The sequence below is a fragment of the Psychrobacter fulvigenes genome (assembly GCF_904846155.1).
Lineage (GTDB): Bacteria > Pseudomonadota > Gammaproteobacteria > Pseudomonadales > Moraxellaceae > Psychrobacter > Psychrobacter fulvigenes.
In genome coordinates, this window is sequence record NZ_CAJGZP010000001.1 from 980,416 (window position 1) to 1,037,320 (window position 56,905).

A 56,905-nucleotide genomic window follows, 5' to 3' on the forward strand; every position below is an offset into this window, starting at 1 on the left:
GTGTGACAACACCGCTATTGGAATATTGGCATCTTGCGCACGTGTGATGGCATAAGCATCCTCACGATTACTAATGACGCCGACTATCTCAATCGGTAGCGAACCTGCTTGCATCGCATCTATCAGTACTTGTAGATTACTACCACTACCTGACACCAATACCGCAATGCGTAAAGGTTTATTGGCTTGGCGCATAGTATCATCTGATAGTGTTGATACGGACATTAACGGTACACCACAGCATCCGCCTGGTCATCAGTGCTGCGCTTGACCATCTCACCCAGTTGCCATGCTGTCTCGCCAGCATCGTTCAAAGTGTTGATGGCTGCTTCAGCTTTGTCTTTTGGCACAACGATGACAAAACCAACGCCACAGTTAAAGGTACGGTACATCTCGCTTTGGCTGATATTACCTTGGGTTTGTAGCCAAGTGAATAGCTCTGAGAACTGCCAGCTGTTGGTATCGATGCTAGCAGCTAGATTATCTGGTAATACACGTGGTAAGTTATCCGTTAAGCCACCACCAGTGATATGTGACATAGCATGCAGGGCGGAATTACCAAGGGTGTCTTGCAGGGCTTTGATAGCTTTTACATAGATACGAGTAGGCGCCATCAGCGCGTCTTGGATAGATTGCCCGTCTAGTTGCTCATCGCTATTAGTAACGTCAATACCGCTGACTTCGATGACTTTACGTACTAGTGAATAGCCGTTTGAATGTGCACCACTTGAAGCAAGCGCAATGAGCACATCACCTTCTGCGACATTTTCACCAGTGATAACTTCCGCTTCTTCGACCACGCCCACACAAAATCCAGCTAGATCATAATCATCGTCTTGATACATGCCTGGCATTTCAGCAGTTTCACCGCCGATAAGTGCACAATTGGCTTGTTTACAGCCTTCGCCAATACCAGTCACGACAGTCGCCGCCACATCAACATCAAGCTTGCCCGTTGCATAATAATCTAAAAAGAATAATGGCTCGGCACCGCAAACCAATAAATCGTTGACACACATGGCGACCAAATCAATACCGATAGTATCATGACGATTCAGCTGCAAGGCCAGTTTGAGCTTGGTGCCCACGCCGTCAGTGCCAGAGACAAGTAGAGGAGAGGTGTAACCTGTTGGAATGCGGCATAATGCGCCAAACCCACCAAGCCCACCCACAACTTCAGGACGAGTAGTGGCTTTTGCTACGGATTTTATCCGCTGAACCAGCGCGTCGCCTGCATCAATATCAACACCGGCATCTTTGTAGCTTAAAGAAGGCTTATCACTCATGGTTATCTCACAATTGGGGTTAAATAATTCGAACGAACAGTCGAAATCGATAAATAGAATCAGAGAAGTAAGGTTTGAAGACAGTGGGCGCATTATACCCAAAAATAGCCCTTACTCGCAAAGCAACTTGCCAATAATCAGTGAATATTAATCATAAGCGCCAAATAAAGAGCTAAGAAACAAAAAATGACGGATTTTTCATCTTACTCTGCGATAATAAAGAGCTTAAATCACAGCTTCTAAAGTTACAGTTATTTAAGCTATGGTCTATAGGCAGTTGTTATGTCATAGTTTACGATAAGGCTATCGTATAAATAGCTATGGTAAATTGCTTATTATATAAAAATAAAACCAATCATCATCTAAATCAGTTTACTAGTAGGAATCCACTTAATGATTAACCAACCGATAGATCCTTTTTTTCGGCGTTTGTTTTTCGTCACTGTTCTTATAGTGTCTCTAGTTTTGCTGCATTTGATGATGCCAGTTATCATTCCGTTTGTTATTGCTTTCGTATTGGCTTACCTGTTTAATCCATTGGTGAAGCGTTTATCAAAATATATCAAACGTTGGATGGCGATTATCGTTGTTTATGCAACGCTAACGCTCGGTATGGTATTGCTGCTATGGTGGTTGGTACCTACGTTGTGGCATCAGTTGCAAGCAGCTTGGGAATATCTACCGAAGATTTTGAACTGGTATAATCAGGTGGTACGTGAGTGGTTTGTAAACAATAGCCGTATTCGTTTGCCAGAATTGGAGGCTAAAGGGTTTTCAGAAACGCTGGTAGAATATATGCAGACGCATTACAAATTTGCTGATGCGAGCAGTCTAATGAGTCAAATACTTGCCTCAAGTATGAAGTTCATCAACAATGCGGGATTAATCGTGTTGGTACCGATTTTGACTTTTTATTTTTTATTCAACTGGGACAGTCGCTTGCAAACATGGGAGAAGGCACTTCCAGCTGCTTATTCTAAAAAAATTATACGCATTGCTAAAGACAGCGATCAAGCACTGATGGCCTTTATCAAAGGTCAATTATTGGTGATGGTGTTATTAGGAGCGATTTATGCAGTACAGCTGCAGCTCATCGGTCTCGAGCTTGGGCTTATCATTGGTATGGTGGCAGGGATTGCCAGCTTCGTGCCTTATCTGGGCTTTGGTATCGGCTTTGTCGCAGCGATTATTGCATGTCTCTTCCAGTTTGGTTTGAACTGGACATATTTATCATTAATCGTTGGGGCATTTTTGGTTGGACAAGCCGCAGAGGGTTATATCCTGCAGCCACTGTTATTAGGTGATAAGATTGGGTTGTCACCGCTGTGGGTAATCTTTGCAGTATTGGCAGGTGCCAGCTTATTAGGTTTCGTTGGCATGCTCATTGCGCTGCCTGTGGCTGCAGTACTGAATGTATTATTCCATCATTTGTATGACTACTATATTAGTACCGACTTTTATCAAGGCCGCAAACAGTTTGATTTATTTGAAAAAAAATAAATATTTAGTGAATAGTGCAGCGAGTAAAGGAAGAATACAGCAAGTAAAGATAAGCTAAATGGTGTCAATATTTGCCCTGTACGATAGTGAGCAGTCACTTATGATAAGATATTAACGGTAAAAGACTTGTCAGTCATTTTGCAAGTATGGTATATATAGGCGCAGTGTTTGTTATGCTAGCAACCATAGTTAAAGAAGTTTTAATTTACAGGATGCAAGCTTTAAGCGTACCAAAAAACAGTTTGGCTTTTTTATTTCATTGTATTACTTATCTATTGTATTACGCGAACCGAGTTGATGATTCATGGCAGAAGCGCAGCTAAGTCTCAATCTGGACATCAAGCATGATGCGAGTCTCAGTGACTTTTCTGGTCCAGGTTGGATGTCGATTATTGATGCAGTGCGGCAATTACATGTCGGCCTGATTCGTCAACTGTACCTATTTGGTAGCCCTGCTACTGGCAAATCTCACCTTTTATCTGCTATTTGCGAATCGTTTCTGGATATGGATAAGTCGGCGATTTGTCTGTCACTCAACGAGCTTATACATACTGATGTCAATGTATTGTCTTCTTTAGAGAACTTCGATGTCATTGCTATTGATGATATAGAAGTTCTCGAGCATAGTACCGAGTGGCAAGTAGCTTTGTTTCACCTGATTAATCGTAGCCGTGAAGGTCAGCGTCAATTGATATTTGCAGCCAATAAGCCTGCTGGTGAGCTGCCGTTTCAGCTAACAGATTTACTGAGCCGTTTGTCACAAGCACCTGCTTTTAAAGTGCCCAATGGTCATGATTTGGCTGACCGCCAAGCATTACTGCAGTCTATATTACGTCGGCGTGGTTGGCAGTTTGATGAACGTATTATCGATCATTTACTCAATGATGGTCCGCATCGTATAGGGGCAATGATGGAAGTGCTGAATTATATCCAGCCAATGTTTTCTAACCTTGGACGTAGTAATATATCTAAGGCTGTTATCAGTGATGCACTGCGTACTATCGATGAGCAGACACTTGTCGCTGAACTTGCTGATATCAATCAGGAAACACAAAATGATAATAAAATAGACAGTCAGGATAATCACACGATGTCGTTAGATTTTTAAGCGCTTTGTGCGTCAGCACAAAAGCTTTAGAGGCAGCATCTAAAATTTTTCTCGCCAAACTTTCTTAATATAGAGCCATCAATACAAAGACATAGACTCTTAACATATACATAGATAGGATATCTTATGAAAACATCTGCCTCTTTGCTCAAAAAGCTAACCATTAGTACGCTATTAATTGGCGCAAGCTCAGTATCCATGCTCTCTCATGCAGCAGTCACGCTGCTAGTGGATGACAATATTAAAGTGACCGCGATTAATGGTCAGGAGCTCAAGCAAAGCGTCTTTCAGCCATTGACCAAAGAGTTTACTTTGCAGCCAGGTAAGCATGTCATTACTGCTAAATACGACCGTCTATATAACTTGCGCCGTGATGAACATGATTATCTGCGCTCAGGAAATGTTAGTGTCGCGGCAGAAATGATGGACAATCAAACATATCGCTTAACGATGCCTAACCAACCAGAAGACTATGCGGCAGCGAAAGAGTATGCAGAAAAGCCAACTCTAGCTGTACAGCAAGGTAATACAGTTATTGCAAGCCAGCAAAGTGTCTCTAGCGGTGGCGGACTGTTTTCAGGATTAGGTAATGCGCTCGGCGGTGTGTTCAGTGGCGGCGGTGATGCTCAGCTCCAAAACCAACGTGCTATCGCTGCCTTAGATCAGCCATCTACCACCAATCAGACAGTGGTGACACAGACTTCTAGTACAGTAACTTCTGCGAGCACATTGGATCAGTTTATGCAGCTATGGCTCAAAGCGACTCCTACCGAACGCGAAAAAATTCGTCAGTGGATTCAACAGTAAGCGATAAAACGATTAAGCAATAAAAAAGCACCTTAAAGGTGCTTTTTTATTTGATAGAGATAAATTTGTTAGTCTAGAGACTATTAACCCAAAAAGGCATTGTACATCCAAACCAGCTTTTCTTGCTGCTGTACATAATCGTCAACTAGGTCAGCAGTACCTTGGTCTTCTGCTTTTTCTGCCAACGCTGACACTTCACGCTGCTCTTCAATCAGAGCTTGCAGGCCGCTAACCGCACCTTTCATACAAGCGTTGCCATCTTTGACATTTTTATCTTCTTTAATACTGGCATGTTGTGCAAAGTCACTGTAAGCATGTAAAGGAGTGCCACCTAACGTCAAGATACGCTCAGCGATTTCATCAATCTCTACTTGTAGATTGGTATATAGCTCTTCAAACTGTTGATGTAGTGAGAAGAAGTGCTCACCTTTTACGTTCCAGTGATAACCACGTACGTTGATATAGAATATGTGATAGCTTGATAATAGGCTATTCAATTTAGTGATTACTTCACCCATATCTGCTTTTTCTAGTCCGATTTGATTAGTAGCATTATCAGTATTACTCATAAAATTATCCTTATAGTTTGAGTGTTGTTATAAAGTATTAAATAATTGAGGCTAGAAGTGTAGCAAGTGAAAAACCTCATTGCTATGCTCGTTAATATATTGCAGCTTTTGAACATTATAAAGTAACAATGTAAATAAATAACAAGGTAGACAAGAGCTGGTTTCTGAGTTAACAAAAACAATTATTAAGTCGAGCTTTATTCGATCAGGATTTACTTACCTGAGTTGAATCTTCTTAAGCCTCTTTTCCAATACTTAGTAGTATAGTAAAGCACCATGTATAAGTTAATTTTGATAAATATAAGAGTATGATTTGTTTTTTTAACTAACACTCATCGGGCTACTTCTTTTGTGCTCACTGGACTATAAAAAGCACTCACCACGTTTTATGCAGGTGGCTGCAACTTCTCAGGGTTTAGACCTTTAACAGGAATGACTTCCAGTAAGTGCTGACGAACGGTATCAAGCGGAAATTTTTGTGCTTTTAAGCGCTTAGGTATGATCTGGCTGCCTTGTTGACCCTTCATTTCAAACATCATAAAGATATAATCGTCAGTTTCATCCCAGCTCTTGATGGCACTCCATGGAACGACCGCTTGTTGTGTCGAGCCTGCGCGCATCTGCATACCGCGCATTTGCGGGTTTTGCATAAGATCTGGTTGGTTGACGGGCATTGCCATGACCAAGCCGTGCTTTTGTACACCAAGTTTCATCTGACGCATCTCGTCTGGCATTTGTTGCTCAGCGACTTGCTTATCAAACTCTCTTTTGACATACCATTTAAAGCCAAGAGTACGAACTAAAAGGTAAATCACGACTGCTGCTAGCATCACCCAAAAAATAATTGTTGAGTAGCCTGAGACAAAGACCAGTCCTGCAATCGCGAGCGCCACGACTACAGCCATAATGATCCACTCTTTCATCTTGATGCCAGATAGACCAAAAGAGGGGCTAGCACTGGCAAATAGCTCATATTGTGCTTGGTGAAATTCGGCCTCGGTTAGATTTAAGGCAATCGGTTGTAAGGTATAAGGGTACAAGGCCATAAAGGTTTCTCAGATACTCAGTTAAAAAGCGCCAGACGTGATGAGTGATGTCACGTCTAACTAGAAGTGGATTAAAAGATATGCGCTTATCTTACCGAAAAGTGCTCCTAAATGAAACACATAACCATCGTTGTTGGTTTATTCGTTTTTTATTTGCAGCAGTCGCAAATATAATGAAACTAAAGCGTATCAGCACGCGACCAACTATGTGAGCAATAAGGTATTAAAAGCCAGAGTCTCAAAAACTGTGCCATCAACGCGTGAAAACCCATTCAAAACATGGTCAAAACGGCTGGGTCTTGGTATCATAGCAGCTAAAATATCCTTGTATGATCAGCCTAAAATCAAGACCCAGCTGTACAATTGAACTGTGCACGATTGTCTTGTTACATTGCTATTGTCTTTTTAACCTTCTTATTCACTTTCAGCCCTACAGGCCAATACTATGATCGATCCAAAACTATTACGTGGTGACTTAAGCGAATTACAGCAGCAATTGGCCACTCGTGGCTACGAGCTTGATATGAGTTTTTGGCAAACCATCGAAAATGAGCGTAAATCGTTACAAGTGAAAACGGAAGAGCTGCAAGCGCGTCGTAATGCTGGCGCAAAACAAGTGGGCGCGCTAAAAAAATCGGGCGAAGATGCAAGTGCGCTGCTCAGCGAGATGCAAAGCGTCAGCGGTGAGATAAAAGCGGCTGAAGACGAGCTGCGCACCTTACAAGAGCGGATTACCCAAGCCGCCTTACAAATTCCGAATTTACCAGCAGCAGGTACACCAGTCGGTAATTCTGAGGACGATAACTTAGAAGTACGCAAATGGGGCACATTGCGTGAGTTTGATTTTGAGATCAAAGACCATACTCATATTGGTGAGACTTTGGGTATGCTTGATTTTGAAGCAGCCGCGAAGATTACGGGTAGTCGTTTCAATGTTTTAAAAGGCCAGCTTGCGCAGCTGCATCGTGCATTGATTCAATTTATGCTAAATACTCATACCATCAAGTACGGTTATACCGAAACTTATGTGCCTTATATTGTTAATAGTGAAAGCCTAAAAGGCACCGGTCAGTTACCTAAGTTTGAAGATGATTTGTTTAAACTCACCAACCACACTCATAATGATGGCACCGACTTTTATTTGATTCCAACGGCGGAAGTGCCAATGACCAACTTGGTACGCGGCGAGCGTTTGGATATCAAAGAGCTGCCACTAAAGTTCACCGCGCATACGCCATGCTTCCGTAGTGAGGCAGGCTCGCACGGTCGTGATACTCGTGGTCTGATCCGTCAGCATCAATTCGAAAAAGTTGAGATGGTCAATATTGCCAGTGCTGAGCAATCAGATGAGCTGCTTGAGGCGATGACTGGACAAGCAGAAGACATCTTGCAGCAGCTAAATCTGCCGTACCGTGTGGTACAGCTCTGCACGGGTGATATGGGCTTTAGCGCGCAAAAAACCTATGACATCGAAGTTTGGTTACCGAGCCAAGATACCTATCGTGAAATCTCAAGCTGCTCTAACTGTGGCGACTTCCAAGCACGCCGTATGGGTACGCGAGTCAAAGACGGCAAGCAAACCAGTCTGGCACATACGTTAAATGGTTCAGGTCTAGCGGTAGGGCGTACCTTACTTGCGGTGATGGAAAACCATCAAAACGCTGATGGTAGTATCACCATTCCAGAAGTATTGCGTCCGTTTATGGGCGGTGTTAAAACTATTTTAGCTTAATATAGTCGATGCATTCTAAAAAGAACATAGCGCTACTGGGATGCTTTCTTTTAAAATACAGTTGCGCAGCCTCTGGGAACGCAGCACGCAAGTAAAATTTATACCAGTAGCGCGTTTAAATATATATAACAGTTTTATTGTCAATTGAATGATAAGCAAGCTGTTAATTTTGTCGCATTGCTTGGCACATAGTTTGTCGATGGGTTGTCGTTTGACAAAACCGATATGAGTCATTATTAAATGCAAACAGTCATTACAATGCATTTTTGGCTTGATTCATGGCAAATATGTTAATATTGCACTTTAATTTTATAGCCTATCCATTAAGAGTGTTTATCGCGCTTTTAATGGATTATCCTCTGAGTAAACTCTCCTCTTATCAGCCAAACCTCTCATTTGAATATTAGGACACTCTATGTCAGCTCCAATTAGTGAACGTAAATTAGCCAATGCCATCCGTGTACTGTCGTTTGATGCGGTACAAAAAGCCAACTCTGGACATCCAGGTGCGCCGATGGGAATGGCCGATATTGCCGAAGTTTTGTGGCGTAAGTTTTTGAAGCACAATCCAGCTGACCCTAACTGGCACAACCGTGACCGCTTTGTGTTATCGAACGGTCATGGCTCGATGCTTATCTATTCATTACTCCATTTATCTGGCTATGATGTCAGCATCGATGATTTAAAAGGCTTCCGTCAACTGCATTCAAAGACCCCAGGCCATCCAGAGCTTGGCTATACGCCAGGTGTTGAGACGACCACCGGGCCACTAGGTCAAGGTATCGCCAATGCGGTTGGTTTTGCTATCGCTGAGAAGACCTTAGCCGCACAGTTCAACCGTGACGGACATAACATCGTCGACCACCATACTTATGCGTTTTTGGGTGACGGTTGTCTGATGGAAGGTATCAGCCATGAAGTTTGCTCACTGGCTGGCACGCTAGAGCTTGGTAAATTAGTATTCTTCTATGATGATAACGGTATCTCCATCGATGGTGATGTCGAAGGTTGGTTCACTGATGACACTGGGGCACGCTTTGAAGCTTATGGCTGGCAAGTCATCAAAGTCGATGGCCATGACGCTGATGCTATCACGCAAGCCACTGAGCAAGCGCTCAAAGAGACCACTAAGCCAAGCTTAATCATCTGCAAAACTATCATCGGTGTCGGTAGCCCAAATAAGCAAGGCTTAGCGGCTAGCCATGGTGCCCCGTTAGGTGATGATGAAATCGCTCTGACTCGTGATGCCTTATCTTGGAAGCATGCACCGTTTGAATTAGATGATGAAATCTATGAAGCGTGGGATGCTAAAGCCAAAGGCGATGTACAACAAAAGAACTGGGATGCCGACTTTGAAGCTTATAAAAATGCCTATCCAGAATTGGCAAGTGAGCTACTACGCCGCTTAAATGGCGAATTGCCAGCGGATTTTGACAAGCAAGCAAAGGACTATATCCAACAAACTCAAGAGCAGGGTGGTGATGTTGCCAGCCGTAAAGCCAGTCAAAACGCGATTAACACGCTACAGCCATTATTGCCTGAATTATTGGGCGGTTCAGCAGATCTCGCTGGCTCCAACCTCACACTATTTAAAGATGCGAAAGGCATTGAGACTGATAGCGATGGCAACTATATCTATTACGGAGTGCGCGAGTTCGGCATGACGGCGATTGCCAATGGTATCGCGCTACATGGCGGCTTTATCCCTTACGTGGCGACGTTCCTGATGTTTATGGAATACGCGCGTAACGCCGTGCGTATGGGCGCCTTGATGAAGCAGCGCATCATCCACGTCTACACCCATGACTCTATCGGTCTGGGTGAAGATGGCCCAACGCATCAGCCAGTTGAGCAATTGACTAGCCTGCGTACCACGCCAAATCTACGTACATGGCGTCCTTGTGACGCGACCGAATCTGCTACTGCTTGGGTAGAAGCGATTAAGTCAGAAAATAATCCATCCGCGCTCATCTTTAGCCGTCAAAGCTTGCCACACCAGCAGCGTGACAGCGAGCAAGTCGCTAATATCACCAAAGGTGGTTATGTACTAGCCAATGAGCAAGGCGAGCTAAAAGCCATCATCATTGCGACCGGTTCAGAAGTTGGCTTAGCTATGGAAGCGTATGCAACGTTGAGCGAAAATGGCGTTGGCGTCCGTGTGGTATCTATGCCCTGTGCCGAGATTTTCATGGAGCAAGACGCCAGCTATCGTGAAACGGTATTGCCGGCCAATACCCGTGCTCGCGTCGCTGTCGAAGCCGCGCATGTGGACTACTGGTATAAGTTCGTTGGTCTCGATGGCAAAGTCATCGGCATGACCACTTATGGCGAGTCCGCGCCTGCAAGCGACTTGTATAAAGAGTTTGGTATTACTACTGAGGCTGTGGTTGATGCGGTAAATAGCTTGGTTTAAAAAGTGTTGTAGGCTGCGGCTTTAGCCCAGCGCTTAGCTATAATTTATAGTTGAGTTAATCATATTGTACTAAGAAGAGCTGCTGGAGTAATCTGGCAGCTCTTTTTTTGATCTGCAAAAGGACTAAACCAAGCAACCTGTAGATTGGCAAAGTAGTCTTATTGGTGCAATGGGCGCACCTTACAACTCTTTCATATTATGTACATATACGCCCAATTAGGTGTAATGGACAAAATTCATGCTGGTGTAGGGTCTAACGCTATATACTGTCTATATTTGCAAGGAATCAACGCTATGAATCAAAAAACTGCCCTTTTTGTAGTAATAAACACACTAAAAAGAATGGACGCAAACTAGGCAAACAACAGTACCAATGCCTATCTTGCAAACGGCAGTTTTTAGGGGGCACAAGACTCAATAACCAAATGCTTTGGACTGAATATACGCAAGGGAAACAGACGTATAAACAACTGGCTGACAAGTACCACTGTAGTCTTAAAACCATTCAAAGACGCTTAGACAAAGTGAGTATTGAGTACCAAATCAAACGACCTAAGCGTGCTAATATCATCATGGACACGACCTATTTTGGCCGTGGGTTTGGTCTCATGGTATTTATGGACAACGCCACTAGAATGGTTCTCCATTACGCTATAGTCAGTCATGAAACCAATAGTGCCTATAAGCAAGGGGTTGATTACTTAAAGGTGCTAGGCATTGATATACAAAGCATCACCTGTGATGCTAGACGAGGACTTAGAACGCTATTTACCAGTACTCCTTGTCAGATGTGCCAGTTTCATCAGATACAAATAGTGACTCGCTACCTGACTCGTCGCCCTAAGAATATCGCTAGCATTGAGCTTAGGCAGCTTACTTTGACCCTAACACAGCTTGATAAAGCCGCGTTCATAAAGTGCTTAGATCACTGGTACCTGACTTACGAAGCCTATCTCAACCCCAGTTCGGGATAAGCCACATTGTAACTCATTGATACTATTTACAATGTTGCTACCTGTCCCTGCTGAGGCATATTTTTGATGGTGGGTTTATAGGGAAACCAGCAATAAGCAATTAAACCTGACAGCAAGTTTGTGATAAACCCCGTGACACTACGATGGCGTGAGTGTTCGATTTGGCACAAGTTTTTAAGCTCTCCAAACACCGTTTCAACCAAAGAGCGATGATTGAGTAGTGCCTCATCCATAGGCTCAAGTAATTGGGGTTTCATATTACGCCGAAGTTTGGTTATCAACGTGGTATCACTGTGTTTTGTGAGCCACTCGTTTAGGGCTTTACTGATATAGCCTCTATCCCCAAACACCTTGCCAAACACAGGCGTTGCCATATCCTTAACAGGCACTCTGTCATCCGTATTACCCGCAGTGACTTTAACAGATACAAGCTCGCCCTTATGATTGATAATGGCGTGCAGCTTAAAGCCATAGAACCAGCCCATGCTGCTTTTGCCTCGGGTTGCAAGTCCCTTAAAGACTTTATGACGGTAGATACGCTTGTTATGACAAACTGCTATCTTGGTTGAATCAATATAGCTGATACCCGTACAGTCGCCCATCATGCTTTGCAAGTAGCTGCACAGTGGCATGATACTGCGCGGCACAAGCTCTATAAATCGCGAGTAGCTCGGCAGATTTGGAAACTCCCGTTTCATCATGCCAAGCATATGGTGGTAGTAAAACGCCTTAAACTGTCGATACCGCAGTTGATGAAACAGTACCAAGATGGTCATAATCTCTGCTACACTTATCTGGCATGCTCTTAACCTTTGGTGTCCCGTTGCGATTAAATGAGCGTCAAACTCAGGTTTGAATTGCTGATAAAAGTCGTCAATATGGCAGTATAGTTCGGTTAGGTTGTCCATGTAAGAAGTCCTTTTTGCTTAAGTGGTCTTGGTAAACTTACTTTAGCAACTTCGGACTTCTTTTTTTATCTTTTTTTTGAGCCCTTATCCCGAACTGGGGTTATCTCAGTGAACGTAGTACCAATGAGGATACGGGTAGAACTTGGTACACGCATAAGCGTCTTAGAAGTGCTTATCGTAGCCTGCGAACCAACAGTGATTGGTTGTTTACTTATCAAGAATATGAGCACTTAGATATACCAAATACAACCAATACGCTTGAAGGTTTATTTAGTAAGCTCAAGCGGCAATTACACAGTCATCATGGCTTAAATGAGCACCGTAAGTTACGGTTTATTAAAGACTTTTTACTCTCAAAGTCACGCAAATAGCATGAATTATGTCCATTAGCGACTACCTTCTACTTTTTAGCATGAATTTTGTCCATTACACCCCCAATTAGGTGTTTAAAGTATCAGTTAGCGTTGCATTTTGTGTACTAATCTAAAGAAAGCGTTCTTTGAGGTGTATATTTGTATTGACACATTGACTAAGTAAATTTGGATTGATATGTTATCTGTACAAGGATACTAATTTAGTATCACGACATTCCACACAATAATAGGATATAGGGTCATATAATATGTCAAATAAGCCTTTGAATAACGATGAGATAGATAACATTCCATTGAGCAAGAAGGAACAAAAAAAGCAAGACAAGATAGATGCTGAGCGTAAAAAAGAACAAGATAAGATAGAGAAAGAGCGTCAAAAAGAGCAAGATAAAATAGATAAGAAGATTCAGAAAGAGCAAGACAAGATAGATAAGAAGCATCAAAAAGAGCTAGACAAGGTAGAGAAAAAACGTCAGAAAGAGCTGGATAAAATAGACAAAAAGATGCAAAAAATGCTGGATCAGATAAATCAAAAAGCTCAGAACAAGCAAGATAAAATAGATACTATGGTTCAGAAAAGAAGATATAAGAAAAAAGGTAAGGTTGATAAACAACAAGATAAGAAATGGCAGTTCTAAAACCTCTAACAAATAACAAACTGTGAGCCAAAAAAGGAGCCCATCCCAGATTCTGTGTAACTGCCCTTTAGATTAAATGCTTACTAATACGGTCATCAAACATAATCATAAAGCGATTCAAAGCAGACGTCCAGTTACGGATTGGCATCGACCACTTTTTGGATGCCTGCTGAGTTGCTAAGTACACCACCTTGAATGCTGCCTGATCGGAGGGAAACACCTTACGCTTATTCATCGCTGTCCGAATTACGCTGTTTAGCGACTCTATCGCATTGGTGGTGTAAATGACTTTTCTGATGTCTTTAGGGTACTCAAAGAACGCCGTTAAGCCCTCCCAGTTATTGCGCCACGACTTAACTACGTGCGGGTACTGTGTACCCCAAGTCTCATCGAACCTCTCAAGGTTAGCTTGTGCAAGCTCTATAGTATTAGCATCGTAGATGGCTTTTAAATCAGCGGCTACCGCCCTTTTATCCGTCCACGGTACGAACTTCATTGAATAGCGCACCATATGCACGATACACAGCTGAACCTTGGCTTTGGGGTAAACGGTGTTGATGGCATCAGGAAAGCCCTTTAGACCGTCAACACAAGCGATTAAGATGTCTTGTACCCCACGGTTTTGTAGCTCAGTGAGAACGCCTAGCCAGAACTTAGCGCCTTCATTCTCTGAGAGCCACATGCCAAGCAGCTCTTTTTTACCATCAAGTCCCACACCCAGCGCCAAATAGATCGCCTTGTTGATGATCTGCTTGTCTTGACGTATCTTCACAACGATGCAGTCCAAATAGACGATAGGATAGACACTGCTCAGCGGACGGTTCTGCCAAGCGGTGATGTCCTCTAATATGTTGTCCGTGACTCTTGAAACCAAGCTGCTTGAAATGTCAACATCGTAGAGCTTTTTGATACTCTCTACAATCTCGGTGGTGGTTTGACCTTTGGCGTAAAGGAATATGATCTTGTCATCAAGGCCACTAATACGGGTTTGATGCTTACGCACTAAGGCAGGTTCAAAAGCGCCATCACGGTCTCTTGGGGTGGATATCTCAAGATCGCCTGTGTCACTGCGGACGGTCTTTTTAGTGTGCCCGTTGCGCTTATTAGGTTTATCCGCCTTCTCATGTTTGGGATAGCCAAGATGGTCTTCCATCTCGGCTTCAAGAGCGGTGTCGATAAACGACTGCATGAGCTGCTTCTGAAAGTCTTTGATGTCATCGAAGCTTTTCATGCTACCAGCCATTTGCTCGGCCAGTTTCTTGATATCAGATTGGGTAGTCATTGCTTATTCTCCTGTTAGTGGATTATAAGCAGTTACACAGTTTTTAGGAAACTCCCAAAAAAAGAGCTGCTAGATTATTCTAGCAGCTCTTTTTTATCGTTTAGATTTGAGGGTTATTAAGTCAATTCAACTCTATAACATCGATTAACCATTGTAGGTGTCAAATTTTTCATTCTCACCCACGATATCGATATAGCTTGCATTTAAATCAGACAGCTTGGCCGCACCCGCTAACAACATGGTTGATTTCAGATCATTACTCAAGTGCTCAATAACCGACTGCACGCCTTGTGCGCCACCCAAACCCAAACCATACATCATCGGACGACCGACTGCTACGGCATCTGCGCCCATGGCAATCGCACGCACGATATCAATACCTCGGCGAATACCACCATCTAAGATAATGGGCACGCGATTATTGACTACTTTGACGATAGGTGGCAGTGCAGTGATACTGGCAGGTACGCCATCGATTTGACGACCGCCGTGGTTAGAAACCTGTATGGCATCAGCACCTGCACGGATAAATCTGTCGGCATCGTCTGGGCGAAGGATGCCTTTGACGATAACAGGCAAGCCCGTGAAGCGTTTGATAAATTGAATGTTTTCAGGGGTCAAAGAAGTCTTTTGATCAAAAAAGTTACCAAAGCCCCCTTTCTTAGGATCATGATTGGCGAAGTTTGCATCTGGGCGGAATGGACTGCCCATCGCTTTAAAATCTTCAGGCATACCAGGTCCTAAAGCATCAGCGGTTAGGATAATCGCTGTATAGCCCGCTTCTTTTGCACGAGTCAGTAGTGAGCGTGTTACCGCATCATCATTATTCCAATACAACTGAAACCACTTCGGGCCGCTAGTCGCTTTGGCAATTTCCTCAAGCGTGGTGTTTGATGCGCCTGATGAGCAATATAAAGTCTTGGCAAGACCAGCACCACGTGCAGTGTCTTTTTCGCCTTGCTCGTGCACCATCATGTGTGCTCCCATTGGCGCAACCATGATAGGTGAGGGCATATCTAGGCCTAACAAGCGCGTTTTGATATCGATATCATCATTAGACAAACCAACTAAGCGTTTGGCTGCGATACGATAATCATTAAATGCACGACGGTTTTCGCGCAATGTCCACTCATCACCTGCACCGCCTGATACAAACTCATAGCCTGCTTTTGGAATAGCGCCGCGCGCTTCGACTTCTAAGCGCTCGAGACTGATAATGTTAATTTTCTTTTCTGCGGTACTGGCGAGGTAGGGCGTTGGTGGTCTGGTGGCGTCGTTTGCCGCTGCAAACACTTGCGTGCTCATCAAGGGTAATGCACTAAGACCGATGCCAGCTGCGCCTAGTAATACCAAACCCAACAATTAAAGTTGCGCCCAGGTACGAGTAGTTAAAGACCGAATCCTTTGTGGCTGTTTAAGTAGATTATTCCAAGCCAAGCATGCGGCATCGACAATAGCCTCATAACTGTCATAACAACGGTTAGATAGCTCATTTTGCTTAAGGTACTGCCATACTCTCTCAGAGGGATTGAGCTCAGGTGAATAAGGCGCTAGTTTAAGCATAGTGACATTAGCCTGATTCAAGCTTGGTGGATGCCATAATGCGCCATCCATCACCACCACCGCATGACGTCCTTTTGGAACGGCTTTACTAATCTCTTGCATATGCAATAACATGGTGTGTTTATTAACGAAAGGCAGTACTAAGCCGACAGCCTTCTTTGTCGCTGGACAAAAGGCACCAAACAGATAAGCGGAATGAAACTGTTGCTGCTTGATCAGTCGAGGTCGGCCACCGCGGTAATGCCAAACTCTGGTCAATGAGCCTTGTTGTCCTATTCGAGTTTCATCTTGAAACCAGATGTCCACTTGATCTAGGCTCACATCAGTAGGCAGTGACGCCTTAACCTGTGCTATAAAGTTTTTTTAAAAGCGTCTTGAGCTTGTGGGTCGGCTTTTGGATGCTGACTACGAGCACTTATCCAACTCATATCAATACGCTTGAGTAGCTCGTAGATACCGTTAACGGTGTAGTGAGCGTTGTAGTGTTCTTTAGCCAATTGCTGAATGTCTTTGCCGGTTAGACGACCGCCAGCGCGCTTTTCTTGTTCAGAGACTATCATGGCTTTAAAAGCGGCTGTGTCTGCTTCTGCCAATTTGCTGCGACGACCTCGACGATGACGATCGTAGAGACTCTCAAGTCCTCGTTCATAATATCGCTTCAATGTCCGTCTGGCAGTTTCAGGATGTATGCAGAGGTCTTTGGCAATATCGTTGGTGGCTTTGCCTATACTATATTGGTATAAGATGAGCAGGCGTAGTCGGGCTCTGGGATTGCGCTCAGTCTTTGAGTGTTTGCCAAAGTCATGGTCTTCTAGGTTATGTATTGGTATAGTCATAAGTGGATTATACTATATATTTTGGGTTTGGTATAACTTACGTCTTGAGATAGTTTTTTTGGTTAACGTATCAGATGATGTCATTTTAATTCCTTAAATAGTTAATAATTAACGATAAGATAAATTAATAAAATGATATAAGCTTAGCCATGCTAGCGATCACTTAGACCATCATTAGTGAATTATAATAAATAATAGACGTAAATTATATATAAAATTTAAACAATAATAACAAGTTTATATTAAAGCTATCTATTCGCCTATAATATATTGTGCCGCAATAGTAATTTTTACTTCTGTTTTTCTAATGTTACTGTTTGTGGTCTGTTGATTAATGACACTGCTTATAGGCAGATACCAGCTGTATGGCAATATTACATTTAGATCAGAAATAAAGAGAAGACAAGTTTTAGTATTATGAAAACCATTCATCATCCAGCAAATGAACGCGGTGGCTCGCATCACGGTTGGCTCAGGAGCAAGCACACCTTTAGCTTTGCCGACTACTACGATCGCGCGCGGGTAGGGTTTGGAGTCCTCAAGGTGATTAATGATGATCATATAGAGGGTGGTCAAGGCTTAAGCTCACACTCACACCGTAATATGGAGATTATCAGTATCCCATTGTCAGGTACGTTGTTGCACAAAGACGATATGGGCAATGAAAGTCTCATCACTAGCGGTGAGATTCAGATTATGTCCGCAGGCACAGGAATCGTGCATTCTGAGATGAATGCCAGTTTGGATACACCTGTTAAGTTTCTACAAATATGGATTGAGCCCAATAAAAAGAATGTCACACCGCGCTATCAGCAGGTCAGCATCATTGACTTGCTAAACCAAAATGCGTTTAATCAAGTGCTATCCCCAAATGCAGATGACGCTGGCATGTGGATTCATCAAAACGCGTGGTTTAGTGTCGGCGAATTTGATCAAGGTGCGACCCAAACTTATACGCTCAACGATACTGATAATGGCGTTTACGTATTTGTCATTTCAGGCAGTGTGGTCATTGATGGTAAAGTCTTACAGTCGCGCGATGGATTGGGTATTACCGAGACTGATAAGTTTACAATGGACGTGATTGCCAATGCGCAAGTATTGGTGATGGAAGTACCAGTTGGGTGATGGTTGTCAGCAATTTCCAAAGTGTCGCGGTGTGGTGAATATCAATCAAAAATAGAACCCAATAAAGCATTGTCCTAAGTAATCAATCACTACGTTTGGTGATTGATTACTTAGGACAATGCTTTTTTGAAATTCAAAAACAGTATATAATTATATATAATGTTATTTATCGAATTTAGGGGGCTAGCAACATCAGCCTATTTTTATAATATTATATTTGATCTATAGGAAAGTCATGAATTTTAAATTTAGAGTCGTTAACACCGCCATAATGTCTACATTATTATCATTTCTGATGACGATGTTTATTACATTTATCAATTTAGGGTCGTCAGAGGACTTTTTTATAAACTTTCTCAATGCATGGAAAGTTGCTTTGCCAACAGCATTCGTCGCTGTCTTAATCATCGGTCAACCCGTGCAAAAGTTAACCAAGCGCATTTTAGAGCCACAATAAAAGGCTATTATAATAAACGCACTTAATGAATAGTCCATAGCAGATCTGTCATCCCAACTATTATTTTTGTGCTAACTTTGACCATGCTCAGCTTTAATCCTGTCAGCCATTTTTTCAGCGATCATAATAGTAGGTGCATTGGTATTGCCGCTGATTAAGGTTGGCATGACTGAGGCATCGATGACACGCAGTCCGCTTACACCGCGCACTTTTAACTCCAGATCTACGACCGAGCGATCATCTGAGCCCATGCGGCAAGTACCAACAGGGTGATAGATGGTATCTGATCTATTACGAATATAACCAAGCATGCCGTCTTTTTCAATATACGGAGCAGGGTAGTCTTCGGTGATGTATTTTGCGATTGGGGCTTCTTGCATGATCGCTCGGGTACGCTCTGCACCAGCCACCATGTATTCTACGTCTTTAGGGTGAGATAGGTAGTTTGGGTCAATCAGCACTGCGTCAGAAGGGTCAGCGGAGTTGAGTCTGACAGTGCCGCGACTTTCGGGCGCAGATAGCAGCTGTGACAAGAGATGGCGTAGCCGCGTTTGAGCTCACGACCATGATTCACCACTCGTGAGATGACAAAGTGTAGTTGGGTATTTGGCCACTCTTTTGGGGCGTCACCAACGCTAAAGAACGCACCAGCTTCGGCGTAGTTGGTAGATAGTAGCCCTGTGCCATCTTTTCTCCATTGGCGAATGCTTTTAGACAAGGTTGAGAGCGTTGCCATACCAATACCGATCACATCGGTAGTATTGACCTCGTAATCAAATACCACGTCTAAATGGTCTTGTAGATTACCGCCAACCTCGGGCGCATCGACCAATACATCGATACCGTGCGCCTGCAAGTGCTCGGCAGGACCAATACCAGATAGCATCAAAACTTTCGGCGAACCAAAAGCGCCACCTGACAAAATAATTTCCTGACGTGCCATTACTGTATGCTCGACGCCGTCTTTTTCATAAGCGACGCCAACGGCTTGTTTGTCTTCAAAGATGACACGGTTGGCTTGGGCGTGGGTGATAACGGTTAAATTTGGCCGACTTTTTTGTACGGGGTGTAAATAGGCGGCGGCCGCAGAGCAGCGTTGACCTTGTTTTTCACCATAAAAATGGGTGACTTGATATAGTCCTGCGCCGTCTTGTTTTTTACCATTAAAGTCTTGATTGTGCTCCAAGCCATTAGCGACAGCCGCTTCTACAAATGCTTTTGAGATTTCACGCGGGCTTAATAAATTACTGACGTGCAAAGGGCCGCTATCGCCATGCAGTTCATCCGCGCCGTGGACATTGTTTTCTGACTTGATGAAGTAGGGCAGGACATCATCAAATCCCCAACCTTCGCAGCCTTGCTCAACCCAGCGCTGATAATCAAGCGCGCTGCCGCGAGTATAAATCATCGCATTAATGGCTGATGAGCCACCCAAACACTGCCCACGAGGTTGGAAGCCGCGCCGGTTATTCAGATGCGCTTGCGGGGTAGTATGAAAGCACCAATTGTTCAATTTTAGCGGCTTGCCTGGGACTAGGAGAATCAAACCTGCAGGGACACGAACCGCAAGGTCTTTGCCTTCACCGCCGTATTCTAATAGGCAGACACTGATATCTGGATTTTCTGTCAGCCGGCTAGCGAGCACACAACCTGCAGAACCGCCACCAACGATGACGTAATCAAATTTTGCGTCAAATTCCATTTTTATATTCCTTATAGCTTCCATGCCAATCAAACTGGAGAGCTAGCTTTCCAGTATATAGGTGATTGATTAGTATAGACCTAACAGAATACTGACGCTAGGCATTCATTCAATCTTCAATGGCGCATATTTCAGAGCGCACAATAAAGCGTTTGCCTTCAGGTATTTCCAGTGAAAAGCTCGCACCGCGACCATCGACTACATCGATAGTTAAGTCAGTATGTTGCCAGAGTTTATACTGAGCTTTACCCATATAAAATGGACAGCCAGCAAGTTCACCGACGAGTACGTCTTGACCGCCAACTTTGAACTCACCCAGCGGATAACACATCGGTGAGCTGCCATCGCAGCAGCCGCCAGATTGATGGAACATCAGATCACCGTGTTTGGACTTTAATAACTCAATTAACGCAACGCAGGCTTCTGTCGCTTCAAGTTTCATATCGTGCTCCTTGTTTTTAAACTTTTACCCAAACTAATTGGTAAAAAATATAAAAGGTCGTATCATCTTCACTCACATCATTCATAGCATGTGGCTGAAAACGATACGACCTAGCGTTAGTGATTAAGTGATGTTTTGTGACTAAACGTACCAATCACTAAGATGATTGCAATGTCTACATAGAGTAGTCAATCACGATACGTCCCTCAATCTTGCCATCACGCATACGATCAAGAATATCATTGATATTCTCAAGCGGCTCAGCGGCAACGGTCGCTTTTACTTTACCTTCCGCCGCCATATCTAGCGACTCTTGTAGGTCCAGGCGTGTACCAACGATTGAGCCACGAATGGTAATACCATTTAGTACCGTATCAAAGATAGAGACAGGGAAGTCGCCTGTTGGCAGACCATTACAGACTAAAGTACCACCGCGGCGTAGCATGGTTAGTGCTTGATCAAAGGCCTTAGAGGAGACGGCTGTCACTAGCACACCATGAGCACCGCCGATCTCTTCTTGCAGATACTCACCAGGATCGGTGTTTTTGGCATTGACGGTGACTTTTGCCCCCAGTTTTTTGGCAAAATCGAGCTTTTCATCGTCAATATCGACGGCAGCAACGTTCAGTCCCATGGCAATGGCGTACTGTACCGCCATGTGACCAAGTCCACCGATACCTGAAATGACGACCCAATCACCTGGTTTGGTGTCTGTCATTTTCAGACCTTTATATACCGTCACACCCGCACATAGAACTGGTGCAATCTCAACAGAGTCAACGCTCTCAGGAATAATGCCAACATAGTCAGCATCTGCCAATACGTATTCTGCAAAGCTACCATTCACTGAATAACCAGAGTTCTCTTGACTTAGGCACAGGGTTTCCCAGCCACCTAGACAGTGCGTACAGTGACCACAGGCAGAGTAGAGCCAAGGCACACCGACACGGTCGCCTTCTTTGACATGCTTAACACCTTCACCCACAGCAGTGATCAGGCCGACACCTTCATGACCAGGGATAAACGGGGGGCTTGGTTTGACTGGCCAATCGCCTTCGACAGCATGCAGGTCGGTATGACAGACACCTGATGCCTGCATTTTTACTACAATTTGACCAGGACCTGGGGTAGGGATATCAACTTCTTCAATCTGCAGAGGTTGGTTGAACTCGTGCAGAACCGCAGCTTTCATTTTATTACTCATGGTATAACTCCTTATTACTAGCAGTCACTAATGCTCGACTTAGTCTTTTAAACTGCCAATTATTTTACATGTAGATGCTTAGTAAGCATCGAGTTTGCACCTTACGCTTCCTTGTAAGGTGCTTTAGCAAATAGTGTTTAAAAGAACCCCATCGCTTTTGGACTATACGATAACAGCATGTTTTTGGTTTGCTGATAATGATCAAGCATCATTAGATGGTTTTCGCGGCCGATACCCGATTGCTTGTAGCCGCCAAGTGCGGAATGCGAAGGATAGATGTGGTAGCAGTTGGTCCACACGCGACCTGCTTGGATGCCACGTCCGAAGCGATAGGCTTTGTGTACACTGCGTGTCCAGACTCCAGCACCAAGACCATATAAGGTATCATTGGCAATGCTCATGGCCTCTTCGTCGTCTTTAAATTTCGTGACGGCAAGTACTGGTCCAAAGATTTCCTCTTGGAACACGCGCATGTCGTTAGTGCCTTCAAAGATAGTGGGCTGCACATAGTAGCCATCTGCAAGGTCGCCGTCATGCTTGGCTTGTTCTCCACCGACCAATACTTTGGCCCCTTCTTTTTTGCCAATATCCAGATAAGAGAGGATTTTTTCTAACTGGTCTGTGCTGGCTTGGGCGCCAATCATGGTATCAGTATCTAATGGGTTACCCATTTTGATGGCTTTGACGCGCTCGATACAGCGCTTCATAAACTCATCATAAATGCTCTCGTGTACTAATGCGCGCGACGGACAAGTACAGACTTCACCTTGGTTAAGCGCAAACATCACTAGACCTTCGACCGCTTTGTCCAAGAAATCATCGTCTTCGTCCATGACATCAGCAAAGAAGATATTTGGACTCTTACCACCCAGCTCTAGGGTCACTGGAATGATGTTTTCACTGGCGTACTGCATGATTAGGCGACCAGTAGTCGTCTCACCAGTAAAGGCAACTTTATTGATACGTGGATTGGAGGCAAGCGGCTTACCAGCTTCAACTCCGAAACCGTTGACCACGTTGAGGACACCTTTTGGTAAGATATCAGCAATCCCGATCGTCTCTAGCATAAATAGGATAGAGGCAGGCGTTTGCTCTGCAGGCTTGAGTACTATACAGTTACCAGCAGCAAGCGCAGGGGCTAGCTTCCATACTGCCATGAGGATCGGAAAGTTCCATGGGATAATTTGGCCGACGACACCAAGTGGCTCATGGAAGTGATAAGCAACCGTGTCATCATCAATTTGACTGATGCCGCCTTCTTGTGCACGAATGGCACTGGCAAAATAGCGAAAGTGATCGACAGCTAATGGAATGTCTGCTGCTAGGGTTTCACGTACAGGCTTGCCGTTTTCATACGTTTCGGCAATGGCGATGGCTTCTAAATTGGCTTCCATCTTATCTGCAATTTTGAGCAGTAGATTGGCACGTTCAGCGACACTGGTTTTGCCCCAAGCGTCTTTGGCAGCATGAGCAGCGTCTAAGGCTTTTTCAATATCGGCTTCTTTTGAACGGGCGACTTGGCAGATGACTTTACCGTCAATGGGGCTGGTGTTGTCAAAGTATTCTCCATCGGCTGGTGCGACCCACTCACCATTGATAAAGTTGTCATATTTTTCGCGGAATTGGACGGGGCTGTTTTCTGTATTGGGATAGGCGTGTAGCATTAACGACTCCTTGTTGTATTAATTTATAAAGCAAATAAACGTTCAAGCCTTTGATATATGATCTTTTGAGGTCATATCTATAAAGTCACTTGCACGGCTTTTCTGGATCCTCCTGATCAGGTTGTCAGTCTATCCTACTGAACTTTTATACATATAGATAGGTACTTTTAGTAAAGCAAATCAGGTTGTTTCATAAATTTAGGTTATGCATAAGTATCTGCTTAAATTGGTTCGAAAACTTGGTACAGCTGTTATAATTGCTACCATTATGATGCTACGACGGTAGTTTCCTTTTTCTTATGTTATTGGTTGGTTTGGATATATGCGTCAATCTTCTGCTCTTGATATCTTAAAAACAGGTCAAAATGTGTTTTTGACTGGCTCAGCAGGCTCAGGTAAAACTTATACTCTCAACCAGTACATCAATTACTTACGCGCGCGCCGTGTGCCAGTTGCTGTGACTGCTAGTACGGGTATCGCGGCGACACACATGAACGGCACGACTATCCATAGTTGGTCAGGTATAGGCATCAAAGACGAGTTGTCTGATCGTGATTTGACCAATTTATCGCGTAAGCAGTTTTTAGCAGACAGATTAAAAGACACGGCGGTATTGATCATCGATGAGATTTCCATGCTGCATGCCAAGCAGCTTAACCTAGTCAACCAAGTGCTCAAGCATGTGCGAAAAAACGATGCGGCATTTGGTGGTATACAAGTGGTGGTTGCAGGGGACTTTTTTCAGTTACCACCGATTGGAAGTAAGGGTGAGAGTAACCGAGAAAAGTTTGCTTTTATGTCTGAGGCCTGGCTCGATGCTAAGTTCCATATTTGTTATTTATCCGAGCAGCATCGGCAAGTCAGTGAGGCCGCTAATGGTGGTCTCGATTTGGATGATATTCTCAATCAGATTCGCAGACAAGAAGTCACTTTTGAGGCGATTGCGGCATTGGAAGCTACCTTTGATCAAAACGTCGATATCAATCGCACCCGTCTTTATACCCATAATCTCAACGTTAATAAAATCAATGATAAAGAGCTGGCCGCCTTAGATGGGGATATGATGCGTTTTGAGGCCACCTCGACTGGCGATAGTAAATTGGTTGAGACCCTCAAAAAAACGGTACGCACTCAAGATGAGCTGATTCTAAAAGTTGGTGCTAAGGTAATGTTTATCAAAAACAACACTGAGCTTGGTGTGTCCAACGGTACCATGGGTGAATTGATAGGCTTTGCTGCTGTCAAAGTTGATGACAGTCAGAATGATAGTAATGCCTTAATCGACAATGAGGATGGTGTCGATACAGACAACACTACCGACAGTGAGACAGATACTGCTAAGAGTGACAAAGACAACGCTAAAAAAGATCAAAAAAACCCAAAGAGTAAGAAAGCCGTCACACAAAAAATGCCAGTGGTCAGGCTCAATTCAGGCCGCGAGGTCATCGCTGAGCCTGAAGAGTGGATCATCGAAGATGAGACTGGAGATGTGCTAGCAAGTTACCTGCAAGTGCCGCTCTGTCTGGCATGGGCGATTACCATTCATAAATCGCAAGGCATGACGCTTGATGCGGCTGAGATTGATTTATCGCGTACTTTTGAGCTTGGGCAAGGCTACGTGGCACTATCACGGCTCAAATCGCTGGCAGGTTTGCAGCTGCTTGGTATGAATAAAATGAGCTTGCAACTTGATCCATTGGCGCGGGGCGCTGATAAGCGCTTTTTGGAGTTGTCGGAAGACGCTGATGCCAACTATGCGATGCTCGATGAAAAAAGCATGACGCAGGCTCATGATAAGTTTATTTTAAAATCAGGTGGCACGCTCAGTAAGTCAGTCATTGAGGCCTATGCCAGTCTACAGAAAAGACGCCATGAGCGCCTGCAAGCGCAGCAAGAAAAGAAGCAAAAGCGTGGTAATCAGGTTGCTGATAAATCTGAGAGTACATTGGTTGCGACGCGTTTACTATTAGAAGAGAGTCTGTCTATCGCTGATATTGCACAGACGCGTGAGCTTGCGCAGTCGACGATTATGCGCCATATTAGTGAGCTTAAACGCCAAGACCCAAGCCTTGCATGCGATCATCTGCGCCCTGAAGATGAGGTAATGACAGCTGTTGGTAATGCTTATGTGGCGATTAAAGTGGCCAATAACCCCAATGACTTCAATGATGATGGCAGCGTAAAAATTAAGCCTATTTACGAGAGTCTCAAACAAAGCGTTGATTATAATACTATTCGTTTGGCGCTGATCTTTATTACCCCTTAATGCTTTTTTATCAGTACTAATTATCAGTACTAACCTTCTATGTTCACTTACATCACTTCCTACCTTTATAGCGATACCTTGTCATGCCTGATTTTTCTAGCGCCACCTACCGACTTACGTCAGATCCTGCTGTAGCGGCGGCAGGGCTTCATGCAACCAGCGAGCACACGCAGCCGCTGAGAGTCGCCATTAATGGTTTCGGGCGTATAGGGCGAAATGTCCTGCGCGCGCTGCTAGAGCGTTTTGAGGTGTTAGGCCGCGCCATTCATGTAGTCGCCATCAATGACTTGGCACCAGCCGATATTTTATTGCATTTACTAAAGTTTGACAGTACTCATGGCCGATTGAGTCGTCTTGGCGTCAGTGCAGACATAGTAGACAGTATGGCTGATGAATATAGCCAAACCCAACTGTGCTTGACCAAAAATAACCACACCTACTGTATCCGTATGCTTTCAGAGCCAGATCCCAAGCAGTTGCCTTGGCAGACGCTAGGAATCGATGTGGTATTGGAGTGTACAGGATATTTTCGTTCTTACGACCAAGCGCATCAGCATATCGAAGCGGGTGCTCAGCAAGTTATCATTGGCGCCGCGCCTTTTGACGATGTAGACGCTTGCATTGTGATGGGCGTTAATACCGAGCTACTGACATGTGATCTACCGATAATTTCAAGCGTATCTTGTACTACGCAGGCATTGGTACCGCTGATAGATACGCTTGATAAGGCTTTCGGTGTGCAGTCGGCCATGATGACCGAAATTCATGCGGTGACCGCTGATCAAACGGTACTGGATCAGGCGCATCGTGATCCAAGAAGAGCGCGGGCGTCAGGGCATAATATCATTCCTACTACTTCTAGCAGTATTGCAGCGACAGAGCGTGTATTGCCAAGCATGGTAGGTAAGATTAACGGTCATTCTATTCGTGTGCCAACCATCAACGTCGCCGCTATTGATGTGACCTTTGTATTCAACGCGCCAGATGTCAGTGTCGATGCGATGCGAGAAGTGCTTATATCTGCGAGCCAAGCGCATTTGCTCGATATCATGACCTATACTGAGGAACCATTGGTCTCAAGTGATTTCATTCATCAGTCTGAGTCGCTTATCATCGATGGTCAGCAGCTTATGCAGGTGGGCAATCAATATAAGGTTTTTGCGTGGTATGATAATGAGTGGGGCTATGCCAATAGGCTGCTTGATATGTGTTTGCATCTGGCCTCTAGCAAGCAAGTATGACCCAAAAAACGCTTAGTGATAAAATAATTAAAGTTTTTTTAGATATGCGCTTGCATTCTTATTTCATATCGCTATAATGATGCACAAATGGAGACGTGGCAGAGCGGTTGAATGCACCGGTCTTGAAAACCGACAAGGGTTCATAGCCCTTCGAGAGTTCGAATCTCTCCGTCTCCGCCAAATTCAAAAAGCCCCAATCAGTCAATGATTGGGGCTTTTTTATGTCTTTAATAACTGTCCAAACCAACGCACATTAACTAAAAGTAAAAGGGATGATTGGCTGTAATTTGCGAATTTATTCTGCACTAATTTGAATCTCATTCTGCACTAGGTTTTTGTAACTCGTTCTGCACTAATGACCATCAAGCCGCAGTTGTTTAGACACTCATCATTACGCCGTGCGTTTCCAGCAATCTAACGTGGTCGACGGTTGCATATTATTATGCGATTTCGAACCTCCCGCTTCACCAGTGCTATGCGGACCTTGATTAACTCCTTTACCAGCTTCACCATAGTGCATTGTTGGACCTGTACGATCTCCATTGATATCTGGGGTGTCATAATCAGTCTTTGTATGTACGTGCTTAGGCATCTCATCAATAGTCAGTGTATGCTCACGTTCACCATATTCTTTACCGTGCGTGCGAAAGTCGATATGATCTTCTGGGTTATCAGAGAAACCAACCGCCACACGACCTTGTAGCGCGCGCTCCCACGTGCCGTAACCCTTGTAGGTCGTTACTGCTTCAGGTGTGAGGAAGTGCTCTGTCGTCCAGAACAACTCACCTATCTGTGTATCCTCGTAGGTTCGTAGTTCAAGCTCATCTATTCGTTGGCGCTCAGTCTTAATGAGGTCTTTATATTCCTTAATAGCATCCGTCAGCATTTTCTTTTCGCCAAACTGCTGTACTAGCGCCTTAAGTAACTGGCCGTTGTCAGATTTATCAAGCGTCAATCCCAAACCCTCAATGACGCCTGCCACCTCCTCTTGTAGCGCATTGGCCCAGTCAGGGGTGAAGTAAGTAGCGTCTTGATTCGGTAAGTCGCCATTGTCATGAAAGCCTGTCTTGCCTTCGCCATTGACGTTGGCACGTGCTGTGGCTGAGTCTATACGATGCATGGTGTGTCCTTATTTAATATCTAGTCTTAAAGAGGCGGGTAGGTAGTGGCGTGATAAGCACGCAAAGTCGGCAGTGATTGGCTTGGCTAACGTCAGTGTGACGCGGAAGCGCAAGCGGTCAGTATTGAGTGGGTCAACGCACGTGCCAAGGCACTGCATGGGCACGTAAGTTTGGATAGCTAGTACTGACTGGTTGTAGCGTGCAAATAGATTATTCAAACCGTCAAGGTTAAGCACGACATGGCCTTCACGCTTGACGCGCTCTATCTCTTGCTTACGTTCAGAGACACTGTCACCGACGCTGTTTTGACCGCAGAGCAGTGGTAAGCCATACTCACGCTCAAACTCATCTATCAGCTCATCAGGTATGCCATTTATAACGGCAAAAATCCGTGCAGCAGATGTTTTTACTAGATTTAGCGCCTTTGTATGTGCTATAATGTCCTTATATATAACTGTTTTATGGCTATGGTCATAAGCACCGTATGACAGATGATGCATGAGCACGTCTGCCATTTTGCTGTCTACTGCATCACTCATAGCGTCACCGTGATATTAGCAGGTCTTATCCAGCCGACTTGTTCCATGTTGACCGTGGGATTTAGGTTTTGGTTAGGCGTAAGTTGCACGTCGATCATGCCCGGTACCGCCATTATCAGGCTAGACAATACCGACTCTTTGTAGCTTTCCGCTGGTATTAATGCCGTCAGATAATCTTTAATAATGGCGCTGATCTCACCTGAGTTAATATTGATCCCCGTTACTTTTGCATCGACATTCAGCGCAACGACAGTCGGCTTAAAGGTACGCACGTCTTCCCAAAATGCCGCCGCATCTTTTAGCGCTTGTTCTGCTTGCGCGAGTAAGCTGTCACTGGGTAACGTTGCACCATTAGCGCCTTGTGCGGTAATAGCGACATCGACACTACCAGCGCCGCGGCGTATCGGATAAACATAAGCGTCAGCCACACCCGCCACGCCCAATACTGCTTGGCGCAAGTCATCGACGCGTGACAAGCTTTTCCCTAACTTCTTTTTATTCCACAAGCGTCCACGCCACCGCTCAAGGCTTTCGCCATCTGAGCCGCCACTAATCACATCCACTTGTGCGATACTCTGCATACCTGCTACTGGCGATACCCAGCGCAGTGTGCCAGTCGCATTAAACGCAGCGCCATCATCGCTTGCTTGTACAGGCACCAAAACCGCTTTTGTAGTAGATAAAGTTGCCGTGGATGTCGTCTGCCAGTAATGACCAAACCCATCGGTCAGCTTGCTACCAATCGGCAGTATGACGCCGTCAGTAGTACCGCTTGCCCATACTTGGCCTGTCGCTGTTGAGCCATCCAGACGAGGCAAACCCAGCTCCTCGCTATGTATATATAGGTATGGTTCGTCAGCTGTCTGTACAAATAACTGCTTGAGTATGTGCTCTTGATGGCTATACAAGCCCTCAGCCACAGCAGCGGTACCGCTTGCGCGCACTGACGCATCAGAATCACGCTTGGGCAGTATGCCTGTTTGATTGACATACTCTTGCATGATAATAGATTTGATATCACTATAACTGGGTGTCTGATACATTAGCCTGCTACCTGTACGTTAATAGATGTAGTGGTTTGACTGCCATCGGCTTGGGTTAGTACTGCCTGCATAGGTAAATATCCTGACTTAGACATAAGGCCGATATTTACGCTAATATCCGTTAGATAGTATGGTGCTCGTAATGGCTCTAACGCTTCACGCACCCACGCCAGTGCCTGACGGCGCATACGTGGCACATCTTTGCTACGCTTAAGCTTATATAGCTCACTACCCAGCTCGCTGTCTGCAAAGTAGGAGCCTTTTGGGGTCAGCAGTCGTAAGTAAGCCGCTTCAGCAAGGGCTTGACTGCCTGTATAAGGCGGGGTGTTAATACCCTCTAGCGTGTAGTCGTTAATCGTTTGATCAAAGCGCATTTTATACTCCCATCTTATTAGCAGGTGGCGCTGTACCTTCAGCGGCGTGTCCATGACCGTTATATGTTTGGCGCATTGCTTGCATCGTGCCAGTTTTGTCGGCTACATCACCAGTGGCTTTAATATCACCATCGACCTCTAAGCTTGTATTGATTTTGACCTTATCTTTTAAGAGTCGCAGCTCCACGCCATGTTGGTTATAGACCACGGTTTCACCCTCTGCCAGCTCAATCGCCACTGCATCACGACCAGCAACGATGACGAAGTTACGCGCCTTACCTGACATCGGTAGCATCACCACCTCAGCATCCTTGGGCAACCAACTGGCAAACCCTACTTGCTGATACAGTGGCACATCATCGACCAGCTCACCGCTGAGGCCCAGTACTTGCAAGGCTTTATTACCAGTACGCTTAATCGTACCGATAAGCGCCTGGCGCATCATAGGGGCTTTATTAAAAGGGTTCATTGCACACTCACTTTTTCATCATTTTTTTTATCAGGTCGGCATATTTGACAGGCTGCATCCAGTCTTCAAGACGCTTGAGTCTCAGCTCAGTAGTCTTGGCATTATTACGTGATAACAGAAGCGTACGGCCGTATATCACCCAGTCGCCAGACGCTCTAGGCATGACATTGCTGTCAAAGCTGACCTGCCACCCTGTACGCCACGGCTGACCGTTATGCGTCCAGCCTGATACTGGTAGCGTTAAGTCGCTGGCTGCAAGCCAAGCATCAGCCATTGCTTTGGCGGCAAACTTCTCCGCTTCCGCCTGAGTATCTGAGCGGCTATCACTGATTATCTTCTGCCGTTTAAGCGTCATGCGGTCGCTTTTGACAGTTGCCTTAAAGTTTTTGCCTTTATCATTTTGACCGACAATCTCCATGCTGCTAAAAGCGTTAGAGATGTCGTATTGATAGTCCGCATCTAACACATTGTTTTGCTCGTATCTATCATCGTTATACAGATAAAACTCAGGCTTAATAGCAGGCTGAGGCACATCAAACGGATTGCCAATCATCAGTGCACCGTCAGCCGATAGCCAGACATACTGCCCAGACGCTTGCGCTGCTGCGGTCAGCACATCCCAGATGGACTCGCCGATATCCACGCCTGTCTTGCCTTTGAGCCAGTCCTCTTGCACCTTACCAATAGTAATGGGCAAGTTTGCCAAGTCGCCACCAGTCACATAACGCTTAATCAGCTCGGACAAGCTTAGATTAGTCGCTGCATCGATCGGTGCTGAGCAGTCTATGAGTTGCCCAGCCAGATCACGGCCTGACAGATTGGTCATCAGTCCGCTACGACCCACCCGCTGGGTAATATTATCCAAAATACCCGTCAATACCGTCTCACCGTTACAGGTCACCTGACAAGTGGAGCCGCCACTGACATAGTCGGGCAGCACATCATGCTCAGCATCAAACCAGCTAAAGCTAAACGCATCGGCAGGCACACCGATATCACTATCGACACTCAGGTCATCCCACGTCGAGCACACCACGCCATCGATATGCAGCGCCATCTTGTCGTCAGTATCACCTTGCATAAGCGGCTACCTGCGTACCTGGCATGATGTTAGACGCATCGACCAGACCACGATTGAGACGAGCAAGCTCATCAGCACGGTCTTCATCACCATAGAGCAGGTGCGCCAATAGTCGCCAGGTGCAAGGCACGGTGACGCTATGAGTAATAAGGGGTGGACGGCTATTGATAGTCGCGTCAGTCAGCATTTGCAGCTGTGCAGCCGCTTGCTTTAGATCACGGATGATAGGCGTGACATCCGTATTGATAATAGGCAAGCTCTGATCTGTTTGTTCGGCCTGATCGCCGCGTACAGCATCGATGGCGTCCTGAATCTGTAGCCTAGCCTCATCATTAATGGCGATGAGATCATTAGGGGTTAAATTGGGGTTACGCTGCTCACCCTCTAATATGCTAATCACACCGCGGCTGATCATGGCAGCTGGCAGTACTTGCCCGACACGGCGTAGCGGGGTGATATCGCTGTCATTAAACACATCACCAATGGCCTTAATACGATTAAACAGCCTGCGCCAGTTGGACATAGGGTCATAATCTAGCGGTAACATCTTAACGATGCTATCTACATCGCCGACGATACTACCGAGCCAGATGGGCGGACTCAGTAGATTATCCATGCGCACTAGGTTGGTACCGAGGACGGTACGCACGGTGCGCAGCTTGCTACGTATGGTCTCAGGGATACTACGTGCTTGGGTAGCAGCGACTTCAGAACCGATCGCTATTAGCTGCTCTTGGTAGATGGTCAGCTCATCGCTTGGCGTTGACAATATAATACTGTCTGCCTGTGCCGCGCCTTCAGGCATAGGCTCTGGCGTGAAGTACTGGATATCACGTTTTGGGCTTTGAGTGACAAACTGCATCTCAACGGTACAGCCATCGACGATCTCGCTGTCATGTTTGACTCTATAGCTGGCACAGATGGCGTCTTGTTCGCCAAAGACGGGATGCACCAGTTCACCGACACCTTTGGCATCGAGTGCAGAGAGTAGCGACTCAAGCGCTTGCTCGTAGTCCACACCATCTACGATGGCGGTCATGCTTATGTTTTTGGGGTTGTTCCCCATGTCGTGAATCGTAGCATCATTGGCATACGGCGCTTGATGGGTCGCAAGCGCTTTGTCTTGGCTGTCATCGACGCCAAAGTACTCAAACTCGACGCCACGGAACGACGCATCATACAACGTATCTTGCCATGCCATAATTGACTCAAAGGTATATTGATAATGAGTGATTGTGGCATACTAAGGGCTTAATACACTGGGGATAAGGTTCCGAATTATGAGCAAAAGCTTTAAAATAACAATGACGTTAATAGCTTTAATCGTAGGCGTGTTTGCTATATTTGTGGCAAAGGCTGTGAATGATGCGCCGCCCAAACCAGACAGTATAGTAGTCGTAGAGCCTGTAGCGGAAGAGCCAGTTGTAGAGGAAACTGTAATACAACCCTACACTCAACCGCCAAAAACAAAAGAGATGGCGCATAAGTTTGCTAATAAGATATATGCAGAGATATATGAAAACGATATTTATATGTTTGATGCCTATAGTCATGGTGAAGTTGAGACCTTACAAAAACTAACGTACAACTTTAATAGAGTAGTTAGCTCATTTAAAAGTTATGGCGATGACCCTAATTGGACTCTAGCGCCTTACTACGATTGCGAAAGCGCACAGTTTGAACAGCGTAACTTATTATTTGCTCTAGAGCGCGACTTACGAGCAAATGATGCGGACAGCCGTAAGCAAATTCGTTATCGCCAAGGTCGGTTTGATAAAGCATTTGAAAAGTGTCAGTCAAGAGTAGAAATGACTCCTGAGCAAGCGCAAGAGTCATACGATATTGAACAATCTTAATTTCTATAAGGCCCATACTTCCCGCGCTTTGACTGCTTATCTATCTCGCTCATCATATTCATCGCCGTTGAGTGCCCACCAATAGTGATAGTAGGATTAAACGTCGGCACGGGTTTGGCTGCGATAGCAGACAGATGCGATATCATAATGCTTTGCTGTGACGCCATTTGTGACTGTATCTGCTTAGTCTGACTCTGCTCTCTGACCATCTCATCTTGTTTAGCTTTGGTCTGCTGTTGCTCGGCAATTAGCTGATCAGTTTTAGCGTTAGCATCGAGGGCGGCTTGTGCAGTGTCGTTACCAAACAGTGCAAGCGCTTGAGCGACTTTTTCACCGATACCATCACCAAGGGCGGTACCAGCGATGAGTTTGTCATTGATGACAGTACCAACTCCATAACCTGCTACACCCGCTGCACCTACCAATCCCGCTTTACCTGCAAACTTTGCAGCCCCCTTTGCTGCACCAGCTGCGCCGCCTGTGCCACCTAACAAACCACCAATTGCACCAGCTGCGCCAATAGCAGCAAGTGCTGTACCAGCAGCATAGGCCGCCGTTGCCAGCCCTTCATGCCTTTCCATAAAACCACCAAGCGACTGATTAAACCCACTCAGCTGCTCATTGACCTGTTTATATAATCCATAGTTGATATTGAGCTGCTCTTGCTGACGGCTCATTGCCGTTGCCCACTCATCACCCTTAAACACTTCATACAGATCATCAATCGTACCATCAGCTTTATCTAAGCCACTTTTAATACGCTCATTCTCAGCGCCATTGGTACTGATAGCCAATGCCGCCATAAGCGCCTGACGGTCAGCGATTACCTCACCAAGATTTGAGCCTTCGAGCATCTCACTCATCTGCTCGTAGAGTGCCTGCGCTTCTTTACCTTTGGCGCTACCAGCTTGTTGCTTCAGTGCTTGATACTGACTATCGCCTGAAAGTTGGCGCTCAAGCAAGCTAACAAACGCATCGACTTGATCGACGCCTTGCGCCTTTTGCTGACGTGCATATGCAGGCCAATCCAGACCGCCTCCTTGTGCCTTGGGTATTGTTGGATCCCCTGCTTGCGGTTCGATTTTTTTATTAATCGACATACGGAACTCACGCGAGTTCAGCTTTTGCAGTAGATTGACTACGTTGTTACCCGCTTCATCCTGATTACCTGCGGTGTTGATAGCGACTTGGTTCATGGCGACGATTTTTCTTAGGCCATCAAGCCCACCATAACCTGCACTTTTGGCAAGCGGTAGCTGACGACTCAGATACTGTGCCATCGTGTCGTATTCAAACCCACCCATCTGTCCACCAGCCACTGCAATATCTTGACCTCGGGCGATATCTTGGGGATTTAGCCCAAAGTTACGCAGTTGCAATGTTACCGCTGCCGCATCAGTCGATTGCGCATCCGTGACAAATGACGCGCGCTGTGTCGCGCCCAGCACCTCTTTAACTGATGACAGGTCGTACTGACCGCTGGCAATGAGCGTATCCGCCGCGGCGATAGCACCCTCACGAGTTCCGCCACCTGATCGCACCGCATCCATGACTGTTTTATCCAGCTCTACCTTAATCAGCTTACGCTCAGCGACACTCATGCCCTGACCATAAGTTGCAGTAGCAGCAGCACGTGCCACTTGTTCATCATAGGTTCGTGCAGGCTTAATCTGACTATTCACCACAGCAGCGCCAGCTACCACACCACCAACGACAGCGCCAGCCGTTTGCATCTTACCCATCAGACTGCCTGACGTGCGCAGCTCACCATTCAGCCGTCGCACCTCCTCCCGCATCGCCCGATGAGCGCGGCGGATATCATTGGCCGATGCCACACCCGAGTCACGCAGGCGGCGATACGAGCGCTGCTGATTGCGGATTTCCCGATCGATCTGCCGCTGAGTCCGCAGCCCTAGCCGATTCATATCATTAATAGATCGCGTGTCACGGATGTTTTGTTGCGCGATACGGCGCAGCTCAGGGCCAGCATTGCCAGTCAGTTGTAGGCGCAGACTAACGGTTTGAGTAGACATAGAGCCGCCTTATATTATGCAGTGGTTTTTGACTTACGCCGTGCAGCGACGAGCTTGCGCGGCGCATTGGCAGTAACAGAGGGGTTGGGTTTATTCGCAGTCGCTGCTGGAGTATCTTTTTTGTGTTTAGACTTAGCGTTATGTGGAGAGATACCCAGCATATCTAACGCCATATCGACGGGCATGTCCCATGCATCAGAGTAGGGCACACCCATCTTGACCAGTAGCCCGACTAAGCGGACTTGGTCGCCACATCGCGCTCTTTTTTTTCCAGCAGCATGCGGGCGATTTCTAGCTCACGGCCGTCTTGACGACTGGCAGTGTCTAGCTCATCATATGTCAAGCTACGACCAAGCGCGGGCACATGTGTCATGGCCGCCAGGTCCACCAGTACTTGCAAGTCGGTCTCACGGGCATTCATCGATGCCGCATAGCTTTGACCCACCGTGATAGGCGTCAGCTCGACGTCTTTATAGCGCGTGCCATCGACCACGATACCGACAGGCAGTGTGACAAACTCACACAGAGTCGCGGATTGCTTTTCTTTTGCTTTGGTCATGATTACCTCTACTCTTTACAATGGTTTATGATTTACGATCGACTACGCCTCAGGTTGGCCTTCCTCGATCTTATCGAGAGCAAACATCTCGATAGAGCGCACCGCCTCACCGTCGAGCTTGTAGCTCTCTGACACATCGGTGGCTTCACAGCCTGTATACGTTGTCCGATGGCCGCCATCGAGCGACTCAATAGTGACACGACCATCTTCGATTGCTCCCCAGTTGATATCACCTGTTTCTGGGATGATGACCTCGACCGACAGCGTGATAGAGCTTGTCGTCTTGGTCTTCTTCCGCGTGCGCCCTTGACGGTTCATCGTTGCCACAGGCTTTTTACCTGTCATAAACTTGGGGCTAGCGCTGGTACAGTCATACTCTACGCCATCCACCGTTAGCACGATAGTACCTACTACATCTGCATCACTCATGATTTTATCCTTTTGTTTTTAGTTTTGATTTGCCGTAGGCTGGGCTTTTAGCCCTGAGAGCCGTATAAAAATTGCATGTCAATTTTAGGCTCGCAAGGGAAATCCTTTAAATAGGATTTCTAATAGCTCTGCCCTAGTACACATCCAAAGTCGTATTAATCACATGCATACCACGTACCTGAGGAGCGTTTAAAAAAAGCACTGCTTTTTTAGCTCCGCAAGAGAAAATTCCTTAAAGGGAATTTTCTAATAGCTCTGCCCTAATACACATCCAGCGTCGTATTAATCACGTGCATACCACGCACCCAGTGTGAAGGAATACGCGCATCCACCGCTGTCTTATCAAGCTTGGACTGACTGACGGTCAGCTGCTCTTTGGTCGCTTGTACGTGCTCCAGTATCTCCGCATCGTCCATTTTGAGACAGCGATCGAGCATCAGACTACGCAGATCACGACGACTCGCAGCAGTATTCTTACGGCGCGGATTGGCACCGACGGCACTACGCAGGTCACGGCGCACATAGCGCAGTACCAGCGCCCCATTGATGTCGAGTAGTAGATCATCATCAGCGCCCGTTACCGCATTGGTACGGTACGTGCTGATAAGACGCACAATCTCAGGCTTGCTGTCATGACCGACAGTGACCATCGCCACGCCATCGTTGAGCGCTTGCTCGATGCGCGTCTTAGTCAAGCGCAGACTACCTTCGACGACTGGCAGCGCAGGCAGTTTGCAGCCGTTAAATGGCAGCGCGGGGTCGGCCTCAGATGCGATGGTCGCAGCGATAGACGCTGATAGCTCTGGCTCATAGCCGATAGCACCGTGATAGCAGACCGCCACGATGCGGTAGCACGACTTGACCGCAGGATAGGCCGCAAAGGCAGTGGCGGCGTCCACATCGTCAAACGGCACGATGAGGATCGCGTCATTTTGCTCGGTTTTGCTCGATACAAACTCTAAGTGCTCGACCCAGCTGTTTGCTGTGGCCTCGTCGGCGATAGGGGCGTCTAGGACGATGAGTGAGTGCCCGTGCGGGGCTAGGGTTTGGTTTGGCATTGGGGTTTCCTTGTGCTTAGTGGGCGCGTAGAGCGGCGATCACGGCGATGATTGGAGTTGATTGGGTCATTTTGGTTCCTTTTGTTGACTTATACAGATAATGCTTGCCACGCGGCGAATGCACATGAATACACTGTCTCGTCTTTACCAAACATCGCATAAACGAGGTCATTACTACTATTCTCAGTCACGACAAATTCAACTTTGGTGGGCTGATTACTTATAATTTTGTCAATATTTGGATGTTGGTCGACAGATGCGTTATTATCGATTAACGACCTAGAGACACCTCGTATGCTTGTATCTCCAAACCGTGCGTTAAAGGCAGTCACTGGATTATGAGCTATAGTATTAAACAAGCGAATACCCCCAAGTGCTCCTAGGTCTCCAAGATTATCGACATCCAGTAAGTCTGATTCCTGAATCCTAATTGATGATAAAAAATCCAGTATTTCGTCAGATAAAGGCGCGGGAGTGTGGATTAAATCATTAATATAATCGACCCACTCACCATTGTTAACGCGGTATCTGGCATGAACACTACTGCTATCAAGCTCTTCAGGCGTTTCTAATGTAGCGAGAGTCGTAGTCGGCGTACATTCTGGCAACACCACGATGCCGTCACCACCGCCCGAACCATCGGACGGCTCACCCTTTCCCACAGTATCAACGCGCACCCCCTGCGACACACTTAGCGCAGCCGCCATCATACGGCCAGCGTTAGAGTTAGCACCGCTAACAGTATCAGCCGTGGCCGTATCATAGATAGGTGTCGGGGTTGCAGGTGCTTGCGCGTCACTAGTAATCAGTACGATACTATGGCTTTGATTGGGCAGGCCTGTGCGCTGCGTCTGTGTATTGATTTCGGTATACATACCTGGCGTACGTTGCATGGTGTGTCCTTTTTAAAAATTAAGGTTTTAAATTGATTTGATCAGATACCAGCACACGCGGATCATCGACAGCGTTGCCGGCATCATCAAAATAGATATAATCCACCTCGACCGTCTCGATATACGGCACATCTGCATCACGGTCAGGGTCGGCTATGGTGGCGCTCGTATGGAAATCATACGCCAGTACCGAGACCACTTGATCACGGGTCTTGGAGTTGAACAGCATGGCAACCTCGCCATCTTCCAGCGGGGTGATTGCCAGTCCCATCCGATTACCTTGCAAGGCATTCTCGACCAGCTCAAGCAGCTGATAACTACCGATGTTAAGCATCGTACCATCCGCTTTAAATGCGCCTTGACGACTCGTTTCCTCACGGCGGCCAGAGTTTGCAGCCACCAGTACCGTAAACACATACGGCCGTTCCCTTTTTTTAGCGCCCACCTTTTTCGGCTTGGACGATGATTTAAACGTCACCCAGATAGCAGGGAATGACGCCACGACCTGCGCAAACTCGTCAGGAGACTCAGCATCAAAGTCGCCCGCGTAGCTTTTGATAGCGCGGACAAACCCGCCACCATGAGCTTGGTTATACGCGTGTAGCGTGTCCTTGATACCTTGTTCGATGGCTGCGAGCATGTTGTCACCTTTTACTTAATTCCGTAGCTATTCGTAGGCTGTGGCTTTAGCCCAGCACAAAGGCTAATACTGACTATTGCCAAACACACTAGGGCGACCATTAGTCATCTGCGCCAGATTGATACTGGGCTGCACATTGGTTTCAGCCGTACCTGCACCGATACCGATCTTACCTTCGTTGACCATCTTTAGATTTTTGACCGCCAACTCATAGCGCTTTTCATCACGCTCAGAGACCCGCGCATTGCCCAGCGCCACATGATAGCGAGCGACATCACAGGCCATCATCTGTACAAAGGGCGATGACAGCACAGTCGGCACGTGCAGCTGCTTAGACAGATACGCATCGACCTCAGCATTAGCAGAGCTAATAGCCGCTTGCAGCTTGCTGATATTAATCTCGCCCGTGTACGGCACTTCAGTATCGGTAATCTCTACCAAATCCTCATTGCCAAAGCGCGTAATCATCGCTTCTATCGTTGCATAACTGCCCATGTGTCACCTATGTTTAGAATTGTGCTGCTAAATTGATTATCTAACGCCAGCGTTTATGCATAGCGTTAGCGTGCTAGCTTATGCGTAGCCTTTTAGCATCAACTGCCAAAATCCATAACCTGCACCATAGCGAGCTTCCGCGCCAAACTTATAGGTCGCACGCATAAACACATCAGGCGCATTCAGGTCAGTTTGCGAGACAAACACAGGCTTTTTGCGCTCTTGCAAGATAAGCGCTTTGACGGGCATAGACGTATCTTGCAAGTACCAAGTACCCGCTGTTAGGTCATCAATGACCAATAACTCTGCGGTGTTCTTATAGATATTCTGATCGCCGTCTTCTAACTTATCAGCGGTCAATAGCGTACGTGCGGTATCTTCGAGGTCTGGGCCGACAATCAGCATATTAGGCTTAACTTTGAGGTTACGGCCCTCGTAGTCGGTCAATGCCCGCATTTTAGTACGACCGACACCATAGCTTGCTTTGGCATCGGCAAGCGTGGCAGCAGACAGCGCTTTGTTGTGTACGTTACTCATGGTTTTCTCTTCACCATTCACTGTGACAGGATGAGTACTTGAAAAAAACGGCTTGCCGTCATAGCACAGCTCGGTTTGACCGTTATTGATCAGCTCAGCGACTAGCTCATCAGGCAGCTGCTTAGCTGACCAGCCTGCTTGCTGACTCATGTTGTTGTACTGACCGATATTGTCATCTTCAATATCATTGCGCTTCACTTCGACAGTGACTTCAAAATCATCATTGACGATACTATAGCCTTGCTTAGAGAGCTTGTTGATGACTTTATCGCCGATCCACTTGCGCATTCGCGGCATGTTTTGTAGCCAGGCATACGTCTCTTGCGAGTTTGAGCTTGGCACCACCATAGCGACTTTGGTATAGAAACTTTCTGTTTTATCAAACGTATCGTTATAGACCTTTTTTAGACCAGCAGCGATAGCGTTAAGAGTTGCGGCAGTTACTTTCATGTTATGTCCTTGATTTTTAATTTAGAGTTAAGCCGTAGGCTGGGCTTTTAGTTTGTAGGGTGGGTTAGCGTAACCCGCCTTTTAGTTTTGTAGGCTTTTAGCCCAGCATGCCATGTGTTTACAGCTCATTACCCAGCATACCGAGTGGCGCACCGCCAACCTCAACCCAGACCTGACCGTTATAGTCGACACCCATCAGCACCCCGACACCCAGAGCAGCAGCATCACCAGTGGTAAACTTGCCGACCGTGTTTTGTGCTCTCAGCACCACAGGCGAGCCGATATCAGCGGCCGTCACTGGCGTACTGGCATCATTGGCGAGCAAAAACTGACGATTACGAGTGACTATCACAGCATTATTAGGCGCAGGCAGCTCAGGGCTGACGCTCAGCTCAGCACGTCCCATCAGATTTTTGGCGCCAGCATCGGTAGCAGGTACAGCATTGCCGTCAGCATCGACAGCGACCAGCTCGCCTTCAGCGATAGTGACGCCAGCAGCGATAGTTAAGGGGATGGCGATACCATCGCGGTAAGGAGTATTTATTAGCATGGGTTTATCCTTTTGTTTATAAGCAGTAAGTTATGACTGTAGGCTATGGCTTTAGTTGTCGTAGGCTGGGCATTTTGCCCAGCATTAATATAGGTAAACAGTTAAGCGTTAAGCTGTGCGATCATATCCGCCTCAGATAACCCCATTGCCGTCGCTACCTCTTGTTGCTCAGCGGATAGGGCAGTGATTTTGTCGCCAGCCACAGGGTCAGGCTTACCAGCGGTTTGCTTAGCGTTTAATGCCGCGATGACGGGTGCATTATCCAGATACGTCTTAAATCCAGCAGGATCTTGTTTAGCATAGGACTTTGCCCACGCTTCTTGTGCAGGCAACAGGCGACCGTCGGACAGGGCAGCGGTTAGCAGCTCAGCAGTAGGGTCGATTTGATTCCCTTGCAATGTGGTGATTTGTGCATTGAGCGCCGCGACCGTTTGCGTCATCGTCTCGACTGGCACGTACTTAGCAGGGTCAGGCGTAGCATTATTAGCATCAACAGTGGTAAAGACGCTAGACAATGCCGCTAGTGGCTTATCAGCATCAATAGGGGCATTGGCGTCAGTAGCTTTAGTCTTAAACTCATCAACTTGCGCTGTGAGTGCAACTAATGCCTCGTCTTCGGTGGTGGTCTCTTTAAGACCAAGTGCGGCGATGACATAAGCAAGTAAAGGCTTCATAGAGTTGTCCTGTGCGATTTGATTGGTTGTAGATTCGGTTGCATAACGAGCTGACAGTGCCGTCAGCTCATCGAGCGTCAATAGGGCGGGCTGATTAGTGATAGCGACATTCATCACATCTGTGACATTGCCATCCGTGTCATACGCGATGACAGGCGACTTATAGCGGTATTCACGCTCCGCGATAGACTTCGTGCCCTTGGGCGTCCAGCTTGGCGCTTTATTACAGAGACCCAAGCCAGCCACATACTCCCACTGACCAGCCGCCAGCCAACCAGCCGCAGGTGCTGGTTGACCGTTACGCTCTTTTGATAGAGTTTGGTGCTCATAGTCGATGACCATATCTAGCGGACGGGCGTTCAAACGACTAGCAAGCGAGTAGCCAGTACTGGCGTCCAGCTTCCAGCTATCACACTCCGTCGGACGCCCAGAGCCATCACCTGAGCGCGTTTCACCTTCAGGAAACACCAAAAAGTAGCCATCAGGCGTTTTGGGGTTACTGACAATCTCAAGCGACAGCGCCGCGATATGCGACTGCGCGGTAGCGACAGCACTTAATGCAGCGGTATAGATACGCGCGTCGCCTTTGTGTGGTTTGTTTTTGACTGTGCTCATAGCAACTCTTATCGGTTTTGATTTGTCTTAGATGACATCTGGGTTTATGATAGGGATTCACGTCATCATCAAAGCCTCATAATCGCAAATCTCGCAAGCCTGACGCACGGGACACAATTCCGAGTTACTCCCCTTAATTTCAGACAGGCACAAAAAACGCCCATTTAAGGGCGTTTAATAATTAAGTGGTGCAATGACCACGTTTTAAGATTTGCGTTCAATCTGGCTCACTCTAAATGGGGTCTAACGCTATGCAACAGGTATAGATGCAGTGCATTATCTAAAGCTACGCTGTAGATAAGTCATTGTTACCTGATGTAGTCCCTCTACTGCCTCATTTTGTAGATTGCCGTCTTTATCGATTGGTAAATAGGGACGCGCGGGTATTTTGACTTTACGGTTTTTACCTGCCATGCCGCCAAAGTGTTGTATCCTAGCGTACGCGCCAGACTGATTACCACCGCCTGCACTGATGGTGGCGCTATTCATATCACTAAAAGTCTGAATGCTGTCATATAGCGAGTTTGAGCGTCTGAGCAGCCCAGCCGTGCTGATACCAAGCCGCTCATAGCTTTTGATCGTAGACGCTGCTAGAGGCTTCCACTTAGGACGGCCTTGCGCACGGAAGTTCTGCTGGGTCTGACTGAGCATCTGCGCACGGATGAGTCGCATTAGCGGCGCGGTATTACTCGTTTGCCTTGCTGCTAGATTTAAGACACGCTGCAAGTCATCAGTGATTAAAATAGTAGACACGGTCATACAAGAGACTCACTTCTAATAAAAAAGGGAAATTGCAATATCAGCGCAGCGCTTGTACAATCGGATCAAGCATTGGTACTCATAATGGTACGAGGACGGTTGCATTGATGTCTATTAAGTACAAACATCAAGCCGTGTGTAGTGGGTTCGATTCCCACCCAATGCCCTATTTTTTGCTACTATTGACAGTAGCTATCCAAGTGTAATTACTGCCTTTCTCCAGATTACTAGCTGTATCTAGCGTTATCGTGCGTATCACATTACCGATATAATTTTGCTTAGCGTCAACCACGTCACGGCCTTTGATGCGCTCATTCAATTTTATGATGAGCTTGTAACTGATATCTGCTGTATCAAACACCAGCACAGGGGCGTGGGTTATATTATCCCAATACAAGTCATGCTTAGCCGTCAGGTTGCGCGCGATATTCTCCACCCACTCAGGGTCATGCCGCTTATGAGCACGATCAAGGTGCTGCAAGCTCACACGATCATGCAAGGTGACTACCGCGCTCTCAAGCTCAAGCCCCTTTTGCTCTGCCAGCGTTTGCACAAACTCAGGACGTATCGCACCCACATGACGAAACTCACCACGTGGGCGTGTTGGATCGACACTTGCGACCCACTTTTTAACATCCTCATTGAACCTACCCAGCACCGACTCCCGTGCCAGTACCGCTTGCATACTGTTAGCGCCCAGCATCGGCGGCACTTGCGCGGCTTTGTCTAGCATCGGCTGCATCGGCAGCGTATCGCCTGCATGTATCCAGCCAGGGTCGGTACGATAGACGGGCATATTAGGCAAGCGCATGACATTGACGGGTGCCGTATATGAGCCATTGCTGCCTTGGATAATCATCTGCTCAGTTGACACATACTCACTGATATCCTCATGTGTCGTATAGCCGTCCTGTGCGCCATACTCTCCCGCTTGCTCAGATGTCAGTAGTATCTCATCACAGCGGCAGCCCCATGACTTGCGAGGTTTTATCGACTGATAGTAAGGGTCAGAACGCTTAAAGATCTGACCATCTAGCGCTTGATGACTGGGTCGTACTCGATTGTCACCACGTGACATCCACATGGCATACGGGTAGATATCATAGTCACCATGATGCTCACGTGCCTTGTGATACGCTTGATTGACGTTAGTATCATAGATAGTCTTAAGCCTGTGGTCACTGCCCAGTTGTACCGACTTAACGCTACCATCAGGCATGATTTGCTCTTGACGTCCCCACCAGCCTTTTTCCTTCAGGTACGGCTCGATAGACGCTTGCCACTCCTCAAACGACAAGCTTTTATCCATCGCATCGATGAGCGACTGCTGTACCTTGGCATTCATATCCATATCCGTCATCTTAGCAATGACAAACGCATGATCATGTGCACGGCCTTGTACTTGTAAGTAATCGATTTGTGCAGTCGGCTTTTTGTCTTGCAGATACTTGATAGCCTCATCAGGACGACGACCAAACAACCCTTCTAGCGTGACAGCGTTAGACTTAGCCATTTAAACGTCTCCAGACTGATTATCTAACGTTTGGTCTAACGGTTGCGGCTCTGATTGACGGTGCAGTGCACCCCACAGCCCAGCGGCAGTGAGATACTGCTCAAGATTGGCGGCCAGCTCATCGACTGCCACATTAGGCTCAGCGCTCATGAGCAATCCTAGTGCCTCATCATAGCTACTAGCAGCAGTCAGCTTATCGACCAGCGCTTGCCCCAGCGTCGCGCTCATACCAGTGATATTTTGCGTGTAACCATCATTAGCAGTCGCCTCATCGATACCGCGCTCAGCAGCATGGATATTTGCCCGCTCAGTAGCCACAGGGCTATCCTTGGCAGCTAGGGCAGCTCTATGCGCGCTTAGAGCCGCTGTCAGCGCTGTGGGCATGATAGAGTTACGTGTGGTGACGATAGCCTCATCTTCACCTGCCATCGGGATGTTCAGCTTGCCGTGTAGCCAATCCGCGCCAATGCGCATGCCGTCCACAGCGGCCAGCTTCGGTATCGCCTCGCTAAAGGTGGTGATATCTTCAGGCTCAGACAAATCAAACACAAACTTCGGATAGCGCCTTGGATGCACGCTTGGATAGTTGATACGCATGAGCGATGCCACAAGGTCACGGCTAAAGCTGGACGCCAATTGTTTAGCATCGCTATTACGTATCTCAAGTCGCGCCACTTCGTGTATGGAGCCAAGCGCATTGGTACTACTCGCACCATCGGCTTGCGTCGTCAGCGTACCGCCTAGTATCGCTTTCGACTGCGTCAACTCACACCACTTGATCATCGACTCAAACGGATCACTATTGCCCTTGGCAGCTTCTTTAAAGTCAATCTGCATGCCTTGCGGTACGATGCCTGCCGCTCTATGCCCGATCTCCATTACCGCACGCAATAGTGTGTACTTCTCATCGTCTGTAGCGCCAGCAGGATAAGTACCAAGACGCATCGGCAAGCCGTAAATCTCTAGGAACTCTGCCAAATCACGCACTGAGTAGTTTTTAAACACGTACGGCCATGCCAATATACGATGCAGACCGCCGCGTACGAGGTAACCTGACTTTGCCTTGTGGGTATGCATCAGAAACATATGCTCCCACAGCGGCTCAGGCGCATCCATACCATTACCCAGCATCAGCGTCTTGTTATCTGATGCAATCACAAACTTTTGCGGTATCACAAAATCAAGCGACTCCGCGTACCAAGTAGCCCCATCACGTACCCAGTTGATTTCTTGGCCGCTAAATCCTTTGCCGATCGCGTCCAGCGCGTCCTTGATGACCATATCAAAGTCATTGATTGCACGCATCAGCTCACTGATCATAGCCGCTTGCTGCTTTTCAGCGGCACTCGCCCCTTCAGGTGGGGTGATATGCCAGTCAAGAGACAGCAGGCTACGTTTACGCTTATCCAGCTCTGCAAAGATATGGCCGTCACGCTCTTCCATGTCCTCAAACAGCGCCAGCATATCGTTGATATTGCCAGATTCCGCGCCAGTCAGCAGCTGATGCAGCTTGGCAGGCGTCAGCCCTACAGCTGGATGGGACAGCTCTGGACGCTCCCAGATATGCGCACGCTCATCGACTTCTCTGACTTGGGAGCCGAGCAGGCGCTTGAGTTGTTTTTGTGCGATTGGCGTACTCATCAGCGCACTTGGCATCTGTTTGAGCGCAGCATAAAATGACATCGTTAATCCTTATAAGTAATATTGTTCATCAAACCTACCAACCACCACCACCCAAAAACCCACCGAGCGCTGCCATTTTGTTAAACACATCACGCATACCGCGTGGCACCTCATTGCTGTCAATAGGCACAGGCGTCCACTCCAGCTCAGGCGTGGGGTATTTACTGGCATAGTCACAGAGCAGATGCGCGATACCACTGTCGCCATGGCGTTTGCTGCCTGACTTACTGGTGGTACGCTCCGCTGGTATCCTTGCCACGCCTTTGATTTTTTTAAACAATAAATGATCATCACGGATGTCACGATCAGCGGGCATATCCTCAATCGTGCCGTCCGTCAAGCACTTACCAAAATGCGGCGTATGCTCAGCGTACCAACCCTCAGACAGATTGACAGCATCGATACGATGCGCGCCAAACTTGATTTGCAGCTGCTCAGCCAAAAACCCACCGTTACCCGTCGCATCATTAGCACCTTTACTAAAGCGCGGTGTGCGCTCAATCACATAGATACAGATGCGTTTTTGCTGATTGTAGGGCGTCTTTTCCATCTCCAGCACATAGGGGCAGTAGCGCGTCGTATTTAGCTTCTCAGCCTGCCACCACATAGAGCTGGCATCACGCTTGCGCGCAAAATCCATACCGTAATAATGTGGATGGGTTTTATCCAGTGTCAGCAGCACAGGATCAACCGTCTCTTTTAGCCATAGATCGACATGCTCATTACGCGCGCTCTCAGTCCACAGCTCAAAGTCTTTAGGTGCAACAAAGCGTATAACAGGGCGCTCTTTGTTTTGCAGCTTTTCTAGCTGTCCCATTGTCAGCCAGCGCCCAGAGCCTTGCGCGGGTATTACATCTAACTCTTCTTCAGCATCGTCGCCGTAGAATTTATAGACCTCTTTGACCCATGCCACCTCTTCGGCAGCGTCATACTCACGACCCAATCGCAGACACACACGCTTATACAGTCCTTGCTCGACGGCCTCGCTAAACGTCGTCTTATGCACCGTGCCGCTACGCTTCAGCGCGCGCACTTCCTGAATAAGATCATTAAAGGCATTTTCATCGCCGTTATGCGTTGAGATAATACGTACTTTACCGCCCCAGATGAGCAGTGCCAACGCCGCCTTAATCAGTCCGGCAAGGTCTTCATGGAACGCTGCCTCATCGATGACGACGATACCCTGCTTACCACGCAAGTTAGAGGGGCGACTGGATAGGGCAGTAATGCGATGCTTAGAATGTGGAAAGCGAATAGTAAAAGTCTTGATATGCTTATCGTCTTCCTCCCACAGCCCTTCCTCAATCTCAGAGGCGGCATGGTCAAACGAGCGCGCCCACATCGCACACGCCTCAATAAACTCCAGCGTCATGTCTTGGTTATAGCCGACATAGTAGACGTTTTGACCGCCAGACTTTTTATCAGAGGCTGCAATCAGCACATCATCCGCAGCCTCTGCCCAAGTCAGGCCGATACGCCGTGACTTCTCCGCTATCTTGAGCTGACTGTCATCGTCTATCCACGCCGCTTGATACGGCAAAAACACCGCAGGGGCGTCAAGCTCAGTATTAGCATCAAGTAGCGGCGGCGCTTTTGGCTTTTTGATATCAGTCATCAGTCTGCAATCCCTAGTATCGCTTTACGTATCTCTTGTACCGTCTTACCAGTCAGACCGCCTTTATTAGCGAGCTGCTCGACCTTATCAGCGGCAGCAGTGGCTTTATCACGTACCTCTATCTGATGCTTTTTTTGATTGACTGCGGCTTTGGACAGCTCAGAGATACCCTTACCGATTTTGGACAGCGCTTGCATACGCTCCATGGGATCGACATCTTTACCATCATCGATGCTCTGTAGCTGTACCAAGGCGTTAAAAAACTCTGACTGCATCATCGTAATGACACTAGACGACAGCGCCCCTGCATCATCGGGATTGCGCTCCGCCATGTAGATAGCAGCCTGCGTACTTAGGCTCACCGCCTGCATCTTTTGCTCATGCTTTTTACCAAACCGATGCACGCTAGATTTGCTAATCTCATAGCCCAGATCCGTCAGCCAATCAGTCAGCTGTTGGTAGTCTTGAAATCCAGAGTCCTCAAGTCGCACTTTAAGCAGCTCAAGGTGCTCAGGACTGAGTTGATCTATTGCACTCATCCGCGCCATAACGACCTCCTAACCCCAATACTTAGCAGGGCGAGCAATACCAGCAGGGCAGTCCACGGTATACTCAACCATATCCACGCCATTGCTATTCAAACAACCATGCCAATGCCCATCAGGCCGCTTATCGAGCACCACCAATGCTTTGTTATCGAGATAATCTAGCTGACTGTGTAGCTCTTTTACCGTCGTATCAGGATAGATACAGCGCACCACGTCTAGCAGTAGCGTATCGATAGCGCCAAGCGGACGCGCCTTATCCATCGCATTGAGCAGATGCCAGCGCATACCCTCGCGGCGAGACTTGACCATATCAACAGGCATAGTTATTCCTTATTTTTTTGCTTAATAATTAAATTATAGACGGCATCTAACTTGCCCTCGACTACCGTAAACGAGCGGATAAAATCAGCCTTAGCGACATACTCACGCGGTAGCTCTGCTTTTAGCTCTAGCATCTCTCGGTCGAGCTTGCGGATGGCTTCGGATTCTGACGCCATCTGATTTGACAGCTTGCCCAGCTCATCTTTTAGACTATCATCACGCTCACGCAATGACGCATCAAACCGAGCAAACAGCGCCTTACCCGCACCGAATATCGACCCTGCCACTGTCAGTAACACCCCGATCACTTGATAAGCCTCTAGCTCGAGTATCATCTTGTTTCCTTGTCGTAGTAGTCCGCACACTCCACACAGCGCACCGCATAGGGGGCAGCTTGCTTGCGCTTGGCTCCGATGGCATCACCACAGTCAATACAGACTGTGACATTGTTGGCGGGGCGTGTCTTGATATGCGACAGCGCCGCGTTTAGATGCACGGCTGCCGTTTTATTGGCATCGTCTATGATGTCACCCACTTATGCACCGCCTGACTTTATAGGCCGACCCGTGACCAAGCGCAGCACCGCATTAACAAATGCCACAAAGCTCGCAATCACCGCATACACCTCAGCACTCATAAACGACTCAAGCGCAGGGGTTGCCGACGTTGCCAAAGACACAGCGACAACAATCGCGTTAAACCAAATGGTCTTGGACTCATACCACTGCTTGGGCGGCGGTGTGACCTTGCCTGTTTGCGCAATAAAAAACCCTGCGTCATCTACATATTGCACGCCGCGCGGCTCATAGCTATTATCGTGCTTTGGCAACTCATCAACACTCAGCACATGCTCGTAGCGTGTAGGCTGGGCTTTTAGCCCAGCACCGACATCATCACTATAGTCATCACTCATAACTTACCTCTATTTATTTTGGCCAAACGCACCAGCAGCCTTATCAACCACCTAATCACCACCAGCGCATTTTTTAGTTTTTTGTATAGACTCATAGTATTACGCCAAAAACAGCACCCGCTCTTTATGACGTCGCGTGACCAATCCATCGATGACCTCTAATCGACCATTGATACGGCCTTTGTTGTATAACAAAAAGCTATCAGCAGCAGCATCGTAGCGACCCGCCTTGATATTGCGATAGATACTAGAGGCCTTTAGCCCCATAACACCGATGTTGTAGACCAGCGATATCAGCGCATCGAACATATTTTGTGTGATTGCGCCAGATTCAATCTCATCGGCAAACATCATATTCACCGCAGGGGAGAAGTCTTGATTAAGCACCGCTTGCTTGATACTGGCAGCTTCGCTACGAGTCACAGGCTTATCACTCATACGCACAGGCGTACCATCTGGGTAGTAAGTCGTACCCCAACCGATAGTAGGCTTGCCGACAGAATCACGGTACGGCTTAGCACGGAAACCCTCAAACTCATTGAGCAGCGCCATACCAGCCTCAGACAGCTGCATCTCCTCGCCATCAGACCAGCCATTTACTCTGATTAAGATATCTTGCAGCTCATGAGTATCAATCAGCGCCAGCAGCTCAAGCGCACCGTTCACTTGCGCTTGCGTCAGACGTTTATTGTCTTGCATGGATCGCATCCAGTTAAAAAAATCTTCTTCGGTCAATACCGCTTTGCTTTGCGTCATAATCAGCTCATCAATCAGATAATAGATAGGTAAAGTCGTGCAATGTCTTCATCATCGCAAAAACACTCAAACATCCGCACGGGTCTCATTTCCGATTGTCCACCCTCAAACCCCAGGCACAAAAAAGCCGCTAGATATTGGCGTATCTAGCGGCTCTCTCTGGTCGTAGCGTGACTTAATCGGTCGGCTCACATAGTGGAGGTTAGCTTGGTAGCTTACTACGCACCGACTGCCAGTGTTTTTCATATGCAGCGCACCGCTGGTCTGACGCTGTTCACTTATCCGCAAGCGGCCCCAGTGAAAGGGGTTTAGTTTTTATATAAATTAGTGATCAAACAACTGATACTGCATCCGTGCATAAGCCTGTTTTGCCTGCTCATTATTATATTTCTCTACAATTTTACGCACCGTGCGCACATGCAGCCCGTACTCAGTCGCCAGTAGCGACTTATCGATACCCGCCTTATGCTTACGCACGATGCTGGCATTACGCTTAGCGATTTTTTTGGCTTGCTGCATGGGCAGTGTTAGTATGCCGCCTTGCCAGTAGTGACACAGACGCTTTGCGACATCCATGCCCAGTAGTCGCACCAGCTTGTGATTGTCGGACATTTTTGCAGGCTCAGGGATATACAGCTCCTGCCCACGATATGCCGCCACGACCTTATCAGCAGCGTCATGACCGAGTAGCATCTCAAGCTCTTGATAGGTCTTGGTATTATGATGATTAGGCATCAGCGCTAGCCTTTGCCGCCAGTGCCGCCATTTTTTGATTGTGCTTAGTCAGTGCTGTCACGATACCGCGCAGCTGACGACCATCACAGAACGTCAGCGCATCCACTTTATACATATGCTTTGCCATGCTTGAAGCGTACTCCCACGGCTTAGCACCATCGGTCAATAGCGCTTCGATTTTATCCATTAGCGCTTGCTTGGACTTGGCCGCGTCTGGCTTTTTAGACTGATGCTTTTTGGCAGGTGTCACTTTGAACCCGAGCGTCTCCATATGGTCAATGACTTTGCGCAAGCTAGCGGCGGTACAATCCTTGCTGGACGTTTTACCCGTCACATGCCAAAGCATCTCGCGGTAGGTGCTATCATCAAGCTTTAGCTGGTTTTTACCGATATGCACCAGCTGCATCATCTTCTTTTTTTGGGGAGAGTGTTTACTGCTAGTCGCCATATCAGACCTCACATAAGCATATGATAAATAGATGTTTAGTATTATAGCGACAAAGCCGTGTTTAGAGTTATGAGCACAAAATAACTTTAGACCTTTTTCTAAACACAAAAAACCCGCTAACGGGTAGCGGGTTTTTTTAAAAGATTCTAGATAGGGTTTTGTACTTTAGGTTTTATTTTCCTATATATAGCAACGCCCAATATAGCAACCAAAATAAACAGCATCGCAGACCAAAACACTGTCATAGCACTAGAAATGTTATAAAGACTATATACAACGGCTAAATATACAACAGCTATCATAACCCAGTATAAATGTGTTTGTTTTTCAATAAGATCATAGATTTTACCTCTTTCAATAACCCACCGATCTTTTAGACTTTGTGGTAGTTTGCCTTCGCTTTCAAAGCCTTCCACCTCTGAGCTTAGGTTGTCAAGTACAGCTTTCTGAGTAGATAGAGCAAAACTACAGATAATTGCGTACACCAATAATGCAACATAAACAATTAATTGATTATCGGAGTTGCTACCCTTTAGTATTACTGGCGCTGCGGCTGCAATAGGTAGTGCTAGTATCTGAGAGAGAACCTTAGAGATACTATCATTTACCCTACTAATGAACCTTTCACTGTTCTCCTCTAGCTTCTTAACAAATTTTTCGTACTTGAAGTCTTCAAGGTAATTATCAAACTGTCCTTGTGCAGCTCTATATACACGGTCAATATTTTCAATAATTGCGTGTATCTCAAGAGGCTGCGAACCAGTTTGTATATCGGACAATACTGAAGCTAAAATTGACTTTTTCTCATTAGCGTGTGTACCAGCATCATCAATACTTAACCAAATACAGAACTCTCCTATAACCTTTAGGTTATGTTCTAAATTCTTGGTAAGGTTTTCTAAGGCTACCTTAAAAGCATCTAAATTTTTGCTGACGTCGTAATGAAGTTCAAATGTACGCTTAGTTACAAAAATGATTTTTCTTTTAGAGTGATCAAGATACGATGACATGCTTTCAAGATGAATTAATAATCCCCTTACTGCATTATAAGCGGCAATTATTTCAGGGGTATCAACATCTTGAGAGTAATACCCTATATCCTTAATGTAATAAGGCTTACTGTCTGCTTTATCATTAGGTAGGCTACGAACAAAGTCACCTTTCATGAACCGATCAACATCATCGTAAAGCCATCCTAAAGTCAATTCAGGTTGACGTATTTGTAATTTTACAGTTTCTCCAACCTTTAGTTCACCTTCTAATACTTCTACACGAGTTGCTACAGAGTTGTCACCTAACGCTAAATTGTTGATTAATGACAACGTTGCATCATTTTCGATGCAACATTCAGCCTGAGCAGATTCTATGAAATCCACTTTGCGATATAGTGTCACTAAGTCTGAAAACGTTATAGTCATATTTACTCTGAACCACCTTTGTCATAAGCATCCAAAATGTCTTTTGGAGGGTGATGAAAAATAACTTTTCCACCTTCAACTGTAACCTCATCATTGCTGATCGCTTCATCATCAAATGAAAAAGCCCAATGTTTCTCTCTATGAAATTGGACTGCCAATCCTCTTAAAGAGCCCTTATGAGGCACAAATCCATCTGAAATCGGACAATCATTCTCTTCTCCATATTGTTCAAAAAAATCTACCAAATCTTGCGGTTCATCTGGCCAAACTCTGTTAGTGAAAGAACTCATAGAAAACTGGAGCGGATGAGGTTTATTATTGGCTAACTCTTTTAGATATCCATTAGCATTTGAGAGTAGGTGAGCACGTTCCTCTAGTTTAAGGTTTTTGCTAGTAGCAAAAGCCTTAATTTGAGTTACTAAATCTTTAGTTTCTTGGCTAGCCATTGGTACATTACTGCAACCCATAAATCTTTTGAAATAATTTGAAACCTCACCTTGTCCTTTCAAAAAGCTAATATACCGTCGACTTTTTTCATTTTTCGATCTCCAACTGCTAATATTAATACGACCAGCAAAACGTACATTTTCAAAATTTAAAACATCATTTTGAGTTAAAGTCCAATTTTTAGCTGTTAACCCTACTTTTTCTGTCAGAATGGCAACTAAGAAATACTCTTGTCCACCTTCTGAATAGTGAATAAAAGCAACCTTACCACCTTTTGCTCCTGCTTCGTGTTTACTTTCTGCCATGAGGTGATTCATAAGACGTTCAGTACAGGAGTGAAAGTCATCTAAAATATCTTCATCAAGATAGTCATTAATAATAGTTGAAGTAGGGTAACTATCTGTATTTTCTTCGAAAACCCCGTAGCCTTTACCAGCTCTACCACGATAACGCTCTGTTAAATTGGTTAGTAATTTATCCGCAGAGTCATCTACAGGTAGCAAGTCAGGATTGATAATAACTCTTACATTTTCTGTACTCTTGTGTTCCTTCACTAATATGTGGTACGTACTGTTATGAATCATATTTTACCTTTTATAGCCGAAAATTATTTGTATACAAGACAAATATACGACAATATATGTCGCATACACACTGTTACATTAGGTTATCTTTGCTTCATCATAACTGTACTCATCATAACTTTAAAGCATTTTATGAACTTAGTTTTATATATAAAAAAGACCCGCCGCGGCGAGTCTCTATATTTAATTATGATTTACAGCTGTATTAGTTTATTGCCTCTTTTAGCCCAGCGCACGGGTATTACTCTTCACACATTACTAAAATCAAGCGAGATTTGATAATAAGCGCCTTCGCTATCACGCTCATAAAAGCGGATATACTGTTTAGTATCAGTCACTTGTATCGCATCACTGATAGCATCCATTGCTTTATCCCACTTACTATCGCTAATATCCAAGCCGCGCAAGGCGAGTACGCGACCAGTCGAGATGTTACCCTCCTTGTCAACTTGGAAGGCTTGATTAATCAGCGCTTTGATATTGTCATTGCTGTCTTGCGTCCAGTCCGTCAAACACTCATCAATCAACGACTTAGCGACTTGCAGACGCTCATCAAAAACGATGTTTTCAGAGACTGCCAGCTGTATCTTAAGCTTGCCGTCGTAACTCAGCAGCGTCGTATTGCCTTTTTTACCACCCATTTGTACGTCATACTCTTGCGCAGACAACGCGACAAAATCATTAAACGTGTCAAACAGCTGAGACTTAGCAGTACGCATCTGAGCACGTAGCTCGACAGCAATAGCGACCATGTCCTTGACAACTTCGTCACGCAGCTTATCGACTGGTTTTACTTTGTCGACAGGGATTAGATGGCCTTTAGCGTTGGTCATATAGCCGTCTGGTGTGACAGGGGCGCTTTCAGTGGTTGGGTTTGACATGGCTTTTAATTCCTCTTCTGAGTAGTTCATCATTACTTTCCTTTTGGGTTGATTTTGTTAATTTCAGCGGTTACGTGATTAAAATCTTTTTCAAGCTGAATTTTATTTACTGCACTCAATGGCGCATATTCTGTAGCGATTTGCTCACGTGCGCGTGTTATACGGGCTTTAGCGTCGGGTATATCTGCAAAAGCGCGACAAAGCATGTTAGTAGCAACTTCTGACATCAATACTTCTCCTTTATTCTCTCGTAAGCCTCATCAGCCGTTTCACCAGGGTTTTGCTCCTGCATCACGATATCCCACGTCTCGCGCTGGGTCTTACCTGCTAGCACAGGCTTGCGCAGACCATTCAGCATCACAGTAGCGCCGCTGGTTGTCGTTCCAGACCAAGCCTTCGCGGCTTCGTCACCCTCTACAGAGTGCTTGCGATGGTCATAGCCTTGCACGATGCGATACAGATAGTTATGCGTCGTCAGCGGCAGCTTAAGCGTACCCGCATCACGCGCAGCCAGTACTTGATTAATACCCCAGCTCCATGCGCCCACAGGCGCATCCGTGGTTTGACGATCAAACGTCAGCTTCCCTGCATTCACAAACGGATTGACCTCGCTTAGCAGAGTCGTAGCCCGCCCAAAGGCCAGCTCACGATTAGCAGGACGAAACAGCCCCAGATACTTAAGCATCAGCGGGGCAAGAGGTGCAGGGACGTTAAACGCCTCTGCAAAGGCTCTTCCTGCTGCGTTGGTACTGACCAGCAAGTCGAGACTGGCCGTAGTACCGCAGTTATGACAGCGTGTTTTCATACTTCCCCCTGATACTTATACAAATCGCAAAAAAGTCAGCAAAATAACGACAGACGCAATCATCCAAAACTGCATCACGACCTTAAAGTTCAGCTGACGCACTTCATCAAACAGCTCATCATTCTGACAGTTGATCACCTGCTCTTGACCCTTGATGATATCGCCTTGCACCTCGACCAGACGCTCAAGGATAGCCTTATGCTTACGCATTTGACGCAGCTCACGCTCATTCTTGGTGGGCGCGGGCGTGGGCAGACCGCTCCAATCAAACTCGCGCAGCTCTTGTTGTAGCGCAGCATCGACAGCGACAGGACTGGCAGCGTTTACTTTGGTATTACTCATAACTTTCACCTTTTATTTATCTTATTAGTCAATTACTTATGTTTAGATTGATATTCAATCGCCAGGCCGATGCTCGCAGCCCTGACACGCACGCCAGTGGCGTAGAGCCGCAGGATTATGAGTAGGCGCAGCGCCCAGCGCATGCCGAGTGCAGGTCTGACGGCTGACCGTCGTTTGCGTATAAGGGCACAGCACTTGCTTACGGTAGTTGACGTATGCCGTGCCGATGGTGTCCGTATTACCTGTATAACCACCAGACAGTGCTAGAGATAGGCTAGGGCGGGCATAGCCGATACGGCGGGCGATTTCAGCATAAGAGATACCGCGTTTTTGTTTTTCCTCATGACAGGCAGCGACCCAGTTGTCTAGCGTCACAGGGTAGTGCACCCAGTGCGGCTGCCAGTTGCAATCAGCATCATCAGCCGAGGCATCAATAGTTAGAGTGTCGATAATTAGAGTGTCGATAGCAGACATAGCGCACCTCCCATAGCAGCGATAGCCAGCAGCAGCACCATGATCAGCGTCAGCAGGCGATACAGCTTGCCGACGTCTTGGCGCAGTAGCGCAATATCAGCCTCAGT

At 46.4% G+C, this 56,905-nt stretch carries 62 protein-coding genes, 2 tRNA genes and 1 pseudogene (2 of these 65 running past the window's edge); 14 read left to right on the forward strand and 51 right to left on the reverse strand.

The window, feature by feature from the left end; translation table 11 throughout:
• Positions 1-225, reverse strand: the beginning of a protein-coding gene (gene purN / locus JMX03_RS04350; protein WP_201594741.1) for a phosphoribosylglycinamide formyltransferase. Its footprint begins 489 nt before the window's first position; the window shows 225 of its 714 coding nt (coding positions 1-225); its start codon is at positions 223-225; its stop codon lies beyond the left edge, outside the window.
• Positions 225-1,286 (reverse strand): phosphoribosylformylglycinamidine cyclo-ligase, encoded by a 1,062-nt coding sequence (gene purM / locus JMX03_RS04355; RefSeq protein ID WP_201594743.1) that lies wholly within the window; start codon positions 1,284-1,286, stop codon positions 225-227. The genes purN and purM overlap by 1 nt, the downstream gene beginning before the upstream one ends.
• A 393-nt stretch (positions 1,287-1,679) precedes the next feature.
• Between purM and JMX03_RS04360 the strand changes: the two genes are divergently transcribed.
• The 3 genes from JMX03_RS04360 to JMX03_RS04370 all read left to right on the forward strand — a co-directional run bounded on the left by JMX03_RS04360 (position 1,680) and on the right by JMX03_RS04370 (position 4,701).
• Positions 1,680-2,786 carry an AI-2E family transporter gene (locus tag JMX03_RS04360; protein ID WP_201594746.1) on the forward strand — a complete coding sequence of 369 codons (1,107 nt, stop codon included), beginning with the start codon at positions 1,680-1,682 and terminating at the stop codon, positions 2,784-2,786.
• 304 nt (positions 2,787-3,090) lie between these two features.
• Positions 3,091-3,894 (forward strand): DnaA regulatory inactivator Hda, encoded by an 804-nt coding sequence (gene hda, locus JMX03_RS04365; RefSeq protein WP_201594748.1) that lies wholly within the window; start codon positions 3,091-3,093, stop codon positions 3,892-3,894.
• A 126-nt stretch (positions 3,895-4,020) separates the two neighbouring features.
• Positions 4,021-4,701: a DUF2057 family protein gene (locus tag JMX03_RS04370; RefSeq protein ID WP_201594749.1), complete on the forward strand. Its 681-nt coding sequence runs from the start codon at positions 4,021-4,023 to the stop codon at positions 4,699-4,701.
• 83 nt (positions 4,702-4,784) lie between these two features.
• Here JMX03_RS04370 and JMX03_RS04375 read toward each other — a convergent pair whose 3' ends face one another.
• Together JMX03_RS04375 and JMX03_RS04380 are read right to left on the reverse strand one after the other, a co-directional pair.
• Positions 4,785-5,270, reverse strand: a complete 486-nt coding sequence (locus tag JMX03_RS04375) for a Dps family protein (protein ID WP_201575223.1) — start codon at positions 5,268-5,270, stop codon at positions 4,785-4,787.
• A 386-nt stretch (positions 5,271-5,656) separates the two neighbouring features.
• Positions 5,657-6,316 (reverse strand): YcxB family protein, encoded by a 660-nt coding sequence (locus JMX03_RS04380; RefSeq protein WP_201594751.1) that lies wholly within the window; start codon positions 6,314-6,316, stop codon positions 5,657-5,659.
• 445 nt (positions 6,317-6,761) lie between these two features.
• Here JMX03_RS04380 and serS point away from each other — a divergent pair, with 445 nt between their 5' ends.
• From serS to JMX03_RS04395, 3 genes are all read left to right on the forward strand, one after another.
• Positions 6,762-8,048 (forward strand): serine--tRNA ligase, encoded by a 1,287-nt coding sequence (serS, locus tag JMX03_RS04385; protein ID WP_201594753.1) that lies wholly within the window; start codon positions 6,762-6,764, stop codon positions 8,046-8,048.
• Between the two features lie 415 nt (positions 8,049-8,463).
• Positions 8,464-10,461, forward strand: coding sequence for a transketolase (gene tkt, locus JMX03_RS04390; protein WP_201594755.1), 1,998 nt, complete (start codon positions 8,464-8,466; stop codon positions 10,459-10,461).
• 272 nt (positions 10,462-10,733) lie between these two features.
• Positions 10,734-11,435 (forward strand): IS256 family transposase, variant Zn-binding type, encoded by a 702-nt coding sequence (locus JMX03_RS04395; RefSeq protein WP_455233740.1) that lies wholly within the window; start codon positions 10,734-10,736, stop codon positions 11,433-11,435.
• 26 nt (positions 11,436-11,461) lie between these two features.
• Here the strand turns inward: JMX03_RS04395 and JMX03_RS04400 are convergent, their stop codons facing one another.
• Complete coding sequence (locus JMX03_RS04400) at positions 11,462-12,343, reverse strand: IS982 family transposase (protein ID WP_201594757.1); 882 nt, start codon at positions 12,341-12,343, stop codon at positions 11,462-11,464.
• A 622-nt stretch (positions 12,344-12,965) separates the two neighbouring features.
• On the opposite strand from JMX03_RS04400, the gene JMX03_RS04405 reads away from it, so the two are divergent.
• Entirely contained in the window at positions 12,966-13,355 is a 390-nt protein-coding gene (locus tag JMX03_RS04405; RefSeq protein WP_201594760.1) for a hypothetical protein, read from the forward strand.
• 67 nt (positions 13,356-13,422) lie between these two features.
• Here the strand turns inward: JMX03_RS04405 and JMX03_RS04410 are convergent, their stop codons facing one another.
• The 4 genes from JMX03_RS04410 to JMX03_RS04425 all read right to left on the reverse strand — a co-directional run bounded on the left by JMX03_RS04410 (position 13,423) and on the right by JMX03_RS04425 (position 17,036).
• Complete coding sequence (locus JMX03_RS04410) at positions 13,423-14,637, reverse strand: IS256 family transposase (RefSeq protein ID WP_201594761.1); 1,215 nt, start codon at positions 14,635-14,637, stop codon at positions 13,423-13,425.
• A 144-nt stretch (positions 14,638-14,781) separates the two neighbouring features.
• Entirely contained in the window at positions 14,782-15,999 is a 1,218-nt protein-coding gene (locus JMX03_RS04415) for an alpha-hydroxy-acid oxidizing protein (RefSeq protein ID WP_201594763.1), read from the reverse strand.
• Positions 16,000-16,506 carry an IS630 family transposase gene (locus JMX03_RS04420; RefSeq protein WP_201594765.1) on the reverse strand — a complete coding sequence of 169 codons (507 nt, stop codon included), beginning with the start codon at positions 16,504-16,506 and terminating at the stop codon, positions 16,000-16,002.
• A gap of 44 nt (positions 16,507-16,550) precedes the next feature.
• A complete protein-coding gene (locus tag JMX03_RS04425; protein ID WP_201594188.1) occupies positions 16,551-17,036 on the reverse strand; it encodes a winged helix-turn-helix domain-containing protein in 486 nt (161 codons plus the stop codon).
• A 417-nt stretch (positions 17,037-17,453) separates the two neighbouring features.
• On the opposite strand from JMX03_RS04425, the gene JMX03_RS04430 reads away from it, so the two are divergent.
• Both JMX03_RS04430 and JMX03_RS15300 read left to right on the forward strand, forming a co-directional pair.
• Positions 17,454-18,164, forward strand: a complete 711-nt coding sequence (locus tag JMX03_RS04430; protein WP_201594766.1) for a pirin family protein — start codon at positions 17,454-17,456, stop codon at positions 18,162-18,164.
• Between the two features lie 271 nt (positions 18,165-18,435).
• Entirely contained in the window at positions 18,436-18,621 is a 186-nt protein-coding gene (locus JMX03_RS15300; RefSeq protein WP_227695906.1) for a DUF2798 domain-containing protein, read from the forward strand.
• Between the two features lie 71 nt (positions 18,622-18,692).
• Here JMX03_RS15300 and JMX03_RS04440 read toward each other — a convergent pair.
• The 4 genes and pseudogenes from JMX03_RS04440 to exaC form a co-directional block, all read right to left on the reverse strand.
• A pseudogene (locus tag JMX03_RS04440) lies at positions 18,693-20,323 on the reverse strand (GMC family oxidoreductase).
• A gap of 109 nt (positions 20,324-20,432) precedes the next feature.
• Positions 20,433-20,765, reverse strand: a complete 333-nt coding sequence (locus JMX03_RS04445; protein ID WP_068408108.1) for a DUF779 domain-containing protein — start codon at positions 20,763-20,765, stop codon at positions 20,433-20,435.
• Between the two features lie 175 nt (positions 20,766-20,940).
• Complete coding sequence (gene adhP, locus JMX03_RS04450) at positions 20,941-21,969, reverse strand: alcohol dehydrogenase AdhP (protein ID WP_201575212.1); 1,029 nt, start codon at positions 21,967-21,969, stop codon at positions 20,941-20,943.
• Positions 21,970-22,106: 137 nt separating this feature from the next.
• A complete protein-coding gene (exaC, locus tag JMX03_RS04455) occupies positions 22,107-23,633 on the reverse strand; it encodes an acetaldehyde dehydrogenase ExaC (protein WP_201594770.1) in 1,527 nt (508 codons plus the stop codon).
• Between the two features lie 322 nt (positions 23,634-23,955).
• Between exaC and JMX03_RS04460 the strand changes: the two genes are divergently transcribed.
• The 3 genes from JMX03_RS04460 (at position 23,956) to JMX03_RS04470 (ending at position 27,320) form a co-directional block, all read left to right on the forward strand.
• A complete protein-coding gene (locus tag JMX03_RS04460) occupies positions 23,956-25,899 on the forward strand; it encodes an AAA family ATPase (RefSeq protein WP_201594772.1) in 1,944 nt (647 codons plus the stop codon).
• An 83-nt stretch (positions 25,900-25,982) separates the two neighbouring features.
• The gene (locus JMX03_RS04465; protein WP_201594774.1) at positions 25,983-27,140 is read left to right on the forward strand and encodes a type I glyceraldehyde-3-phosphate dehydrogenase; all 1,158 of its coding nucleotides are present in this window, start codon (positions 25,983-25,985) and stop codon (positions 27,138-27,140) included.
• Positions 27,141-27,229: 89 nt separating this feature from the next.
• Positions 27,230-27,320: transfer RNA gene (locus tag JMX03_RS04470), tRNA-Ser, on the forward strand.
• 211 nt (positions 27,321-27,531) lie between these two features.
• Here the strand turns inward: JMX03_RS04470 and JMX03_RS04475 are convergent.
• The 7 genes from JMX03_RS04475 to JMX03_RS04505 are packed head-to-tail and all read right to left on the reverse strand — an operon-like array spanning position 27,532 to position 32,968.
• A complete protein-coding gene (locus tag JMX03_RS04475; protein ID WP_201594776.1) occupies positions 27,532-28,260 on the reverse strand; it encodes a phage baseplate protein in 729 nt (242 codons plus the stop codon).
• 9 nt (positions 28,261-28,269) lie between these two features.
• Positions 28,270-28,800, reverse strand: coding sequence for a hypothetical protein (locus JMX03_RS04480; RefSeq protein WP_201594778.1), 531 nt, complete (start codon positions 28,798-28,800; stop codon positions 28,270-28,272).
• A complete protein-coding gene (locus tag JMX03_RS04485) occupies positions 28,797-29,843 on the reverse strand; it encodes a baseplate J/gp47 family protein (protein WP_201594780.1) in 1,047 nt (348 codons plus the stop codon). The genes JMX03_RS04480 and JMX03_RS04485 overlap by 4 nt, the downstream gene beginning before the upstream one ends.
• Positions 29,843-30,217 (reverse strand): phage GP46 family protein, encoded by a 375-nt coding sequence (locus JMX03_RS04490; RefSeq protein ID WP_201594782.1) that lies wholly within the window; start codon positions 30,215-30,217, stop codon positions 29,843-29,845. Before JMX03_RS04490 ends, JMX03_RS04485 begins: the two co-directional genes overlap by 1 nt.
• A gap of 1 nt (position 30,218) precedes the next feature.
• Complete coding sequence (locus JMX03_RS04495) at positions 30,219-30,686, reverse strand: phage baseplate assembly protein domain-containing protein (protein ID WP_201594783.1); 468 nt, start codon at positions 30,684-30,686, stop codon at positions 30,219-30,221.
• A gap of 7 nt (positions 30,687-30,693) precedes the next feature.
• Positions 30,694-31,767, reverse strand: a complete 1,074-nt coding sequence (locus JMX03_RS04500; protein WP_201594785.1) for a phage baseplate assembly protein — start codon at positions 31,765-31,767, stop codon at positions 30,694-30,696.
• Positions 31,757-32,968, reverse strand: a complete 1,212-nt coding sequence (locus tag JMX03_RS04505; RefSeq protein ID WP_201594787.1) for a DNA circularization protein — start codon at positions 32,966-32,968, stop codon at positions 31,757-31,759. The genes JMX03_RS04500 and JMX03_RS04505 overlap by 11 nt, the downstream gene beginning before the upstream one ends.
• 79 nt (positions 32,969-33,047) lie before the next feature.
• Between JMX03_RS04505 and JMX03_RS04510 the strand changes: the two genes are divergently transcribed.
• The gene (locus JMX03_RS04510) at positions 33,048-33,623 is read left to right on the forward strand and encodes a hypothetical protein (RefSeq protein ID WP_201594789.1); all 576 of its coding nucleotides are present in this window, start codon (positions 33,048-33,050) and stop codon (positions 33,621-33,623) included.
• Here the strand turns inward: JMX03_RS04510 and JMX03_RS04515 are convergent.
• The 12 genes from JMX03_RS04515 to JMX03_RS04570 all read right to left on the reverse strand — a co-directional run bounded on the left by JMX03_RS04515 (position 33,620) and on the right by JMX03_RS04570 (position 43,315).
• Positions 33,620-35,656, reverse strand: a complete 2,037-nt coding sequence (locus tag JMX03_RS04515; protein ID WP_201594791.1) for a phage tail tape measure protein — start codon at positions 35,654-35,656, stop codon at positions 33,620-33,622. The two genes, JMX03_RS04510 and JMX03_RS04515, sit on opposite strands and share 4 nt — an antisense overlap.
• 14 nt (positions 35,657-35,670) lie before the next feature.
• Positions 35,671-35,865 (reverse strand): hypothetical protein, encoded by a 195-nt coding sequence (locus JMX03_RS04520; RefSeq protein ID WP_201594793.1) that lies wholly within the window; start codon positions 35,863-35,865, stop codon positions 35,671-35,673.
• Positions 35,866-35,888: 23 nt separating this feature from the next.
• The gene (locus tag JMX03_RS04525; RefSeq protein WP_201594795.1) at positions 35,889-36,215 is read right to left on the reverse strand and encodes a hypothetical protein; all 327 of its coding nucleotides are present in this window, start codon (positions 36,213-36,215) and stop codon (positions 35,889-35,891) included.
• Positions 36,216-36,257: 42 nt separating this feature from the next.
• A complete protein-coding gene (locus JMX03_RS04530) occupies positions 36,258-36,644 on the reverse strand; it encodes a hypothetical protein (protein WP_201594797.1) in 387 nt (128 codons plus the stop codon).
• 260 nt (positions 36,645-36,904) lie between these two features.
• A complete protein-coding gene (locus JMX03_RS04535; RefSeq protein ID WP_201594799.1) occupies positions 36,905-37,702 on the reverse strand; it encodes a phage tail protein in 798 nt (265 codons plus the stop codon).
• 89 nt (positions 37,703-37,791) lie between these two features.
• Positions 37,792-38,595 (reverse strand): hypothetical protein, encoded by an 804-nt coding sequence (locus JMX03_RS04540; RefSeq protein WP_201594801.1) that lies wholly within the window; start codon positions 38,593-38,595, stop codon positions 37,792-37,794.
• A gap of 19 nt (positions 38,596-38,614) precedes the next feature.
• Positions 38,615-39,235, reverse strand: coding sequence for a phage protein Gp37 (locus tag JMX03_RS04545; protein WP_201594803.1), 621 nt, complete (start codon positions 39,233-39,235; stop codon positions 38,615-38,617).
• A 63-nt stretch (positions 39,236-39,298) separates the two neighbouring features.
• A complete protein-coding gene (locus JMX03_RS04550) occupies positions 39,299-39,730 on the reverse strand; it encodes a gp436 family protein (protein WP_201594805.1) in 432 nt (143 codons plus the stop codon).
• 78 nt (positions 39,731-39,808) lie between these two features.
• The gene (locus JMX03_RS04555) at positions 39,809-40,717 is read right to left on the reverse strand and encodes a Mu-like prophage major head subunit gpT family protein (RefSeq protein WP_201594807.1); all 909 of its coding nucleotides are present in this window, start codon (positions 40,715-40,717) and stop codon (positions 39,809-39,811) included.
• A gap of 118 nt (positions 40,718-40,835) precedes the next feature.
• Entirely contained in the window at positions 40,836-41,267 is a 432-nt protein-coding gene (locus JMX03_RS04560; RefSeq protein ID WP_201594809.1) for a hypothetical protein, read from the reverse strand.
• 101 nt (positions 41,268-41,368) lie between these two features.
• Complete coding sequence (locus tag JMX03_RS04565; RefSeq protein ID WP_201594811.1) at positions 41,369-42,556, reverse strand: phage protease; 1,188 nt, start codon at positions 42,554-42,556, stop codon at positions 41,369-41,371.
• 276 nt (positions 42,557-42,832) lie between these two features.
• Positions 42,833-43,315 carry a phage virion morphogenesis protein gene (locus tag JMX03_RS04570; protein ID WP_227695316.1) on the reverse strand — a complete coding sequence of 161 codons (483 nt, stop codon included), beginning with the start codon at positions 43,313-43,315 and terminating at the stop codon, positions 42,833-42,835.
• 69 nt (positions 43,316-43,384) lie between these two features.
• On the opposite strand from JMX03_RS04570, the gene JMX03_RS04575 reads away from it, so the two are divergent.
• Positions 43,385-43,481 (forward strand) — tRNA-OTHER (locus tag JMX03_RS04575).
• On the opposite strand, the gene JMX03_RS04580 is transcribed toward JMX03_RS04575, so the two are convergent.
• The 19 genes from JMX03_RS04580 to JMX03_RS04670 all read right to left on the reverse strand — a co-directional run.
• The gene (locus JMX03_RS04580; RefSeq protein WP_201594813.1) at positions 43,482-44,828 is read right to left on the reverse strand and encodes a phage head morphogenesis protein; all 1,347 of its coding nucleotides are present in this window, start codon (positions 44,826-44,828) and stop codon (positions 43,482-43,484) included.
• Positions 44,829-46,511, reverse strand: a complete 1,683-nt coding sequence (locus JMX03_RS04585; RefSeq protein ID WP_201594815.1) for a DUF935 domain-containing protein — start codon at positions 46,509-46,511, stop codon at positions 44,829-44,831.
• A gap of 34 nt (positions 46,512-46,545) precedes the next feature.
• Positions 46,546-48,126: a hypothetical protein gene (locus JMX03_RS04590; protein ID WP_201594817.1), complete on the reverse strand. Its 1,581-nt coding sequence runs from the start codon at positions 48,124-48,126 to the stop codon at positions 46,546-46,548.
• Positions 48,126-48,674: a DUF3486 family protein gene (locus tag JMX03_RS04595; RefSeq protein ID WP_201594819.1), complete on the reverse strand. Its 549-nt coding sequence runs from the start codon at positions 48,672-48,674 to the stop codon at positions 48,126-48,128. The genes JMX03_RS04590 and JMX03_RS04595 overlap by 1 nt, the downstream gene beginning before the upstream one ends.
• A gap of 9 nt (positions 48,675-48,683) precedes the next feature.
• The gene (locus JMX03_RS04600; RefSeq protein WP_201594821.1) at positions 48,684-48,995 is read right to left on the reverse strand and encodes a hypothetical protein; all 312 of its coding nucleotides are present in this window, start codon (positions 48,993-48,995) and stop codon (positions 48,684-48,686) included.
• Positions 48,996-48,997: 2 nt separating this feature from the next.
• Positions 48,998-49,330 (reverse strand): hypothetical protein, encoded by a 333-nt coding sequence (locus tag JMX03_RS04605; RefSeq protein ID WP_201594823.1) that lies wholly within the window; start codon positions 49,328-49,330, stop codon positions 48,998-49,000.
• The gene (locus JMX03_RS04610) at positions 49,327-49,530 is read right to left on the reverse strand and encodes a TraR/DksA C4-type zinc finger protein (RefSeq protein WP_201594825.1); all 204 of its coding nucleotides are present in this window, start codon (positions 49,528-49,530) and stop codon (positions 49,327-49,329) included. The genes JMX03_RS04605 and JMX03_RS04610 overlap by 4 nt, the downstream gene beginning before the upstream one ends.
• The gene (locus JMX03_RS04615) at positions 49,531-49,908 is read right to left on the reverse strand and encodes a hypothetical protein (RefSeq protein ID WP_201594827.1); all 378 of its coding nucleotides are present in this window, start codon (positions 49,906-49,908) and stop codon (positions 49,531-49,533) included.
• Positions 49,909-50,007: 99 nt separating this feature from the next.
• Complete coding sequence (locus JMX03_RS04620; RefSeq protein ID WP_201594829.1) at positions 50,008-50,664, reverse strand: lysozyme; 657 nt, start codon at positions 50,662-50,664, stop codon at positions 50,008-50,010.
• Between the two features lie 324 nt (positions 50,665-50,988).
• Positions 50,989-51,399 carry a Mor transcription activator family protein gene (locus tag JMX03_RS04625; RefSeq protein WP_201594831.1) on the reverse strand — a complete coding sequence of 137 codons (411 nt, stop codon included), beginning with the start codon at positions 51,397-51,399 and terminating at the stop codon, positions 50,989-50,991.
• Positions 51,392-51,847, reverse strand: coding sequence for a gp16 family protein (locus JMX03_RS04630; RefSeq protein ID WP_201594833.1), 456 nt, complete (start codon positions 51,845-51,847; stop codon positions 51,392-51,394). The genes JMX03_RS04625 and JMX03_RS04630 overlap by 8 nt, the downstream gene beginning before the upstream one ends.
• 146 nt (positions 51,848-51,993) lie before the next feature.
• On the reverse strand, positions 51,994-53,265 hold the full coding sequence (locus tag JMX03_RS04635) for a hypothetical protein (RefSeq protein ID WP_201594835.1): 1,272 nt from the start codon (positions 53,263-53,265) through the stop codon (positions 51,994-51,996).
• Between the two features lie 2 nt (positions 53,266-53,267).
• Positions 53,268-54,296 carry a nucleoid-associated protein gene (locus JMX03_RS04640; RefSeq protein ID WP_201594837.1) on the reverse strand — a complete coding sequence of 343 codons (1,029 nt, stop codon included), beginning with the start codon at positions 54,294-54,296 and terminating at the stop codon, positions 53,268-53,270.
• Positions 54,297-54,544: 248 nt separating this feature from the next.
• Positions 54,545-55,210, reverse strand: a complete 666-nt coding sequence (locus tag JMX03_RS04645; protein WP_265090450.1) for a DUF3164 family protein — start codon at positions 55,208-55,210, stop codon at positions 54,545-54,547.
• A complete protein-coding gene (locus JMX03_RS04650; protein WP_201594839.1) occupies positions 55,210-55,404 on the reverse strand; it encodes a hypothetical protein in 195 nt (64 codons plus the stop codon). The genes JMX03_RS04645 and JMX03_RS04650 overlap by 1 nt, the downstream gene beginning before the upstream one ends.
• Positions 55,404-55,982: a hypothetical protein gene (locus JMX03_RS04655; protein WP_201594841.1), complete on the reverse strand. Its 579-nt coding sequence runs from the start codon at positions 55,980-55,982 to the stop codon at positions 55,404-55,406. The genes JMX03_RS04650 and JMX03_RS04655 overlap by 1 nt, the downstream gene beginning before the upstream one ends.
• A 15-nt stretch (positions 55,983-55,997) precedes the next feature.
• A complete protein-coding gene (locus tag JMX03_RS04660; RefSeq protein WP_201594843.1) occupies positions 55,998-56,324 on the reverse strand; it encodes a hypothetical protein in 327 nt (108 codons plus the stop codon).
• A 54-nt stretch (positions 56,325-56,378) separates the two neighbouring features.
• Positions 56,379-56,798 (reverse strand): hypothetical protein, encoded by a 420-nt coding sequence (locus JMX03_RS04665; RefSeq protein ID WP_201594845.1) that lies wholly within the window; start codon positions 56,796-56,798, stop codon positions 56,379-56,381.
• Positions 56,777-56,905, reverse strand: partial view of a hypothetical protein gene (locus tag JMX03_RS04670; RefSeq protein WP_201594847.1) — the 3' end only. The gene runs 138 nt beyond the window's last position; 129 of the gene's 267 nt are visible here — the last part of the coding sequence; its start codon lies beyond the right edge, outside the window — the gene reads right to left on this strand; the stop codon is at positions 56,777-56,779. Before JMX03_RS04670 ends, JMX03_RS04665 begins: the two co-directional genes overlap by 22 nt.

Bases quoted from the DNA above. Each gene is read 5' to 3' on its own strand.
- purM (WP_201594743.1), bottom strand. From the start codon at position 1,286: ATGAGTGATAAGCCTTCTTTAAGCTACAAAGATGCCGGTGTTGATATT.
- JMX03_RS04360 (WP_201594746.1), top strand. From the start codon at position 1,680: ATGATTAACCAACCGATAGATCCTTTTTTTCGGCGTTTGTTTTTCGTC.
- hda (WP_201594748.1), top strand. From the start codon at position 3,091: ATGGCAGAAGCGCAGCTAAGTCTCAATCTGGACATCAAGCATGATGCG.
- JMX03_RS04370 (WP_201594749.1), top strand. From the start codon at position 4,021: ATGAAAACATCTGCCTCTTTGCTCAAAAAGCTAACCATTAGTACGCTA.
- JMX03_RS04375 (WP_201575223.1), bottom strand. From the start codon at position 5,270: ATGAGTAATACTGATAATGCTACTAATCAAATCGGACTAGAAAAAGCA.
- JMX03_RS04380 (WP_201594751.1), bottom strand. From the start codon at position 6,316: ATGGCCTTGTACCCTTATACCTTACAACCGATTGCCTTAAATCTAACC.
- serS (WP_201594753.1), top strand. From the start codon at position 6,762: ATGATCGATCCAAAACTATTACGTGGTGACTTAAGCGAATTACAGCAG.
- tkt (WP_201594755.1), top strand. From the start codon at position 8,464: ATGTCAGCTCCAATTAGTGAACGTAAATTAGCCAATGCCATCCGTGTA.
- JMX03_RS04400 (WP_201594757.1), bottom strand. From the start codon at position 12,343: ATGGACAACCTAACCGAACTATACTGCCATATTGACGACTTTTATCAG.
- JMX03_RS04405 (WP_201594760.1), top strand. From the start codon at position 12,966: ATGTCAAATAAGCCTTTGAATAACGATGAGATAGATAACATTCCATTG.
- JMX03_RS04410 (WP_201594761.1), bottom strand. From the start codon at position 14,637: ATGACTACCCAATCTGATATCAAGAAACTGGCCGAGCAAATGGCTGGT.
- JMX03_RS04425 (WP_201594188.1), bottom strand. From the start codon at position 17,036: ATGACTATACCAATACATAACCTAGAAGACCATGACTTTGGCAAACAC.
- JMX03_RS04430 (WP_201594766.1), top strand. From the start codon at position 17,454: ATGAAAACCATTCATCATCCAGCAAATGAACGCGGTGGCTCGCATCAC.
- JMX03_RS15300 (WP_227695906.1), top strand. From the start codon at position 18,436: ATGTCTACATTATTATCATTTCTGATGACGATGTTTATTACATTTATC.
- JMX03_RS04445 (WP_068408108.1), bottom strand. From the start codon at position 20,765: ATGAAACTTGAAGCGACAGAAGCCTGCGTTGCGTTAATTGAGTTATTA.
- adhP (WP_201575212.1), bottom strand. From the start codon at position 21,969: ATGAGTAATAAAATGAAAGCTGCGGTTCTGCACGAGTTCAACCAACCT.
- exaC (WP_201594770.1), bottom strand. From the start codon at position 23,633: ATGCTACACGCCTATCCCAATACAGAAAACAGCCCCGTCCAATTCCGC.
- JMX03_RS04460 (WP_201594772.1), top strand. From the start codon at position 23,956: ATGCGTCAATCTTCTGCTCTTGATATCTTAAAAACAGGTCAAAATGTG.
- JMX03_RS04465 (WP_201594774.1), top strand. From the start codon at position 25,983: ATGCCTGATTTTTCTAGCGCCACCTACCGACTTACGTCAGATCCTGCT.
- JMX03_RS04475 (WP_201594776.1), bottom strand. From the start codon at position 28,260: ATGCATCGTATAGACTCAGCCACAGCACGTGCCAACGTCAATGGCGAA.
- JMX03_RS04480 (WP_201594778.1), bottom strand. From the start codon at position 28,800: ATGAGTGATGCAGTAGACAGCAAAATGGCAGACGTGCTCATGCATCAT.
- JMX03_RS04485 (WP_201594780.1), bottom strand. From the start codon at position 29,843: ATGTATCAGACACCCAGTTATAGTGATATCAAATCTATTATCATGCAA.
- JMX03_RS04490 (WP_201594782.1), bottom strand. From the start codon at position 30,217: ATGCGCTTTGATCAAACGATTAACGACTACACGCTAGAGGGTATTAAC.
- JMX03_RS04495 (WP_201594783.1), bottom strand. From the start codon at position 30,686: ATGAACCCTTTTAATAAAGCCCCTATGATGCGCCAGGCGCTTATCGGT.
- JMX03_RS04500 (WP_201594785.1), bottom strand. From the start codon at position 31,767: ATGCAAGGTGATACTGACGACAAGATGGCGCTGCATATCGATGGCGTG.
- JMX03_RS04505 (WP_201594787.1), bottom strand. From the start codon at position 32,968: ATGGCATGGCAAGATACGTTGTATGATGCGTCGTTCCGTGGCGTCGAG.
- JMX03_RS04510 (WP_201594789.1), top strand. From the start codon at position 33,048: ATGAGCAAAAGCTTTAAAATAACAATGACGTTAATAGCTTTAATCGTA.
- JMX03_RS04515 (WP_201594791.1), bottom strand. From the start codon at position 35,656: ATGTCTACTCAAACCGTTAGTCTGCGCCTACAACTGACTGGCAATGCT.
- JMX03_RS04525 (WP_201594795.1), bottom strand. From the start codon at position 36,215: ATGACCAAAGCAAAAGAAAAGCAATCCGCGACTCTGTGTGAGTTTGTC.
- JMX03_RS04530 (WP_201594797.1), bottom strand. From the start codon at position 36,644: ATGAGTGATGCAGATGTAGTAGGTACTATCGTGCTAACGGTGGATGGC.
- JMX03_RS04535 (WP_201594799.1), bottom strand. From the start codon at position 37,702: ATGCCAAACCAAACCCTAGCCCCGCACGGGCACTCACTCATCGTCCTA.
- JMX03_RS04540 (WP_201594801.1), bottom strand. From the start codon at position 38,595: ATGCAACGTACGCCAGGTATGTATACCGAAATCAATACACAGACGCAG.
- JMX03_RS04545 (WP_201594803.1), bottom strand. From the start codon at position 39,235: ATGCTCGCAGCCATCGAACAAGGTATCAAGGACACGCTACACGCGTAT.
- JMX03_RS04550 (WP_201594805.1), bottom strand. From the start codon at position 39,730: ATGGGCAGTTATGCAACGATAGAAGCGATGATTACGCGCTTTGGCAAT.
- JMX03_RS04555 (WP_201594807.1), bottom strand. From the start codon at position 40,717: ATGAAAGTAACTGCCGCAACTCTTAACGCTATCGCTGCTGGTCTAAAA.
- JMX03_RS04560 (WP_201594809.1), bottom strand. From the start codon at position 41,267: ATGCTAATAAATACTCCTTACCGCGATGGTATCGCCATCCCCTTAACT.
- JMX03_RS04565 (WP_201594811.1), bottom strand. From the start codon at position 42,556: ATGAGCACAGTCAAAAACAAACCACACAAAGGCGACGCGCGTATCTAT.
- JMX03_RS04570 (WP_227695316.1), bottom strand. From the start codon at position 43,315: ATGACCGTGTCTACTATTTTAATCACTGATGACTTGCAGCGTGTCTTA.
- JMX03_RS04580 (WP_201594813.1), bottom strand. From the start codon at position 44,828: ATGGCTAAGTCTAACGCTGTCACGCTAGAAGGGTTGTTTGGTCGTCGT.
- JMX03_RS04585 (WP_201594815.1), bottom strand. From the start codon at position 46,511: ATGTCATTTTATGCTGCGCTCAAACAGATGCCAAGTGCGCTGATGAGT.
- JMX03_RS04590 (WP_201594817.1), bottom strand. From the start codon at position 48,126: ATGACTGATATCAAAAAGCCAAAAGCGCCGCCGCTACTTGATGCTAAT.
- JMX03_RS04595 (WP_201594819.1), bottom strand. From the start codon at position 48,674: ATGGCGCGGATGAGTGCAATAGATCAACTCAGTCCTGAGCACCTTGAG.
- JMX03_RS04600 (WP_201594821.1), bottom strand. From the start codon at position 48,995: ATGCCTGTTGATATGGTCAAGTCTCGCCGCGAGGGTATGCGCTGGCAT.
- JMX03_RS04605 (WP_201594823.1), bottom strand. From the start codon at position 49,330: ATGATACTCGAGCTAGAGGCTTATCAAGTGATCGGGGTGTTACTGACA.
- JMX03_RS04615 (WP_201594827.1), bottom strand. From the start codon at position 49,908: ATGAGTGATGACTATAGTGATGATGTCGGTGCTGGGCTAAAAGCCCAG.
- JMX03_RS04620 (WP_201594829.1), bottom strand. From the start codon at position 50,664: ATGACGCAAAGCAAAGCGGTATTGACCGAAGAAGATTTTTTTAACTGG.
- JMX03_RS04625 (WP_201594831.1), bottom strand. From the start codon at position 51,399: ATGCCTAATCATCATAATACCAAGACCTATCAAGAGCTTGAGATGCTA.
- JMX03_RS04630 (WP_201594833.1), bottom strand. From the start codon at position 51,847: ATGGCGACTAGCAGTAAACACTCTCCCCAAAAAAAGAAGATGATGCAG.
- JMX03_RS04635 (WP_201594835.1), bottom strand. From the start codon at position 53,265: ATGACTATAACGTTTTCAGACTTAGTGACACTATATCGCAAAGTGGAT.
- JMX03_RS04640 (WP_201594837.1), bottom strand. From the start codon at position 54,296: ATGATTCATAACAGTACGTACCACATATTAGTGAAGGAACACAAGAGT.
- JMX03_RS04645 (WP_265090450.1), bottom strand. From the start codon at position 55,210: ATGATGAACTACTCAGAAGAGGAATTAAAAGCCATGTCAAACCCAACC.
- JMX03_RS04650 (WP_201594839.1), bottom strand. From the start codon at position 55,404: ATGTCAGAAGTTGCTACTAACATGCTTTGTCGCGCTTTTGCAGATATA.
- JMX03_RS04655 (WP_201594841.1), bottom strand. From the start codon at position 55,982: ATGAAAACACGCTGTCATAACTGCGGTACTACGGCCAGTCTCGACTTG.
- JMX03_RS04660 (WP_201594843.1), bottom strand. From the start codon at position 56,324: ATGAGTAATACCAAAGTAAACGCTGCCAGTCCTGTCGCTGTCGATGCT.
- JMX03_RS04665 (WP_201594845.1), bottom strand. From the start codon at position 56,798: ATGTCTGCTATCGACACTCTAATTATCGACACTCTAACTATTGATGCC.